At 73.3% G+C, this 55,389-nt stretch carries 53 protein-coding genes, 1 tRNA gene and 1 pseudogene (2 of these 55 running past the window's edge); 25 read left to right on the plus strand and 30 right to left on the minus strand.

The window, feature by feature from the left end; all coding sequences use genetic code 11:
- On the minus strand, positions 1-2,323 hold the 5' portion of the coding sequence (locus ACFZB9_RS18840) for a CARDB domain-containing protein (protein WP_391448460.1). 680 nt of this gene lie to the left of the window's left edge; the window shows 2,323 of its 3,003 coding nt (coding positions 1-2,323); it begins with the start codon at positions 2,321-2,323; its stop codon lies beyond the left edge, outside the window.
- A 289-nt stretch (positions 2,324-2,612) separates the two neighbouring features.
- Here ACFZB9_RS18840 and ACFZB9_RS18845 point away from each other — a divergent pair, with 289 nt between their 5' ends.
- Complete coding sequence (locus tag ACFZB9_RS18845) at positions 2,613-3,596, plus strand: hypothetical protein (protein ID WP_391448461.1); 984 nt, start codon at positions 2,613-2,615, stop codon at positions 3,594-3,596.
- A gap of 74 nt (positions 3,597-3,670) precedes the next feature.
- The gene (locus ACFZB9_RS18850) at positions 3,671-5,290 is read left to right on the plus strand and encodes a glycoside hydrolase family 10 protein (protein WP_391448463.1); all 1,620 of its coding nucleotides are present in this window, start codon (positions 3,671-3,673) and stop codon (positions 5,288-5,290) included.
- 22 nt (positions 5,291-5,312) lie between these two features.
- On the opposite strand, the gene ACFZB9_RS18855 is transcribed toward ACFZB9_RS18850, so the two are convergent.
- Complete coding sequence (locus ACFZB9_RS18855) at positions 5,313-6,590, minus strand: ATP-binding protein (RefSeq protein WP_391448465.1); 1,278 nt, start codon at positions 6,588-6,590, stop codon at positions 5,313-5,315.
- Between the two features lie 186 nt (positions 6,591-6,776).
- On the opposite strand from ACFZB9_RS18855, the gene ACFZB9_RS18860 reads away from it, so the two are divergent.
- Entirely contained in the window at positions 6,777-8,111 is a 1,335-nt protein-coding gene (locus ACFZB9_RS18860) for a chloride channel protein (RefSeq protein ID WP_391448467.1), read from the plus strand.
- 41 nt (positions 8,112-8,152) lie between these two features.
- Here the strand turns inward: ACFZB9_RS18860 and ACFZB9_RS18865 are convergent, their stop codons facing one another.
- Entirely contained in the window at positions 8,153-8,506 is a 354-nt protein-coding gene (locus tag ACFZB9_RS18865; protein ID WP_391448468.1) for a hypothetical protein, read from the minus strand.
- A gap of 271 nt (positions 8,507-8,777) precedes the next feature.
- Here ACFZB9_RS18865 and ACFZB9_RS18870 point away from each other — a divergent pair, with 271 nt between their 5' ends.
- A complete protein-coding gene (locus ACFZB9_RS18870; RefSeq protein WP_391448469.1) occupies positions 8,778-9,689 on the plus strand; it encodes a hypothetical protein in 912 nt (303 codons plus the stop codon).
- Positions 9,690-9,752: 63 nt separating this feature from the next.
- Here ACFZB9_RS18870 and ACFZB9_RS18875 read toward each other — a convergent pair whose 3' ends face one another.
- The 7 genes from ACFZB9_RS18875 to ACFZB9_RS18905 all read right to left on the minus strand — a co-directional run bounded on the left by ACFZB9_RS18875 (position 9,753) and on the right by ACFZB9_RS18905 (position 16,253).
- Positions 9,753-10,907 carry an anion permease gene (locus ACFZB9_RS18875; protein ID WP_391448471.1) on the minus strand — a complete coding sequence of 385 codons (1,155 nt, stop codon included), beginning with the start codon at positions 10,905-10,907 and terminating at the stop codon, positions 9,753-9,755.
- A gap of 143 nt (positions 10,908-11,050) precedes the next feature.
- Positions 11,051-11,884 (minus strand): PIG-L family deacetylase, encoded by an 834-nt coding sequence (locus ACFZB9_RS18880; RefSeq protein WP_391448473.1) that lies wholly within the window; start codon positions 11,882-11,884, stop codon positions 11,051-11,053.
- Positions 11,885-12,086: 202 nt separating this feature from the next.
- Entirely contained in the window at positions 12,087-12,638 is a 552-nt protein-coding gene (locus ACFZB9_RS18885) for a hemerythrin domain-containing protein (RefSeq protein WP_391448474.1), read from the minus strand.
- A 190-nt stretch (positions 12,639-12,828) separates the two neighbouring features.
- Complete coding sequence (gene crcB, locus ACFZB9_RS18890) at positions 12,829-13,197, minus strand: fluoride efflux transporter CrcB (protein ID WP_391448476.1); 369 nt, start codon at positions 13,195-13,197, stop codon at positions 12,829-12,831.
- Complete coding sequence (locus tag ACFZB9_RS18895) at positions 13,197-13,601, minus strand: DUF190 domain-containing protein (RefSeq protein ID WP_391448586.1); 405 nt, start codon at positions 13,599-13,601, stop codon at positions 13,197-13,199. Before ACFZB9_RS18895 ends, crcB begins: the two co-directional genes overlap by 1 nt.
- Before the next feature lie 86 nt (positions 13,602-13,687).
- Positions 13,688-14,317, minus strand: a complete 630-nt coding sequence (locus tag ACFZB9_RS18900; RefSeq protein ID WP_391448478.1) for a fluoride efflux transporter FluC — start codon at positions 14,315-14,317, stop codon at positions 13,688-13,690.
- A 319-nt stretch (positions 14,318-14,636) separates the two neighbouring features.
- Positions 14,637-16,253: an ADP-ribosyltransferase domain-containing protein gene (locus tag ACFZB9_RS18905; RefSeq protein WP_391448480.1), complete on the minus strand. Its 1,617-nt coding sequence runs from the start codon at positions 16,251-16,253 to the stop codon at positions 14,637-14,639.
- Positions 16,254-16,455: 202 nt separating this feature from the next.
- Between ACFZB9_RS18905 and ACFZB9_RS18910 the strand changes: the two genes are divergently transcribed.
- Positions 16,456-17,133, plus strand: a complete 678-nt coding sequence (locus ACFZB9_RS18910) for a macro domain-containing protein (RefSeq protein ID WP_391448482.1) — start codon at positions 16,456-16,458, stop codon at positions 17,131-17,133.
- A 67-nt stretch (positions 17,134-17,200) separates the two neighbouring features.
- On the opposite strand, the gene ACFZB9_RS18915 is transcribed toward ACFZB9_RS18910, so the two are convergent.
- On the minus strand, positions 17,201-18,469 hold the full coding sequence (locus tag ACFZB9_RS18915; protein ID WP_391448484.1) for a geranylgeranyl reductase family protein: 1,269 nt from the start codon (positions 18,467-18,469) through the stop codon (positions 17,201-17,203).
- A 99-nt stretch (positions 18,470-18,568) separates the two neighbouring features.
- The gene (locus ACFZB9_RS18920; protein WP_391448486.1) at positions 18,569-18,859 is read right to left on the minus strand and encodes a hypothetical protein; all 291 of its coding nucleotides are present in this window, start codon (positions 18,857-18,859) and stop codon (positions 18,569-18,571) included.
- Between the two features lie 184 nt (positions 18,860-19,043).
- On the opposite strand from ACFZB9_RS18920, the gene ACFZB9_RS18925 reads away from it, so the two are divergent.
- Both ACFZB9_RS18925 and ACFZB9_RS18930 read left to right on the plus strand, forming a co-directional pair.
- Positions 19,044-19,844: an aminoglycoside 3'-phosphotransferase gene (locus tag ACFZB9_RS18925; protein WP_391448487.1), complete on the plus strand. Its 801-nt coding sequence runs from the start codon at positions 19,044-19,046 to the stop codon at positions 19,842-19,844.
- A gap of 114 nt (positions 19,845-19,958) precedes the next feature.
- Positions 19,959-20,552, plus strand: coding sequence for a 2'-5' RNA ligase family protein (locus ACFZB9_RS18930; RefSeq protein ID WP_391448489.1), 594 nt, complete (start codon positions 19,959-19,961; stop codon positions 20,550-20,552).
- An 18-nt stretch (positions 20,553-20,570) separates the two neighbouring features.
- Here ACFZB9_RS18930 and ACFZB9_RS18935 read toward each other — a convergent pair whose 3' ends face one another.
- Positions 20,571-21,830, minus strand: a complete 1,260-nt coding sequence (locus tag ACFZB9_RS18935) for a hypothetical protein (protein WP_391448491.1) — start codon at positions 21,828-21,830, stop codon at positions 20,571-20,573.
- Positions 21,831-22,108: 278 nt separating this feature from the next.
- On the opposite strand from ACFZB9_RS18935, the gene ACFZB9_RS18940 reads away from it, so the two are divergent.
- Genes ACFZB9_RS18940 through ACFZB9_RS18950 form a run of 3 tightly spaced genes read left to right on the plus strand, consistent with a single transcriptional unit; the run spans position 22,109 to position 24,581 of the window.
- Positions 22,109-22,351 (plus strand): acyl carrier protein, encoded by a 243-nt coding sequence (locus ACFZB9_RS18940; RefSeq protein ID WP_391448493.1) that lies wholly within the window; start codon positions 22,109-22,111, stop codon positions 22,349-22,351.
- The gene (locus ACFZB9_RS18945) at positions 22,348-23,583 is read left to right on the plus strand and encodes a beta-ketoacyl-[acyl-carrier-protein] synthase family protein (protein ID WP_391448495.1); all 1,236 of its coding nucleotides are present in this window, start codon (positions 22,348-22,350) and stop codon (positions 23,581-23,583) included. Before ACFZB9_RS18940 ends, ACFZB9_RS18945 begins: the two co-directional genes overlap by 4 nt.
- Positions 23,580-24,581, plus strand: a complete 1,002-nt coding sequence (locus ACFZB9_RS18950; RefSeq protein WP_391448497.1) for an ACP S-malonyltransferase — start codon at positions 23,580-23,582, stop codon at positions 24,579-24,581. Before ACFZB9_RS18945 ends, ACFZB9_RS18950 begins: the two co-directional genes overlap by 4 nt.
- Before the next feature lie 41 nt (positions 24,582-24,622).
- Here ACFZB9_RS18950 and ACFZB9_RS18955 read toward each other — a convergent pair whose 3' ends face one another.
- Genes ACFZB9_RS18955 through ACFZB9_RS18970 form a run of 4 tightly spaced genes read right to left on the minus strand, consistent with a single transcriptional unit; the run spans position 24,623 to position 29,476 of the window.
- Entirely contained in the window at positions 24,623-25,480 is an 858-nt protein-coding gene (locus ACFZB9_RS18955) for an SDR family NAD(P)-dependent oxidoreductase (protein WP_391448499.1), read from the minus strand.
- The gene (locus ACFZB9_RS18960) at positions 25,477-26,592 is read right to left on the minus strand and encodes a beta-ketoacyl-ACP synthase 3 (protein WP_391448501.1); all 1,116 of its coding nucleotides are present in this window, start codon (positions 26,590-26,592) and stop codon (positions 25,477-25,479) included. Before ACFZB9_RS18960 ends, ACFZB9_RS18955 begins: the two co-directional genes overlap by 4 nt.
- Positions 26,589-28,496, minus strand: coding sequence for a hypothetical protein (locus ACFZB9_RS18965; protein ID WP_391448502.1), 1,908 nt, complete (start codon positions 28,494-28,496; stop codon positions 26,589-26,591). Before ACFZB9_RS18965 ends, ACFZB9_RS18960 begins: the two co-directional genes overlap by 4 nt.
- Positions 28,493-29,476 (minus strand): acyltransferase domain-containing protein, encoded by a 984-nt coding sequence (locus ACFZB9_RS18970; protein WP_391448504.1) that lies wholly within the window; start codon positions 29,474-29,476, stop codon positions 28,493-28,495. The genes ACFZB9_RS18965 and ACFZB9_RS18970 overlap by 4 nt, the downstream gene beginning before the upstream one ends.
- 463 nt (positions 29,477-29,939) lie before the next feature.
- On the opposite strand from ACFZB9_RS18970, the gene ACFZB9_RS18975 reads away from it, so the two are divergent.
- The gene (locus tag ACFZB9_RS18975; RefSeq protein WP_391448506.1) at positions 29,940-31,361 is read left to right on the plus strand and encodes a hypothetical protein; all 1,422 of its coding nucleotides are present in this window, start codon (positions 29,940-29,942) and stop codon (positions 31,359-31,361) included.
- A gap of 58 nt (positions 31,362-31,419) precedes the next feature.
- Here ACFZB9_RS18975 and ACFZB9_RS18980 read toward each other — a convergent pair whose 3' ends face one another.
- A complete protein-coding gene (locus ACFZB9_RS18980) occupies positions 31,420-31,893 on the minus strand; it encodes a carboxymuconolactone decarboxylase family protein (protein ID WP_391448508.1) in 474 nt (157 codons plus the stop codon).
- Positions 31,894-32,048: 155 nt separating this feature from the next.
- Here ACFZB9_RS18980 and ACFZB9_RS18985 point away from each other — a divergent pair, with 155 nt between their 5' ends.
- Positions 32,049-32,222, plus strand: coding sequence for a hypothetical protein (locus ACFZB9_RS18985; protein WP_391448509.1), 174 nt, complete (start codon positions 32,049-32,051; stop codon positions 32,220-32,222).
- Positions 32,223-32,243: 21 nt separating this feature from the next.
- Here the strand turns inward: ACFZB9_RS18985 and ACFZB9_RS18990 are convergent, their stop codons facing one another.
- The gene (locus ACFZB9_RS18990) at positions 32,244-32,609 is read right to left on the minus strand and encodes a VOC family protein (RefSeq protein ID WP_391448587.1); all 366 of its coding nucleotides are present in this window, start codon (positions 32,607-32,609) and stop codon (positions 32,244-32,246) included.
- A gap of 141 nt (positions 32,610-32,750) precedes the next feature.
- Entirely contained in the window at positions 32,751-32,912 is a 162-nt protein-coding gene (locus ACFZB9_RS18995; protein WP_391448511.1) for a YqaE/Pmp3 family membrane protein, read from the minus strand.
- 387 nt (positions 32,913-33,299) lie between these two features.
- On the opposite strand from ACFZB9_RS18995, the gene ACFZB9_RS19000 reads away from it, so the two are divergent.
- Both ACFZB9_RS19000 and ACFZB9_RS19005 read left to right on the plus strand, forming a co-directional pair.
- Positions 33,300-34,325, plus strand: a complete 1,026-nt coding sequence (locus ACFZB9_RS19000; protein WP_391448513.1) for an AI-2E family transporter — start codon at positions 33,300-33,302, stop codon at positions 34,323-34,325.
- A gap of 219 nt (positions 34,326-34,544) precedes the next feature.
- Positions 34,545-35,900, plus strand: coding sequence for a S1C family serine protease (locus ACFZB9_RS19005; protein WP_391448515.1), 1,356 nt, complete (start codon positions 34,545-34,547; stop codon positions 35,898-35,900).
- 290 nt (positions 35,901-36,190) lie between these two features.
- Here ACFZB9_RS19005 and ACFZB9_RS19010 read toward each other — a convergent pair.
- Together ACFZB9_RS19010 and ACFZB9_RS19015 are read right to left on the minus strand one after the other, a co-directional pair.
- A tRNA-Gln gene (locus tag ACFZB9_RS19010) sits at positions 36,191-36,263 on the minus strand.
- A 1,019-nt stretch (positions 36,264-37,282) separates the two neighbouring features.
- A complete protein-coding gene (locus tag ACFZB9_RS19015; RefSeq protein WP_391448517.1) occupies positions 37,283-37,885 on the minus strand; it encodes a hypothetical protein in 603 nt (200 codons plus the stop codon).
- A 744-nt stretch (positions 37,886-38,629) separates the two neighbouring features.
- Between ACFZB9_RS19015 and ACFZB9_RS19020 the strand changes: the two genes are divergently transcribed.
- From ACFZB9_RS19020 to ACFZB9_RS19030, 3 genes are all read left to right on the plus strand, one after another.
- Positions 38,630-39,271, plus strand: coding sequence for a class I SAM-dependent DNA methyltransferase (locus ACFZB9_RS19020; RefSeq protein WP_391448519.1), 642 nt, complete (start codon positions 38,630-38,632; stop codon positions 39,269-39,271).
- Between the two features lie 74 nt (positions 39,272-39,345).
- Entirely contained in the window at positions 39,346-39,894 is a 549-nt protein-coding gene (locus ACFZB9_RS19025) for a DinB family protein (protein WP_391448521.1), read from the plus strand.
- Between the two features lie 135 nt (positions 39,895-40,029).
- Positions 40,030-40,596: a hypothetical protein gene (locus tag ACFZB9_RS19030; protein ID WP_391448523.1), complete on the plus strand. Its 567-nt coding sequence runs from the start codon at positions 40,030-40,032 to the stop codon at positions 40,594-40,596.
- A 53-nt stretch (positions 40,597-40,649) separates the two neighbouring features.
- Here the strand turns inward: ACFZB9_RS19030 and ACFZB9_RS19035 are convergent, their stop codons facing one another.
- The gene (locus ACFZB9_RS19035) at positions 40,650-42,131 is read right to left on the minus strand and encodes an MFS transporter (protein ID WP_391448525.1); all 1,482 of its coding nucleotides are present in this window, start codon (positions 42,129-42,131) and stop codon (positions 40,650-40,652) included.
- 130 nt (positions 42,132-42,261) lie between these two features.
- On the opposite strand from ACFZB9_RS19035, the gene ACFZB9_RS19040 reads away from it, so the two are divergent.
- Together ACFZB9_RS19040 and ACFZB9_RS19045 are read left to right on the plus strand one after the other, a co-directional pair.
- Positions 42,262-43,194 carry a LysR family transcriptional regulator gene (locus ACFZB9_RS19040; RefSeq protein WP_391448527.1) on the plus strand — a complete coding sequence of 311 codons (933 nt, stop codon included), beginning with the start codon at positions 42,262-42,264 and terminating at the stop codon, positions 43,192-43,194.
- Between the two features lie 28 nt (positions 43,195-43,222).
- Positions 43,223-43,546, plus strand: a complete 324-nt coding sequence (locus ACFZB9_RS19045; RefSeq protein ID WP_391448528.1) for a putative quinol monooxygenase — start codon at positions 43,223-43,225, stop codon at positions 43,544-43,546.
- Positions 43,547-43,651: 105 nt separating this feature from the next.
- Here the strand turns inward: ACFZB9_RS19045 and ACFZB9_RS19050 are convergent, their stop codons facing one another.
- The 3 genes from ACFZB9_RS19050 to ACFZB9_RS19060 all read right to left on the minus strand — a co-directional run bounded on the left by ACFZB9_RS19050 (position 43,652) and on the right by ACFZB9_RS19060 (position 46,265).
- Complete coding sequence (locus ACFZB9_RS19050; protein WP_391448530.1) at positions 43,652-44,878, minus strand: MFS transporter; 1,227 nt, start codon at positions 44,876-44,878, stop codon at positions 43,652-43,654.
- Positions 44,879-44,999: 121 nt separating this feature from the next.
- Positions 45,000-45,368 carry a hypothetical protein gene (locus tag ACFZB9_RS19055; protein WP_391448532.1) on the minus strand — a complete coding sequence of 123 codons (369 nt, stop codon included), beginning with the start codon at positions 45,366-45,368 and terminating at the stop codon, positions 45,000-45,002.
- Between the two features lie 123 nt (positions 45,369-45,491).
- Entirely contained in the window at positions 45,492-46,265 is a 774-nt protein-coding gene (locus tag ACFZB9_RS19060; protein ID WP_391448588.1) for an ArsR/SmtB family transcription factor, read from the minus strand.
- Between the two features lie 86 nt (positions 46,266-46,351).
- On the opposite strand from ACFZB9_RS19060, the gene ACFZB9_RS19065 reads away from it, so the two are divergent.
- On the plus strand, positions 46,352-48,100 hold the full coding sequence (locus ACFZB9_RS19065; protein WP_391448533.1) for a protein kinase: 1,749 nt from the start codon (positions 46,352-46,354) through the stop codon (positions 48,098-48,100).
- A gap of 62 nt (positions 48,101-48,162) precedes the next feature.
- Here ACFZB9_RS19065 and ACFZB9_RS19070 read toward each other — a convergent pair whose 3' ends face one another.
- Together ACFZB9_RS19070 and ACFZB9_RS19075 are read right to left on the minus strand one after the other, a co-directional pair.
- Complete coding sequence (locus ACFZB9_RS19070; protein ID WP_391448534.1) at positions 48,163-48,324, minus strand: hypothetical protein; 162 nt, start codon at positions 48,322-48,324, stop codon at positions 48,163-48,165.
- A 1-nt stretch (position 48,325) separates the two neighbouring features.
- Complete coding sequence (locus ACFZB9_RS19075; protein WP_391448535.1) at positions 48,326-48,895, minus strand: hypothetical protein; 570 nt, start codon at positions 48,893-48,895, stop codon at positions 48,326-48,328.
- Between the two features lie 81 nt (positions 48,896-48,976).
- Here ACFZB9_RS19075 and ACFZB9_RS19080 point away from each other — a divergent pair.
- Positions 48,977-49,502, plus strand: a pseudogene (locus tag ACFZB9_RS19080) (glyoxalase); the annotation flags it as partial.
- On the opposite strand, the gene ACFZB9_RS19085 reads toward ACFZB9_RS19080, so the two are convergent.
- Positions 49,503-49,892 carry a lytic transglycosylase domain-containing protein gene (locus ACFZB9_RS19085; RefSeq protein WP_391448536.1) on the minus strand — a complete coding sequence of 130 codons (390 nt, stop codon included), beginning with the start codon at positions 49,890-49,892 and terminating at the stop codon, positions 49,503-49,505. It lies immediately after the preceding pseudogene.
- 696 nt (positions 49,893-50,588) lie between these two features.
- Here ACFZB9_RS19085 and ACFZB9_RS19090 point away from each other — a divergent pair.
- Entirely contained in the window at positions 50,589-52,013 is a 1,425-nt protein-coding gene (locus ACFZB9_RS19090) for a ricin-type beta-trefoil lectin domain protein (protein ID WP_391448537.1), read from the plus strand.
- Positions 52,014-52,138: 125 nt separating this feature from the next.
- Here the strand turns inward: ACFZB9_RS19090 and ACFZB9_RS19095 are convergent, their stop codons facing one another.
- Complete coding sequence (locus ACFZB9_RS19095; RefSeq protein ID WP_391448538.1) at positions 52,139-52,987, minus strand: class I SAM-dependent methyltransferase; 849 nt, start codon at positions 52,985-52,987, stop codon at positions 52,139-52,141.
- A 233-nt stretch (positions 52,988-53,220) separates the two neighbouring features.
- Here ACFZB9_RS19095 and ACFZB9_RS19100 point away from each other — a divergent pair, with 233 nt between their 5' ends.
- The 3 genes from ACFZB9_RS19100 to ACFZB9_RS19110 all read left to right on the plus strand — a co-directional run.
- Positions 53,221-54,264 (plus strand): D-alanyl-D-alanine carboxypeptidase family protein, encoded by a 1,044-nt coding sequence (locus ACFZB9_RS19100; protein WP_391448539.1) that lies wholly within the window; start codon positions 53,221-53,223, stop codon positions 54,262-54,264.
- Positions 54,265-54,461: 197 nt separating this feature from the next.
- Entirely contained in the window at positions 54,462-55,217 is a 756-nt protein-coding gene (gene cseB, locus ACFZB9_RS19105) for a two-component system response regulator CseB (RefSeq protein ID WP_391448541.1), read from the plus strand.
- A gap of 4 nt (positions 55,218-55,221) precedes the next feature.
- A protein-coding gene (locus ACFZB9_RS19110) for an ATP-binding protein (protein WP_391448543.1) crosses the window boundary here: on the plus strand, positions 55,222-55,389 show its start. The gene runs 1,098 nt beyond the window's last position; only the first 168 of its 1,266 coding nucleotides appear in the window; its start codon is at positions 55,222-55,224; its stop codon lies off the right edge, out of view.

The raw sequence follows: 55,389 nt of genomic DNA on the forward strand, positions 1-55,389 counted from the left end.
AGTAGGCGGTCTCCTGGACGGCCTTGACGATCTTCAGGCCGGCGTACGGCACCGTCACCGTGTTGCTGGTGGAGGTCAGGTTCTGGCCGTTCGGGGTGGTGCCGGTCACCTGCGCGGTGTCCACCACCTTGCCGGCGGCCACGTCGGCGTCGGTGGTGGTGTAGGTCGCGGTGCAGTCGACCGAGGCGCCGGGGGCGAGCGGACCGGCCGGGCAGCTGACGGTCGGGGTGCCGGGGCCGTTGTCCACCACGGTGATGCCGGTCAGCGGCTGGGCGCCGTTGTTGGTCACCGTGTAGGTGTAGCTGATGGTCTGTCCGGCGGCGGTGAACTGGTCCTGGGCGGCCTTCTTGGTCACCGCGATGGCCACCAGGGGCGTGACGACCTTGTTGCTGGTGGTCGTGACCGTCTGGCCGCCGGTGTCGGTACCGGTGGCCTGGCCCTGGTCGGGGATGCTCTTGGCCGTGACGTCGGCCGCGGTGGTGGTGTAGGTGGCCTGGCAGGTGGTGGACTGGCCGGGCGCGAGCTGGTTGGTGCCGCAGCCCGAGACGGTGACGCCGGGCGTCAGGTCGGTCACCGTGACGTTGGTCAGCGGGATCTGGCCGGTGTTGGTGACCGTGTACGTGTAGTTGATCGTCTCGCCCGGGGCCTGGAAGTTCGGCTGGACGGCCGACTTGGTGATGGTCAGGGCGCGCAGCGGGACGGTGACCTGGTTGCTGGTGGCGGTCACGCTCTGGCCCGCGATGGTGCCGGTGAGGTTCGCGGTGTCGACGATCTTCCCGGCCGTGGCGTCGGCGGCGGTCGCGGTGTAGGTGGCGGCGCAGTCCTCGGAGGCGCCGGGCGCGAGGGTGGCCTCCGGGCAGGTGACGGCCGGCGTGCCGGGGCCGGTGTCGGTGACCGCGACGTTCGTCAGCGGCACCGGGGCGTTGTTCGTCACGGTGTAGGTGTAGTGGATCGTCTGGCCCGCGACGAACGAGGCTTCGGCGGCCTTCTTGGTGATCGCGGGGGCGGGGGCGGTGACCAGCACGGTGGTGGTGCAGCCAGTGGTGGTCGCGCAGGTGCCGCCGGCGATGGTGGGAGCGACGTCGTTGGTCAGCGTGAAGTTGCCGGTGTCGGGGTTGTTGACCCGCACCTGGTAGGTCACCGTCACGGTGGACCCGGCGGCGGGCGGTGCGGTGAGCGTGCCCGACCAGGTCAGGGTGTTCCCACTCACGCCGGCGGTTCCGGAGCTGGCGGTGACGGAGCCGGGCACGATCGTGCCGTCGGTCAACACGGCCGACAGGTCGTCACTGAAGCCCGCGGCGGTGGCGGGGTTGGTGCCGGTGTTGGTGACGGTCTCGGTGTAGGTGAGGACCGCCCCCTGGTTCACCGGGCCGGTCGGGGAGACCGACTTCGCCACGGTGTAGGAGGTGCCGGCCGGCAGGTTGCAGTTCCCGCTGTCCTGCGTGGCGGAGGCGCCGTAGAAGGAGTTCCCCGTGTTGGCGACGACGGTGGTGGGGATTGTCGCGGTCGAGGAGGCGGTCGGGATCGAGTTCAACGTCTCGATGGTGCCGTTCGCGCGGAAGACGTAGACGTTGCCGCCCGACTGGGCCAGACCGTACGTGGAGCCCGGCACGCTGCCGATCTCGGTGATCGTGTTGTCCGGGTGGATGCGGAAGTAGGAGGTCGGGTTCTGGAAGAACGAGTCGAACGCGGCCCCGAGGATGTCGCCGTCGGGCAGGGTGACGAAGTCGCCCGAGGAGACGAGTGTGGCGGGGTAGGAGGCACCGAACAGCGTGCTCACCCCGGTGGTCGGGTTGACCGTCCAGATCTCGTTCGAGAGGAACGACCCGATCAGCAGGCTGCCGTCAGGCCGGGCGCTCAGCGCGTTGAAGGCGGATCCGACGGCTGCGGCCGGACCGGTGATCACCACCGAGGCCGTCTCCGCGCCGGTGGTCGGGTTGATCGTGTACAGCACCGGCGGGCTGGCCTGCCAGGTCACCCCGTACAGCGTGGTGCCGTCGGCACTCCAGGCGATGTCCCCGTAGTCGCGCGCCAACGGCACGCTGGCCAGCTGCGTACCGGTCGGGCTGTACTCGAAGAGGTGGTCGTTGCCACCGCCGCTGTTGGCCCAGAGCGGCACCGGCTGGCAGGTCAGGGCCCGGGTCCCGGACTTCGTCTGCGCACCGTCCGCGGACAGGGCCACGGCGGTCCTGGCAGCGACCGCACCCCGCGCGGGGAGGGCCAGTGCCGCACCTCCTCCCCAGCCCGCCGTCATGCCGATGAGCGCCAGCCCGATCACCGCGGCGAAGCCGCCGCGGGACCGGTGGCGTCTGCGCTGTGCCATGCCGTCTCCGTTTCAGTCGAGCGACACGGCCGCGGCCGCACGCCAGAGCACCGCTCACGAATTGTGACTTTATGAGCACCATACGTAGTCGCCTGGGGGTCGGCCCGCCCGGTGGTCCAAGCGGTCCCACCCCGTCGGAACCGCGGATGGGCCACCCGGCTGCATGGCGGACCCCTTCGCGTGGCGCCCCCAACTCCGCGTCCCCCAGCCTGGTATCGCTAGGCGGGCGGCACACCTACCGGCCGGCCCGGCCGCGCAGCCCCCACACCTCTCCCCCGCAAGGACACCCATGAGCACGCTCACCCCGTACGAGACACTTGAGCCGAACGAGGACCAACTCGTGGCCGAGATGATCGAGGCCATGCACCACCAGCAGGAGCACGACTTCCCGCCGGGTGCCACGGGTCGCGCCGCCCACGCCAAGCACACCGGACTGGTGAAGATCACCTTCGCCGTCGAACCCGACCTGCCGCCCGCGCTCGCCATCGGCGTCTTCGCCCAGCCGCGCAGCTACGAGGGCTGGCTGCGCTTCTCCAGTGGCAACGGCAAGCCGCAGTCCGACGGCGTGAAGGACCTGCGCGGGGCGGCCATCAAGCTGCACGACGTGCCCGGCGAGCGCATCCCCGAGAGCGACGAGCCCACCACCCAGGACTTCATCCTGCTCAACACCCCGGCCATCCCCCTCGGCACGGTCAAGCTGTTCCACGGCGTCATCACCCTCGGCCAGGCCAAGTTCGCCGCCAAGATGCTCCCCACCCACCCACACGTCGTCGCGGGCCTGGCCAAGGCGGTCATCACCCCCACCTCCCCCGCCGACATCCCCTACTGGAGCAACACCGCCTCCCTGCTGGGCCCCGACCAGGTCGTCAAGTACGTCCTCCTGCCCACCTCGACCTACACCAGTCCCAAGCGCGAGAAGCACGACGACTACTACCTCAGCGACCACCTCCAGGAGCACCTCTCCCAGACCGAGGCCACCTTCGACTTCATGGTCCAGGTCCGCACCGACCCCGACACCATGCCCGTCGAGGACATCGCTGTCCGATGGAGCGAGGAGAAGGCACCGCTCGTGAAGGTCGCCACCGTCACGATCTCCCAGCAGGAGTTCCGGACCGCCGAGCGCAACCAGCTCGCCGAGGAACTCACCTTCAGCATCGCCCACGCCCTCCAGGTCCACCGCCCGATCGGCGCGGTGGCCCGCGCCCGGATGCGCATCTACGGCGGCATGGCCGCCTGGCGCCAGCAGCGCGACCAGCGCACCAAGACCACCTGATCGGGGACCACCTGATCAGGGCACCCACGCGGGTGCTCCTCACCCTCCCGTCCCCTCCAGTGAGGAGCACCCGCGTGGACCTGCCGCACCGTCGCCCCACCGGTCGCCCCACCGCTCGCCGGGCCGTGCTGGCCGGGCTGGGAGCAGCGCTCACCACGGCCGTCACCACCGCCGTCACCACGCGCCCCGCTGCCGCGGCGATCCGCCTCGCCGGAGCCCTCGGGCAGCAGCCCGACGCCGGCGGCGCCGTGAAGCGCCAGCTGCGGGGGCTGTGGATCTCCTCCCTGGACAACATCGACTGGCCACGGCATCGCGGGCTGAGCGCGGAGCAGCTCCGGGCCGACTACCTCGCCCTGCTCGACGAGGCCCGCGCGATCGGGTTCAACGCGGTGTTCGTGCAGGTCCGTCCGACCGCGGACGCGCTGTGGCCCTCACCGTTCGAGCCGTGGTCGCAGTGGCTGACGGGCACTCAGGGCCAGGACCCGGGCTGGGATCCACTGGGTTTCATGGTCCGGGCCACCCATGAGCGCGGGCTCCTGTTCCACGCGTGGTTCAACCCGTTCCGGGTCGCGATCCAACCGGACCGGGCCGAGCTGGTCCCCGGCCACCCAGCCCGCCGCAACCCCGACTGGGCGGTCGTCTACAACGGCGAGATCTACTACAACCCCGGCATCCCCGCCGTCCGTGAGTTCGTCCAGCGGGCGATCATGGACGCCGTGGTCCGCTACGACATCGACGGCGTCCACTTCGACGACTACTTCTACCCGTATCCCGGCCGGCACGACTTCCCCGACGCCGCGGCGTTCGCCGCCCACGGAAAGGGCTTCACCCGGCGGGCCACCTGGCGCCGCAACAACATCGACCTGATGGTCCAGCAGACCCGCGACCTGGTGCGGGCCGCCCGCCCCGAGGTGATCTACGGCATCAGCCCCTTCGGCGTCTGGCGCAACAAGACGTCCGACCCGCGCGGCTCCGCCACCGCCGCCCTGCAGAGCTACGACCAGCAGTACTGCGACACCCGCGGCTGGGTGCGCAAGGGCTGGGTCGACTACATCGCGCCCCAGCTCTACTGGTACCTCGGTTACGCCCTCGCCGACTACGCGGCTCTCGCACCCTGGTGGGCCGCGCAGACCGCCGGCACCGACACGCAGCTGTGGATCGGCCAGTCCGCCTCCCGCCCCGGCGCGCCCGAACGTCCCGCCGCCTGGCAGGACCCCGCCGAGCTCTCCCGGCACCTCGCCCTCAACGCCACCCTGCCCGCCATCGGCGGCGACATCTTCTTCAGCGCCCGCAGCGTCCAGATCGACCGGATCGGCGCGATCAGGAGGCTGGCCGCCGACCACTGGGCACGCCCGGCCCTCAACCCGCTGCTCCCCCGCCTCGCGCACGCCACCCCGCCCGGGCCGCCCCTGCTGTGGCCCACCGCCGGCCTGCACGGGCTGCGGATCGCACCGTGCCCCGGGACCGGGCGCACCCCCCAGCCGTTCCAGTACGCCCTCTACCGCTACGACAGCGACCCCGGAGCCACCCCGCCCGCCGACCCCGCCCGCCTGACGGCCCTGCTGCCGGCCCTCACCACCGACCGCCACCGGCCACCGCCCGGAACCCCGGGCGCCTGGTACGCGGCCACCGCCGTCGACCGCGCCGGACGCGAAAGCCCGACCAGCGCACCCCTGTGGCTGCCCGCCGGCTGAGTCGGCGCCGTCGACCGCGTGCTCAGGTGCGGACGTGCTGCTCGATGTCCTCGCGGAAGCGGGCGAGGGCCTGCTCGGTCAGGGTGGGGCGGGTGTCCGCGATCGCGCTCAGGTAGTCCTCGGTGCCGGCCAGGACGCCCGTGCGCTGGGTGACCTCGCGCTCGAACGCGCGTTGGGCGCCCTTACGGGCGGCCGACTCGATGTCGGCCGGGGTGAACATCTCGCTCGCCGGGACCAGTTGGTCGAGGTCGACCCGCTCGGCGGCCGGCCCCAGGTAGCGGCGCCAGATCTCGGCGCGCGCCTCGGCGTCAGGAGGGCCGACGGGCAGGATGTAGTCGAACCGCCCGGGCCGCAGGAAGGCCGCGTCCAGGGTGCGCAGCGAGTTGGTGGCGCAGACCAGCAGCCGGTTGTCGTCGTCGCGGAAGGTGGGGATGAGCTTGAGCAGTTCGTTGGTGACGCCGTGGCCGGGGTCGACCGCGGTGCCCGAGCGGGCGCCGGCGATCTCCTCGACCTCGTCGATGAACAGCAGCACGCTCTCCAGCTCGGCGAGATCGGCGAAGGCCTCGCGCAGCGAGGCGGCCAGCCCGCCCGGCCCGGCGGCCATCCGCGAGGGGAACAGCTCGACGAAGGGCCAGCGCAGGCGCGAGGCGACCGCCTTCGCGAAACTCGTCTTCCCCGTGCCCGGCGGTCCGAAGAGGATCACGGCCTTCGGCAGCGTCACCCCGTAGCGCTCGGCGACCTCGGGCTCGGCCAGCGGCAGCACGATGCGTTTCTCGATGGCCTCCTTGGCCTCCCGCATCCCGGCGAGCTGATCCCACATGCCGCCGGGCATGACCCGTCCGCCGAGTTCGGCCAGCAGGCCGGCGTCCCCGGGCCCCAGGTGTTCCAGCTTCTCGTAGTAGACCAGCCCGTCCACCCGGCGGTAGCCGGAGTGCTCCAGCGCGGTCGTCCCGGTTGACCCCGGCTCCAGCACAGCACCGATGCGACGCACGCCCGAGCCGCGCAGCCGTCGCTCGATCTCCGCGATCAGCGCACTGCCCAGGCCCCGGTGGCGCCAGGATCCGTGCAGCGCGATCAGCAGGATCCAGCCCCGTTCGGCCTCGACCCGGGCCACGGCCATGCCCACCAGTTCCCCGCCGACCAGGGCGACCACGGCCGGGTGGCCGCCGCGGGCCGACACCATGACCTCGGAGACCGGGAACACCGGGGTGGACAGGTCACTGTGCCGGCCCTGGTCCCACAGCTGGATCGCCTGGTCGAGGTCGTCGTCGTGGAAGTCCCGCAACCGCCACACGGACATCGCCCACTCCTCTCAGCGCTCCGCCCCGGTGGCCGCACCGACGCCGCAGGACTCCAGGTTCCGCCGCGCGACCGCGAGCGGCGAACGGTGCGCCGACCGCTCACCCGTCCGGCGGCCGCAGACGGCCGGGTGGGCGGGGCGGCGCCCAGACTGGCAGGCACAGGCGGCTGCGGAGGAGGGTCCACGATGGCGCAGGGCCGACCCGCCGCGGAGACGGCACAGCTGCAGGCGCTGCTGCGCGGGCGGGACTTCCGGCGGCTGCTGCTCCTCTCCGCGGTGGTGGGCGTGCCCGTGTCGCTGATCGCCTTCGGGTTCGTCAGCCTGGAGCACGCGCTGCAGCACGGGGTGTGGGAGTGGCTTCCGCACCGGCTGGGCTGGTCCGGTCCGCCCTGGTGGTGGCCGCTGCCCGCGCTGCTGCTGGGCGGGGTCCTGGTGGCGCTCGTCGTCAGCCGCCTGCCCGGGCGCGGCGGCCATACCCCGGCCCATGGCCTGGGCATGGCGGCGACCGAGCCCGTGGCGCTGCCCGGGATCTTCCTGGCCGCGCTGGCGAGCCTGCCGCTCGGCGCGGTCCTCGGCCCGGAGGCACCGCTGATGGCGCTCGGCAGCGGGCTGGCCCTGCTGGGCGTCGACCGGGTGCGCCCGGGTCTGCCCGCGCGGGCGCGCAACGTGCTCGGGGCCTCCGGTGCCGCGGCGGCGATCTCCGTCATCTTCGGCAATCCGCTGGTCGCGGGGGTGCTGCTGATCGAGGCGGCGGGCGTCGGCGGCCCGCAGCTGTCCATGCTGCTGCTGCCCTGCCTGCTGGCCAGCGGCGTCGGCGCGCTGGTCTTCACCGGCTTCGACCGGTGGTCCGGCTTCGGGATCGGGGCGCTGAACCTGCCGACCGTGCCGGCGGATCACCCGCCCGCCGTGGGCGACTTCCTGTGGGGCATCCCGCTCGCCGTCCTGATCGCCTGCTGCGTCGTGCCCTTGATGCGGCTGAGCGGGCGGCTGGCCGAGCTGGTGGAGCGGCGTACCGTCCCGCTGACCATCGCCTGCGCGACGGCGGTCGGCGGCTGCGCGGCCGTGTACGCGCTGGCCACCGGCCGGTCCTCGGAGGAGGCCGTGCTGTCCGGTCAGGCCACCCTCGCCCAGCTGGCCGCGACGCCGCACGCGTGGTCGGTCGCCGCGCTGCTGGCGCTGGTGATCCTCAAGGGGGTGGGGTGGTTCCTGTCCATGGGCAGTCTGCGGGGCGGCCCGATCTTTCCCGCGCTCTTCCTCGGTTCGGCGCTGGCCACCGTGCTGGTGGGGGTGCCCGGCTTCGGGCCCGCCCCGGCGCTGGCGGCGGGTCTGGCGGCCGGGGGCGCGGCCGTGCTGCGGCTGCCGCTCTCCGCGATCGTCCTGGCCACCCTGCTGCTCGGCAAGGACGCCGCGGACCAGCTGCCGCTGGTGATCGTCTGTGCCGTGACCGCCTTCGTCGTCGGCGAACTGCTGCGCGCGCCCTCGGCCGGCGCGCCCGAGGCCGCCCACTCCACGCCCCGGTAGGCCCGGCAGGCGCGGCAGGCCCGGCAGGCCCGGCAGGCGGCTCAGCGCCGCCAGCGCCGCTGCTCCGCCATGCGGCGCCGGATCACGAACAGGTCGACCACCGCGATGAGGGTGAACACGGCGCACAGCACGGACAGCCCGGTGTAGAACGCACGATCGGCGCTCGGCGCGGGGAGCACGTTCGCCGCGAGCAGCGCGAAGACGACGGTGCCGAGCAGGAAGAGCGGAGCGAAGATCCGGTTCAGCACGAGCCGGGCCGTAAGATCGCTGCTCGCCCAGCGCGGCTCGGTACCGGTATGCCGCCACCGTCGCGCGGCGGCCCGGGCCCGGCGGTCGGCCGCCACGGCCCGCCAGTAGTCGCCGAGGTGCTTGTGCCCATGCTGTGGCTGCGACACCTTTTCCTTCGTCCCTTGTGCGACGCCCGTGCGCGTCGATGCGGTTCCGTGCGACGGGGGCGTCACGCGTCCCCTACCCCGTTGCCGGCGGACCACGCGATCACCTGGGGATTCGGGGCCAGGGGCACCGGGCGGCCGATGCGCGTCGAGCACCGGTGCACCGACGGCACCGCGCTAGGCTCACTCGGATCATGCGGGGCTCGGATCACGGGGGGCTCGGGAAGGCCCGGAGGACCAGACGGCACGTTTCGAGCGCGAACGCCTCATCAGGGTGCTGACCTTCTGGCTGCGCCCGGCCTTCGCCCTGCGCGTCGCGAACCGGTTCCAGAAGATGGTGGGATTCGACCGCTCGATGGCGCTGGCCTCCAGCGGGCTCACCGCCCTGGTCCCGCTGGCGGTCCTGCTCGCCTCGGTCCTGGACCGGATCGGGCACGGCAGCGTGGCGGACCGGACCGTCAAGCGCTACGGGCTCACCGGCGGCGGCGCGGAGGCGGTCAGGTATCTCTTCTCCTTCCCGGTCAGTGCCGAGCCGGGCACCAGCGTGCTCGGTGTCCTGTTCCTCCTGATCTCCGCGCTGAGCTTCGCCCGGGCGGCTCAGCGGCTCTTCGAGACGGCCTGGGACCTCGCCCCGCTGAGCGTGCGCAACACCAAGAACGGGCTGCTGTGGACCCTATCCCTGGCGTTCTACCTGGTTGTCCTCGGCGGGCTGCACGCCTCGCTCGGCCGTGGTCGCCTGGAGCTGGTGGCAGCGGTGTGCCAGCTCCCGGTGACGGCGCTCTTCCTGCTGTGGAGCGGGCGACTGCTGTCCGCCAAGCGCATCGGCCGCCGCGACCTGACACCGTTCACCGTCATCGCGGCGGGCGCGACGTCGGCCTACTCCGTCGCCACCACGGTCTACCTGCCGCGCCTGTTCAGCTCCTACGCGACCCGGTACGGCCCCATCGGGGTGGTCTTCGCCATGCTCACGGAGCTGTTCGGCGTGATGTTCGTCCTCGCGGGTTCCTGCGCCACCGGCCGTGAGGTGCGCGACGAACTCGACCGGATCCACCGTGGCCTGCGCCCTGCGGACGACGAGGTCCGCCGTCAGTGGGCCGAGCTTCTCCACCGGATGCGAGAGGGCTGGCAGACGGCGCGAGCGGACCGTTTCCGCCGCCCCGACCCCGGTGACGGGCGGCGGTCCTGAAACACGGCCCGACGCCGGCGGCCGTCCCGGATCCCGCCGTGGGCTGCCCGGCCGCGCCCCGGTTCACGAGGCCACCTCGTCCGTGGCGGGCGCCGGGGTGACCGTGCCGGTCCACGCGGCGTTGACGTTGGCCGACGTGACGGCGGCGTGGCGGGATACGGCGTAGAACGCGGCCGAGGCCAGCAGCAGCACCATGAAGATCACCACCACTCCGGTGGTCCCGCCGATCCCGTGCGCGGCCCAGTAGGCCACCGCGCCGACCAGCGCCGCGGCCGGCAGGGTGAGCAGCCAGGCCACCACCATCCGGCGGGCGACGTACCAGCGGACCAGGCCGTCCTTCTTGGCCACGCCCGCGCCCAGGATCGAGCCGGTCGCCACGTGGGTGGTGGAGAGCGAGTAGCCGAAGTCGGTGGAGGAGAGGATCACGGCTGCGGAGGCCGACTCGCTGGCCATGCCCTGCTGCGGCTCGATCTCGACCAGCCCCTTGCCCAGCGTCCGGATGACCCGCCAGCCGCCGATGTAGGTGCCGAGCGCGATCGCCGCCGCGCAGGAGGCGATCACCCAGTCCGGTGCCTTCGCGCCGCTGTGCAGGGTCCCGTTGGCGATCAGCGCCAGGGTGATGACACCCATGGTCTTCTGCGCGTCGTTGGTGCCGTGGGCGAGCGAGACCATCGAGGCCGAGCCGACCTGACCGATCCGGAAACCGTGCCCGCGTCGGCGCTCGGGCACCTCACGGGTCAGCCGGTAGACCAGCCAGGTGCCGAGCGCGGCGACCGCGCCCGCGATGAAGGGCGACAGCGCGGCGGGCACGATCACCTTGGAGACCAGGCCCTGCCACTTGACGGCCGAGGTGCCGGCCGCCGCCATCGTGGCCCCGACGACGCCGCCGATCAGCGCGTGCGAGGAGCTGGAGGGGATCCCCAGGTACCAGGTGGCCAGGTTCCACAGGATGCTGCCGGTCAGGCCGGCGAAGACGACGGTCAGGGTCACGTCGTGACTGTCGACCAGACCGCTGGCGATGGTCGCCGCCACGGCGGTGGACAGGAACGCGCCGACCAGGTTCAGCACCGCCGAGATGGCGACCGCGATGCGCGGGGGGAGGGCTCCGGTGACGATCGAGGTCGCCATGGCGTTGCCGGTGTCGTGGAATCCGTTGGTGAAGTCGAAGCCCAGCGCGGTGACGACCACCAACGCCAGGACCGCGTCGTTGCCGGTCACGGAGACGAACCTAGCCTGTCGGCCGGGCGGCCCGGGTCCGCGACACCCGCTCTCCGGTGCCCTGCCGGGCCACCACGGCGATCATCCCGCCCGGCCCCGCGACCGTCACACCTGACGGCTGCGGGGGCGGGCAGGAGCGGGGCTCAGCGCAGTCCGGCGAAGAGGTCGTTCTCGGGCACGGCCGCGCCGGTGGTGTCGTGGACCCGGACGAAGGTCTCCACCCCCATCAGCTCGGTGAACCTCTCCTTGCCCATCCGCAGGAAGAAGATGTTCTCGCCCTGGCTGGCGTGGGCGAGCAGCGCGTCGAACTTCTGACCGCCGAACGCGGTGGTGTCCACCCAGGTGGTGATCTCCTCGTCCGGCAGCCCGATCTCGGGCATCGCGGCGGCCTCCGCCGGGTCCGGCTCCTCCCAGTCGGCGCCGAACTCGCGCATGATCTCCCCGAAGCGCGCCATCATCGAGCGCGGCGCCGTCGTCCAGTACACCTTGGGCGCCATCTCGGTCCGCGACAGCGCCGCCATCGTGATCCGGTTCGCCTGGATGTGGTCAGGGTGTCCGTAGAACCCGTTCTCGTCATAGGTGACCACCACATCGGGCTGGTAGCGCAGCATCAACTCGCCCAGGCGGGCGGCGGCCTCGTCCACCGGCGTGCTCCAGAACGATCCGGGCGCGTCATTGGCCGGCCAGCCCATCATCCCGGAGTCGGCATAGCCGAGCATCTCCAGGTGACTGACCTTCAGGACCTCGCAGCTCGCTTCGAGTTCCGTACGACGCGCCGCGGCGACGGCCGCCGGGTCATGCCCGGGGTCGCCCGGCTTGGCACCTCCCGGACCGTCACCGCAACCGCCGTCGGTACAGGTGACGAGGACCGTGCGAAAGCCCTCCGCCGCATAGCGCGCGAGGACACCCCCCGTTCCGGTGGCCTCGTCGTCCGGGTGGGCGTGCACTGCCATCAGCGTCAAGGGCCGGTCGGTCATGAAAACCATCCTTCAGTAGGTCGGGTACCCGGCCCCAGTCTGCGGCACCGCGGCAGCCGACCGCCCACGAATATCGGGTACCGGGGGGCGCGGGGCCCCACCGCGGGCATCATCGGCTGCTGCTCCGGCACCGGCACCCGCCGGGGGCTCTTGGGAGGAGCCCGGCGGGCGCACCCGTGCCCCGCGTCGAGGCCGAGCCGGTTCAGGACGGCCGGCCGCGGCCGGTGAGGAGGTCCCGTGCGCGGTCGACCAGGCAGGTACCCGCGGCCAGGAGCTTCCAGTCGGGAGCGCCGGGGTGCGGGCGGGTGGGCGCGAGTGCCTTCGCCGTACGGACCAAGTCGCCCAGCTCGTCCAGACGTTCGGCCGAGCAGGCCTGGGCCAGGGCGGGCAGGAGGTTCCGCTCCGTGTCCTCGATGTGGGCCGTGAGCTCGGCGGCGATCACGCCGACCAGGTCGTCGAACCCGGTATCGGCCGGATCGGCGTCCTCCAGCTCCTTGAGCAGCCGCTCGATCCGCTCGTGGTCGGCGACTCCCCGGTCAGCGAGCGTGTCTCCCCCCGCCACGTCCTCGCGCAGCGCCGGGTAGAGGAACTGTTCCTCGGCCACCGAGTGGCGGACCAGCTCGATGGTGAACTCGTCCGCCGCCTCGCGCCGTCGCCCGTCGCCGGGGGCGAGGGCCCGCAGCGCCTCGAAGAGCCGCACCGCCGTCCGGTGATCCTCCGTCAGCTCCTCGACCACATCGGCCGTGTACTCCATGTCGGCTCCTGTTCCTCGGTTGGCCGGGTCAGTCTCCCAGCGGTGTGTTCGCCGGGTCGGGCGGCTCACCGGTGGGCGACCGGGACGCCGTGTCGTCTCCCCGCTCCCGGCCCGTCCATGCCACGCCCGCCCACCGGGACTCACACCGGCGGCCTCACCGGCAGTAGGGCACTCGAACTGTCGGCCCTGGTCACAGCCAGGTCAGCAGCGCGTAGCCGGCGGCTGCGGCGGACAGGCCGACCGCCAGGCTGCCCACGGCGTTGAGGCCGGCCTCGGCGAGGGAGCCGTCCTCCAGCAGCCGGACGGTCTCGAAGGTGAAGGTGCTGAACGTGGTGAGCGCCCCGCAGATGCCGGTGCCCAGGAGCAGCATGGCGTCGCTGGGCAGGCCGTGGGCGTGGGTGGCGCCGGTGAGGGCTCCGAGCACGAAGGCGCCGGAGACGTTGATGAGGAAGGTCCCCCAGGGGAAGACACTGTCGTGGCGGGACTGGACGGTCTTGTCGATGAGGTAGCGCAGGGGTGCGCCGAGGACGCCGCCGAGGAACACCATCAGCACGGCCATCAGTTCTTGCCTTCCTGGTCGGCTGCGTCGGTGTCGGCCCGGTTGACGTCGGTCCGGTCGGCGTCGGTCCGGTCGGCGTCGGTCCGGTCGATGTCGAGCGGGCCGACACGGTGGGTGACGACCTCGACAGGGTCGAGGGTGATGAGGCCCTGGGTGAGGATCTCCTCGGCCTGCGGCAGGAAGGCGCGGATCCGCACTTCCTCGTCGATGATCACGACGGCGACCGGCAGGTCCTCGGCGAGGTCGAGCAGGCGGGTGGTGTGGATCAGGGAGGTGCCGCCGAAGCCCTCGATGCCCCGGAAGACGCTCGCGCCGGCCAGCCCGGCGCGGTGCGCCCGGTGGACGATCTCGGTGTAGACGGGGTGGTGCCGGTACTGGTCGCTCTCGCCCAGGTAGACGGTCATGCGCAGCACCGGCCCGCTCAGCGGCGGGCGTGCCCGGTGGGCCGGGGCGGGCTCCTGCGGCGCGTGGTGGCGGTGGATCAGCGGGCTCATCGCGGGCCTCCCTCGCTGGTGCCGGCCATCTCGCTCCCGCCGGCCGGACCGGTCCGGCCGGCGCGGCGGGCAGTGGCGGTGGCGGTGTGACCGGCCTGGGAGCGGCGGCGCGGACCGCGCCGCACCGGCAGGCGCCCGAGGCGGCGGGCGGCGGCGATGCCCGTCCACACCGCGGCCAGTCCGGCGACCAGGCTGGTGAGTGCGTAGGCGTCGGCGACGGAGAAGTGGCCGGTGGCGAGCAGGCCGCGCAGCTCGACGGTGTAAGTGGAGAAGGTGGTGTACCCGCCGAGGATGCCGACGCCCAGGAACGGGCGGGCGAACCGGTTGGGCGGCCAGATCTCCAGGACGAAGACCATGAGGACGCCGAGCAGCAGGCTGCCGGAGACGTTGATGGTGAACGTGGCCCAGGGGAAGGTGCCCGCCGCGGTGGGCCAGGCCTGGGCGAGCTCGTAGCGGGCCACGCTGCCGAGCCCGCCGCCCAGCGCGATCACCGCGAGCACGTCCCACTGGCGGGGCCGCGGTGCGCGCTCCGGCTCGGCGGACGGGGGCGTCGCGGTGTCGGGGTCGACGGGCAGGCCGTCGGCGGGCCGGGACCCGCTCGTGGTGGGCGGGCGCTCGCCGCGCATGCCAACTCCTCGGAGTGTGTCGGGAAGGTGCCGGCCCGCACCGCCGCGCGCCCGGGCGGCGCCGCCGGCCGGTGGACGGCCGGGGGTACCGGGCGGGGTGGTGGCGTATCGGGGCATGGCTCTCCTACCTGGGATGCGCCCGCGCGTGTCGCGGACATCAGGTAGGGACCGTTGGCGACCGGTCCCGGCCGCGGTTACGGCGAGCCCCTCCGCCGTCGTTCCGCTCCAGGATATCCCGTGTCCGGCGAGCCGCCGCCACGGGGCCCGCCGGACATGGGGCCCGCCGGACACGGGATCGTCAGCCCGTCAGGGCCCGCGGTCAGGAGACGAGCGTCTGCTCGGGCAGTTCGGTCAGCGTCACGGTGCACAGACCGCCGCGTTCGCTGCGCACGTTCGTCACTTCGAGCTGCGTGCCCGGCAGGAGGATGAACTCCTCCTCGCCGGTGAACGCGGAGAAGTTCTGGATGCCCGTTGCCCGCAGCGGATGCACCTCGAAGAGCGTGCGCTTGCCGCGGCTGCCGAGGAAGGACCGGGCCACGGCAGGCTTGGACGTGCACGAGGAGACGCCCCACCAGGTCACCGTGCGTCCCAGTGGGTACTGCGCCCGCAGGTCCAGCGGCACCCCGCGCCACAACGGCTCCGTGCGGGCGGGCAGTTGCGAGACGGCCGCGAACAGCAGCCGCAGGTACGGGAGGTACGGGACGAGCCTGGTGCGGTCCGGGGAGCGCAGGATCGCGTTGATCTCCCGGTAGAACGCGGACTCGCAGGTGTAGAGGTAGAGGGCGGCGATCGCGTCGGCGGACAGGCCGCCGGCCACCTCGTCCGTCCGCCGCTTGCCGAACTCGTGCGACAGCTCGACGTACCGGTCCAAGCCGGACAGCAGCCCGGCGACCGGGGTCACGGCGTCGCGGAAGTCCATCAGCGGGGTGTCGAACACGCCGGTGACGGCGGGCAGGACGAGGCCCTCGTCCTTCACCCCGGCGAGCCGGTCGAGGTAGAGCTGGTGCAGCTCCATGGTGGAGGCGATGAACGCGCCCATGCGCTGCGCGGTGTCGCCGTCGGTGCCGCCCGGGCCCGCCACGGCGGTGTTCCAGCCGCTGCTGGGCAGCCAGTCGATCCCGTCGACGCCCAGCGAGGCGAGGGCGGCGTTCACCGTGGCGAAGTGGTCACCGTCGCAGAAGATGTCGCCCTGCGCGGCGGGGTTGGGGTGGTCGATGTGCCGGACGTCGACGTCGGGGTACTTCTTCTGGAGCCGCAGCACGACCTGCTTGAGGCTGCGGGCATGAGCCCCCCACCAGGCGAAGACCACGCCGCGGTCCTCCTCGGCGGCGTGCTGCTTGGACTTGAGGATCTCCTCGACGATCCGCTCGGCGACCGGCCGCCAGAACGCGGTGTGCCGCTCCGGTCCCATCGCCCCGTCGCCGCTGGCGGTGAGCGCCGCGTTCAGCAGCAGCACGCCCTGGGTCAGCATCGCCTGGAACCACTCCGGCGGCTGGACGGTGTCCTGCTTCTTCAACAGCGCGCGTATGTCGGCGATCGGGGTCTTCTTCGGGATGCCGTACTTCCACATCGCCGCCGCCTTGATGATGCAGCGGATGCTGACGACCCTGCCGAACTGGCTGTCCTTCCAGTCGTGGAAGGTGTTGTCGAACATGGCGATGCCCGTGGCGCTCTCCGGCCGCGGGTACGGGTTCTGCCCGAAGACGACGACCCGCCACTTGTGCGGCGCGTGGGGCTTGAGCGCCTGGAAGGTCAGTTCGCGCACCGGCACGACCTCCGGGCCGCGTCCCGGACCGATGAACGCGGCGGCGTCGGGCTGCGCCTCGATGACCGGCTTCAGCAGCGCAAGCCACGGCTCACCGCCGCCCTGGAAGAGGTCCGCGAGCGCCAGCGGGTCGTTCTGGTCGGGCTGGGCGGGGGTGCCGGCATCGCTCATGGTGGCGGGACTCCGAATCATCGCATCGTGCTGACGGCTGGCTGATCGGCGTAGCGGTCGCCGCTGTGGGACGGGCGACTGACGATCGATCACAGTGGTACCAACCGGCTGTGACAGTGCGGCGGCGGGTCAGGACCGGTGTCAGTGGGGCGCCGTAGCGTCGTGGGCGGTAGAGGGAGCGTCCTTCGATGGGAGCAGAACAGTGACCGTGAACCGCGTGCCGTCGCCGCTCAGGGTGGTCCTGACCGACATCAACACCCCGGTGGTGGAGGCCTGGCGGGCGGCGTTCGCCGACACCCCGGGGGTCGAGATCCGCCGGGGCTCGATCCTCGACGAGCAGGTCGACGCCTGGGTCAGCCCCACCAACTCCCGCGGCCGGATGGACGGTGGGGTCGACGCGGTGATCAAGCGGCACCTCGGAGCGGGCATCCAGCTGCGCGTGCAGCGCGCGATCCGCGACCGGTTCGCGGGCCGGCTCCCGGTGGGCAGCGCGGTCTGCGTTCCGTCCGGCGCCGACAACCCGAAGTTCCTGATCTCGGCCCCGACCATGGCGCAGTCCGCGCAGAACGTGAGCGAGACCCTGAACGTCGCGCTGGCCTGCGCCGCCGCGTTCCAGGCGATCCACCTGCGCAACAAGGAGGCGCCGGGCAGCATCGGGTCGGTGGCGCTGGTCGGCATGGGCGCCCGCACCGGCGGCGTACCGGCGCGGGTGTGCGCCAATCTGATGTGGACGGGCCACACGCTGTTCAACGACTACTGCTTCGAGGACTACGACGAGCTGCGCGGCACGATCACCGCACAGCTCGACGACATCGAGAAGGCCCCGGTCACGCAGCGGGTACGCATCGCGCCGCCCACCGGGCGCGCCGCGCGCCGCTGAGCACGCCGGCCCCTCGGGCCTGCCCGGCCTACCCGGCCTGTCCTGCCGGTCCTGCCGGGCGGCGCGCTCAGCGGTGCAGTCGCGGGACCAGGCGCAGGACGGTGTTGAGCACCGAGTCGACGCCGTCCTGCGCCGGGGCCGTGGTGGCCTGGCTGAAGAGGCGGGTGAGCAGATCGACGGTGGTGGGGCTGGTCATGATGCGGCGGCTGAGCAACGGGCGGTAGCCGACACGGCTGAACACCTGGGCGGCGACGGCGTTGCCGAGCCGGTAGTAGCGGCCCCAGCGGTGATCGAGCTCGGCCGGGTAGTGCCGCAGCGCCTGTTCGCGGCGCGGGCCCGGCGGCCGGGTCAGGGCGAGGGCGACCGTCTCGGCCGCCACCTCGGCGGCCTCCATGGCCTGGGCGATGCCCTCGCCGTTCCAGGGGCTGATCATGCCCGCGCTGTCGCCGAGCACCAGCAGGCCCTGCCGGTACTGGGGGCGTCGGTTCAGGCCCATCGGCAGGGCGGCGCTGCGCGGCGGGTCCTCCGCGTGCCGCTCGTCGAGCTCCCAGTGGGCGGGCAGCTGGTCGACCCACTCGCGCAGGGTGGCCCGCAGGTCGGTGGCGCCGTGGCGGCGGTGGGGCACGCCGCCGAGACCGACGTTCACCCGGCCGTCGGCCAGCGGGAAGACCCAGCCGTAGCCGGGCAGGTCGTGTCCGGTGCCGGCGCACCGCACATCGGCCCAGAGCTGCAGGTACTCGTCGTCCGCGAGGGCCTGGTTGCGGTAGTAGCGGCGCACGGCGGTCGCCATGGGGCTGCGCGGGTCGCGCTGCCAGCCCAGGGCGAGGGCGGTGCGGGCGGAGGCACCGTCGGCGGCGATGACCAGCGGCGCGCGGAAGTCGGCGGTGCCACCGTCGGCGGTCACGGCGGTGACTCCGGTGATCCGGCCGGTGGCGTCGGTGAGCGGGGTGGTGACCTTGGTCCCGGTGTGCAGCCGGGCGCCGGCGGCCTGGGCGTGCCCGGCGAGCAGATGGTCGAAGTCGTGGCGGGTGCGGGTGAGGCCGAAGTCGGGGTACCCGCCGAGCGCGGGCCAGTCGACGTCGAGCTGCCGGCCCGAGCAGTGCAGGCGCATGCCGCGTGAGCGACGCCAGCCCGGGGCGGTCACGTCGATCCCCAGGCGCAGGAGCTGCTGAACGCCGCGCGGGGTCAGGCCGTCGCCACAGACCTTGTCCCGGGGGAAGACGTCCTTCTCCAGCAGCAGGACGTCGACCCCCGCCCGGGCCAGGTGTGCCGCCGCGGCGGAGCCGGCGGGGCCGGCTCCGATCACGACGACCTGCGCGTCCTGTCGGTCGGCCATCGCCACTCCTCCCGGGGTTCTCCAGACGTCTTCCCTACCGACTACCCCCGTACAGGGCGGACGACTCACGCGGCACCGGTTGTCGACCGGCCTTCCGGTTCAGGGCTCCAGTCGTAGCCGCAGGTCGTCGAGGTAACCGTCGTAGGCGGCGGCGACGTCCGCCAGATCGATCATCGGTGGGAGGTCGATGAGGGGCTGGTGGTCGAGCAGGAACGCAGCGCTCTCACGCACCACGCGCGGCTCGGCGTCGTCACCGGCACCCAGCTCCGTCATGACGTCGGAGGTGGCCCGGAACCGGGACTCGGCCGTCTGCCCGCCGCTGACGACAGCGACGAGGTACTCGTGGTCACCCAGCGACTCGACCCGCAACTCCACGGGGAAATCAGGCATACCGGCACTGTACGCGGCAGGCGGCAGGCCACGGCTGCGGCCACGCCGCCGACCGCACACGCGTCACGCGACCGGACGGCGGCGAGATCGGCGGCATACCTGTGACTTGATCATGCGGATAGCGTCGAGCTCGCCGGGGAAAATTCGGTAGTCCTGGGCCCACTGGTCCGGCGAGAATGATCCGATGATCGCTATGGCGCCCCAGGGGCCGGTCGAGGTTCCACGGATCGTCACCGCGTTCGCGGCGGGGCGGCCGGTGCAGGTCGTGTGGGAGAACGAACTTGGCGGACTGACCTTTCAGGTCGGCCTGGAGCCACGGCAGTTCGTGAAGTGGACGCCGTCCGCCAGCGGTATCGATCTCTCGGCCGAGGTGGTACGCCTGCGCTGGGCCGCGAGGTTCACCGTCGTCCCGCGGGTGCTCGACGAGGGCGCGGACGAGACGGGGTCCTGGATCGTCACGGACGGCGTGCCCGGACGCATGGCGGTGGACGACCGCTGGAAGCGCGATCCCGGCACCGCGGTGCGCGCGATCGGCGCCGGGCTGCGTGCCCTGCACACCGCGCTGCCCGTCACGCAGTGCCCGTTCGACTGGTCGGCCGAACAGCGGCTGGCGGCGGCGCGGTCACGGGCGGCGGCAGGCCGGACCGACCCGGCGCACTGGCATCAGGAGTTCCAGCGCATCGGTACCGTCGCGCACGCGCTCGACGTGCTCGCCGACATCCCGCCGGTCGACGAGTTGGTCGTCTGCCATGGCGACGCCTGTGCTCCCAACACCCTGGTCGGCGACGACGGCACGTGCACCGGGCACGTCGACCTCGGCGCGCTCGGGGTCGCCGACCGGTGGGCCGACCTCGCCATCGCCACCTGGAGCACCCAGTGGAACTACGGTCCGGGCTGGGAGGAACCACTGCTGGAGGCCTACGGGGTCGATCCGGACCCGGAGCGGATCAGGTACTACCGGCTGCTGTGGGACCTGTCGGACTGAGGCCGAGGACTGGGGGCTGGGGACTGGGGGCTGGGGACTGGGGGCTGGGGGCTGGCGGCTCCCCACGAGAGTCGAGGCACGAGCGAGCAGCCGGGCACGAGCAAGGAGCAGGGGATGACCGAGGGTCAGGGGACGGCCGAGGAGCAGGGGACGGCCGAGGAGCAGGGGACGGCCGCCGACGGCACGAGCAGGTTCCGGGCGGGCCGGACGGGGCTCATCGTCAGGATCCCGGAGGCCGAGCCGGTCGTCCGCAACTGGCGCGAGCGGTTCGATCCGTCGGCCCGGGCAGGGGTTCCGGCCCACGTCACGGTGCTCTTCCCGTTTCTCGACGAGAGCCGCATCGACGCGCGGGTCAGTTCGGCTCTCGCCGACCTGCTCGGCCGGCATCACGCCTTCGATCTGCGCTTCGAGGGCTGCGACCGGTTTCCGGGGGTGCTGTATCTCGTTCCCGGACCGGACCGGCAGCTGCGGCAACTCACCGAGGCGATCGCCGACCGGTGGCCCGAAGCCCCTCCCTACGAGGGCCAGTTCACCGAGGTGGTGCCCCATCTGACCATCGCCGACGGCCAGGCCGAGGCCGTCCTGGACGGGATCGAGGCCGACGTTCGCGGCAGGCTCCCCGTCACGTCCCGGGTGGCCTCGGTCGATCTCTTGGTGCACGACGGCGCGAGGTGGCAGCAGCGGGCGTCGTTCGCACTGCGCGGGTGAAGATGTCGGAAACCCCGCCTACCGGGGCACGGTGGCTCCGGTCTCGGCTGCCGTGGACGAGGTGCTGCGGGTGGTCTCGCTGACCATCCCTCGCCGCACCACGCTGAGCGGACCGAGCCCGGAGAGCGCCTCGATCACCTCCTCCGGCCCCGGGGACCGCACCGCGTGCCCGGACGGCGGGAGCAAGGTCAAGGTCGCGGCCGGGGCCAGGACTTCGGGTACCAGGTCACCGAGCTCGCCCAGGTGCAGCCGCCGGCCGGGTGGGTACCAGGCGGACCCGCCGGCGGCGCCGTGCGGGAGCACCAGCGTCAGATCGCTCTCGGCCATGGCCGCGCGCACGGCGGCGCGGGTGTCGCTGGCCGCGTAGCACCACTGGTCGGGGTGCTGGCCCCGCAGCCGCGGGAACCGCGCACGCAGGACGGCCAGGATGGCAGCGATCTCCTCGGTGGCCGAGCAGGGCAGCTGGGCGAAGGAGAGCCGGTCCGGGTCGGGCACCGTGATGTGGTGGGCCGCCGCCACGGTGCGGACGGCCAGCACGAGTCCGGCCGCGCCGACGGGTGACAGCGGGCCGGTGGCCGTCCCACCGGCGCCGGTCCCGAGCAGCAGCACGGTGTCGCCCCGGGCGAGGAACCCGTGCACCGTCCGCCAGGTCGCGGTGGCGTGCGGGCAGGGAGCGGCGGGTTCGGCGGCGCTCGGCCGCGCGGCCGCGGACTGCGTGGGCCAGGCGGGGCCAGGGCCGGCCGCCCAGGGGCCGCCGGCACCGGGATCGCCGACACCGGGCTCGCGGGCACCGGGCTCGCCCCCGCAGGGGCCGCTCGTGCACGGGCCGCTCGTGCACGGGCCGCTCGTGCACGGGCCGCTCGTGCGGGCGCCGCCGGATACCGGCAGGAACAGGCGCCGGGTGCGCAGTGCGGCGGACCAGGCGCGCACGGCCGACGCCCCGATCTCCAGCAGCCCGGGCGCGGCGTGCACGGCGATGCCCACGGCCCGCCCGGCGTGATCGGCGTGCCCGGCGTGATCGCTCTCGTCGAGGTAGCTGATGGTGAACACCCGGCCACAGCCGACCGGTTGGTCCACGGCACCGGCGCCGCCAAGGTCCGGGGCGTACCCGGTGAGCCGCACGCCCGATGAGCGGCGGCGCAGCCACGCGGCCACCAACGGTGCCGCCGGGCAGCTCACCCGCCCACGCCGAGGGTGTCGGAAGGCGGTGAGCACCGCGAGGCCGCCCGCGAGGGGTGGCCGCACCGCGAACTCCTCCGTCAGCCGGGTCTTGTTCATGGCGGCCAACCTAGGAGGCGGCCCCGCCCGCCGGTGGTCGACGCGCGGTTGGGAACGATCATGATCAGCCGCCCGGCCGGTCCGACGGGCAACGCCCCGGTGCCGACAGGCAACGTCCTGGTGCTGCCGGGCAACGTCCTGGTGCTGCCGGGCAACGTCTTTGACGGTTCAACAGGTTCGGATCCGGAAGATGTTCCACCGGTGGCTCCCGGTGCGGCGCAATGGAGCCGGGCCCGGCCGCGTCGGCGGCCCGGGATACGACTCCCCCGGAGAGCGCCATGAGCAGCCACGTCCATCCCGACCTCGCCGAGATCCTGGTGACCGCCTTCCAGGTCCCCACCGAGGAAATACGACCCACGGCCACCCTGGAGGAGCTGGGGCTGGACTCCCTGGCCGTCATCGAGCTGGCCGACATCCTGGCCGAGCGGCTCGCCGTCCAGGTCGCCGAGGGCGAGCTGGCGGCGGGCAGCTCACTGGCCGCGGTGTCCGAGCTCCTGGGCGACCGGACCGGTGCCCGGTGAGCTCCGGCAGCGGACGGGCGGCGGCGGCCGTCGCGGTCACCGGAGTGGGCGCGGTCAGCGCGGCCGGCCTGGGCGCGGAGACCTGCTGGGCCCGGGTCTGCGCGGCGCTCCCGACCGCCCGGGCGGACCCGCTCCTGGCGGGCTCGGGTGCCCGGGTCTCCTGCCGGGTGCCCGCGTTCGACGCCACCGCCCTGCTCGGCGCGAGTGTGGCGCGGCGCACCGGCCCGTTCATCCAGTACGCGCTGGTGGCGGCGGGCGAGGCGCTCCGCCAGGCCGGGCTGGACCCGGTCGACTGGGACGGCGCGCGGGTCGCCGTGGTCACCGGCTCGGCCTTCGGCGGCGCCCCCTCCTGGGCCGAGCAGGCGCGGCGGCTGGCGGCCGGCGGCCGGGTCGCCCCGCTGGCCGTGCCGATGTTCATGACCAACATGGCCGCCGGCTACCTCTCGCTGGCGCTGAACGCGCGCGGCCCCAGCCTCGCGGTCGGCACCGCCTGTGCCTCCGGCGCCAGCGCCATCGGGCTGGCCGCCGGCCTGCTGCGCGACGGCAGCTGCGACCTGGCGCTGGCCGGCGGCAGCGAGGCCGCCGTCGACCGCCTCACCGCGGCCGCGTTCGCCCGGATCGACGCGCTCGCCACCCGGGCCACCGACCCGGCCACCACGTGCCGCCCCTTCGACCGGGCGCGGGACGGCTTCGTGCTCGCCGAGGGCGCGGCGATGCTGGTGCTGGAGCGGGCCACCGACGCCCGGGCCCGCGGCGCCCGGGTGCTGGCCGAACTCGCGGGCTATGCCGCCTCGGCGGACGCCCACCACCCCACCAGCCCCGACCCCGCGGGCCGGGGCCTGGAGGCGGCGCTGCGCGGGGCGCTGGCCGCCGCCGGTGCCGGCCCCGGGGAGGTGGACCACGTCAACGCGCACGCGACCGGGACACCGCTCGGTGATCTGGCCGAGGCCCGGACGCTGCACCGGCTCTTCGGTCCGGATCTTCCGGTCACCGCCGCCAAGGGCGCACTCGGGCACACCCTCGGTGCGGCGGGCGCGCTGGAGGCCGTGCTGACCGTGCTGTCGATCGATCGCGGGCTCGTGCCGCCCACCGCCAACCTGACCGACCCGGACCCCGCCGTCGAACTCCAGGTGGTGCGCGGCGTACCGCTGCGGCGCCGGAGCGGCCTGGCGCTGTCCACGTCGGCGGGCTTCGGCGGGCAGAACGCGGTGCTCGCCTTCGCCGCGCCATGACCGGCGGCGAGCGCCGCACGGTGCTGCTCTTCCCCGGGATCGGCTCGGTCGTCCCGGGGAGCCTGGGCGACTGCGCCGACCCGCGGGCGGCCCGCGCCCTGCTGGAGCGGGCCGCCGCGCCGCTGCCGGCCGCTGCCGCGGACGCCTTGGCGGAGCTGCTGCTGGCGGGTCGGGCGCCACGGGACGGCCGGGCCTCACGGGACGGTCGCACGGCGCCGGAGGATCGGATGCCACGGGACGGTCGGGCCTCACCAGGTGATCGAACGCCGCCGGCCGAGAGCGAGCTGATCGACCAACTCGCCTGCTACGTCCAGGCACTGGCCTGGTACCGGCTCACCCCGTGGCCGCCCGGCACGCTGCTGCTGGGCCACAGTCTGGGCGAGCTGGCCGCCTTCGCCGCGGCCGGGGTGTTCGAGCCCGCCGACGGCGTGCGGCTGCTCCTCGCCTGCGACCGGGCCCGGCGGGAGACCGGTGCGGGGCCGGGCCGGCTGCTGGTGCTGCGGCTGCCCGCCGATCGGGCCGCCGCGCTGCTGGCCGACAGCCGCTTGCCGGGGCTGGCCGTGGCCTGCGACAACGGCCCTGAGCAGACCGTGGTCAGCGGGCCGCCGGAGAGCATCGAGGCGCTGGGCGCACGCGCCGCCGCAGCCGGTGTGCGCGCGACCCGGCTGGCCACCCGCACACTGTTCCACAACCCCGCACTGCGTCCGGCCGCGCGCCGGGTCCGGGAGCTGACCGCGCACCTGGTCCACCGTCCCGCCGAGCGGCCGGTGCTGTGCATGCTGACGGGTCGTCGGTACCGTTCAGCCGCCGACTTCCGGGCCGGGGCGACCCACCACCTGAGCGAGCCGGTGCCGTTCCGGCGCAGGATCGAGCAGCTGCGGGCCGTGGGCGCGGTGGAGCTGACAGAGCTGGGCCCACGGCAGCTGCTGAGCCGGCTGGCCCGGCAGGACCAGGGCTCGCGGGCGGGGGCGAACCCTGGTGCGGCGAAACTCGGTTGACGGCGAGCGGATGCCCGGGCGTGAGCCGTTCGGGCGGCTCCTCAGCCCTCCCGCTCCGGTACCGCGCCGAACGGCGGGGCCGGCTTGGGGATCCCGGCCAGGCCGCCGTCGGGGACGGACAGGCCGCCGTCCAGCAGCAGGGCGTGGCCGGTGAGGTAGCCGGCGGCGGGTGAGAGCAGGAAGAGCGCCGCGGCGGCGACCTCGGCGGGCTCGGCCCAGCGGCCGAGCGGCACATGGGCGAGCAGCCAGTCGTTGAGCGGGCCCTCGGCGTGCGCGAAGGAGGTCAGGTCGGTACGGGTCCAGCCCGGGCAGAGCGCGTTCACCCGGATGCCCTGCCGGGCCCAGCCGGCGGCCAGGCTGCGGGCGAGCGAGATCTGCGCCGCCTTGGTCGCGGCGTAGGCCTCCAGCAGTGGCGCACCGATCACCCCCGCGACCGAGGACATCAGCAGCAGGCTGCCGCCGCCGGCCGCCGCCAGGTGGCGGTGCGCCTGTCGGCACACCGCGGCCGTGGCGTTCAGGTTGACCGCGACCACCTCCTGCCAGGCCGCTTCGGGCAGCAGCTGCAGTGGGAGCAGCAAGGGGGACCCGTCGGCCGCGGTCGGCAGGATGCCCGCGTTGTGCACCACGCCGTCCAGGCCGCCGAGCAGCGCCGCGGCCGTGTCGACCACCTCGGCGGCGCGGCTGGGTTCGGCCAGGTCGCCGGGGGCGAGCACGGGCGCCGGCCCGAGCGCGCCGATCCGGTCGGCGCTCTCCTTGAGGGCCTCGGCGGTGCGCGCGCTCAGCGCGAGGTGGGCGCCGGCCTCGGCCAGCGCGAACGCGACCGCGCGGCCGATGCCCCGGGAGGCGCCGGTCACCAGGATCCGGGCGCCGTCGAGGCGGAAGCTGTCGAGAGTCGTCATGGGGCGCTCCTCGGGTTGGGGTCGGGCTGGGGCGTACGGTCAGGGCCGGGCGCAAGGTCGGGGGCGGGGGTGAGGGTGAGGGGATCGGGCCGGTCGGCGTGGGACGGGGCGCCGGTCCAGGTCAGCAGCGAGCTGCCCCAGGTCAGGCCGGCGCCGAAGACGCAGAGCAGGATCAGCGAGCCGGTCCGCAGCCGCCCCTCGGCGGCCGCCGTGGCCAGGGCGAACGGCGCGCTGGCGGCACCGATGTTGCCGGTGCGGTCACCGGTGACGACCAGCCGGTCGGGCGGGATGCCGATCTTCTCCCCCAGCCGCCGCAGCAGGACCGGGTTGGGCTGGTGGGCCACCACCGCGTCGATCTGATCGAGCATCAGATGATGGCGGGTCAGCTCGTCCTCGACCAGCGCCGGGAAGACCTCGGTGATGAAGTCGCGCACCGCCCGGCCGTCCATGTGGATCCGATGGCCGCCGTCGGCCAGGCTCGTGGCGTCGGCCGGGCGTCGGCTGCCGCCCGCCGGGATCAGCACATGGTGCGCGCCCGTGCCGTCCGATCCCAGCCGGAAGCCGTGGAAGCCGCCGCCCGGCGGCACCGGGCCGAGGATCGCCGCGGCGGCGCCGTCGGCGAACAGGACGGCGGTGCCGCGGTCGGCCGGATCGACGAACTTCGAGTACGCCTCCACCCCCACCACGGCCGCGTACCCGCTGCCGGGGTCGCCGCGCAGCCAGTCGTGGGCCACTCTGGCGGCGAACAGCCAGCCCGAGCAGGCCGCGCCGACATCCAGCGCGCAGGCTCGGGTGGCGCCGGTCCTGGCCTGCACCCGGCAGGCGGTGGCCGGGCCGAGCTCGTCGGGGGTGGAGCCGGCGCAGACCAGCAGGTCCAGCTCGGCCGGGGCGATCCCGGCGGCGTCACAGGCGGCGCGCACCGCCTCGGCGGCCAGGTCGGAGGCCGCCTGGCCGGGCGGCGCCGTGTGGCGCCGCAGCACTCCGGTGCGTTCCCGGATCCAGTCCGCGGTGACCCCGGCGGCCCGGGCCACCTGCTCGTTGGTGCGCACCAGCGGTGGCAGGTGGGTGCCCATGCCGAGGATCCCGATGGACCGGTCGCCTCCCGCGCTCATCGCTCCTCCCCGATCACGGGCCAGGACAGTGCCGCGGCGAGGCCGGCGGCGTAGTCGGGGTCGGCCAGCGGGCTGGCGGAGTTCGCGAGGTCGGGGTCCAGGTACTCGACCAGGAAGGGTAGTTGGGGCGCGAGCTCCTCGACGAGGCCGTCCTCGGCCTCGGCCAGGGCGCGGGCTCGCGCCGCGTCCAGCAGTCCGACGGACAGCAGGGCCTCGGTGGACCGGCGGGCCTGCCGCACGCCGTACAGGGCGGCCACCGTGGCATGCAGGGTCGGGTCGAGGACGGGCGCGGACGTCGGTGCGGCACCCGGTCCTTCGGTCGGCCCTGATGATCCCACCGATCCCACTGGTCCCGCCGGTCCTGCGGAGTCCTCGACGGCTCGGGCGGCCAGGTGCAGGGCGGCGGCCCAGCCCAGGGCCTGGGCCCGGTCCAGCAGCGGGTTCCACAGTGCGAGGTCGCGGCGGCCTGCCTCCCGGGCAGCCGCCAGGTCGCGGCGCAGCCGCTCGGTCAGGCGATACCGCAGGGCGGCGGCGGTGCCGGGCCACCAGGCGGGATCGAGCGGATCGGCCGCCGGGGCGGGCGGAGGCGTCTCCGGTGGGCTCTCGGCCAGCGCCCGGCCGGTGTCCAGCAGAATCAACGTGTTGTCGCCGCCGGCGTGTTCGAAGGCGCGGGCCAGACCAAGGTAGCCGGCCAGCAGGTTGCGATCCATGAATCCGGCGAGACCGCAACGATGTTGACAGTCCGTCACAATGCTTGCCGCACCCCGGGTCGCGAACACCTTGTGCAGGGCCAGGGTCTGGTCGACGGCCGCCCAGGGGGCGAAGGCCGGGTCGCCCTCGCCACTGGCGTCGGTGGCAGCGGCGGTGGCGTGGCCGAGCGCCGGCGCGACCCCGCAGCGCAGCGCGAAGGCCTCGGCAAGGGCACCGGTCACCGCACGCAGCTGGGGCCGGTGCCCGAGCACCGGCCGCCCGGCGGCGAAGGCGCCGTGCGAGCGGCGATGGGCGCTGAACTGCCAGGTGAGGGCGGCCGATCGGGCGGCGACGGCGGCCATCGCGGAGGGCAGGGTGGCCCACAGCAGCCGGCCCACGTCGAGCGTGCGGCGCAGCCGGGCGCCCGGGGAGCCGAGCGGGTCGTGCAGCACACCGTCCGGGCCGATGACGGCGCCGTCGGCCAGCCAGCGCGCCATGTCCAGCCGCAGGCCGGTGAACCGCACCGCGGCGTACGGCAGCGGCAACGCGCCGACGGAGAGCGGGCTGGAGATCAGGACCCCGGGGACCGGGCGGCCGTGCGGGTCGGTGATGTCGACCAGGAAGGAGAAGACGCCGCAGTCCCGGCCGCCGGCCACCAGCCGGGCGCAGACGACCGCCTTCTGCGGCAGCCCACCGGCGGCCACACTGGAGAACTTGGCCGCTCGCTCGTCCGGGGTGTCCAGCCGGAAGGTGCCGCTCGCCGGGTCGTGGTCGGCCGTGGTGCGGATATTCAAGTGGCTCCCGGCATCGCCGAGTTCGGTGACCATGAAGGAGCCTTTCGCCCAGGCCCGGGCCAGCTCCCCGGCGGGATCGGCGGCGGGCGTACCCAGCCGGGCCACCGATCCCGCGCACAGGATGTAGTGCGAGAGGAAGGTCTGGTAGAGCGATGGGTCGGCCAGTGCGGTCAACGCACTGACACTGGCGAGCAGTTCGGGATTGCCCGCGACCTCCGGGGCCGGCGGGAGCACCGCGGCCAGCCGGCGCAGCCCCAGGTGGGCGGAGGTGTCGAGGGCCAGCGGGTCCGTGCCGGTCACGGCGCCCGGCCCGGCGGGGCGGACGGCCTCGGTCAGCAGGCGGTCCCATCGGTCGGTGGCGGGACGGGCGGGTGCGACGGGACGGCGGCGGCGCGGCACCGGCCCTGGCGGCTGGATCATCCGTGCTCCTCATGGGGTCGGCCCGCGGGCACGGGCGGGTCGGGTCGGCGGGCGGCGTCACCGACCGGGGTCAGGGCACGGGCCGCGGGTTCGATGTGCAGTACGGCCCGCGCCAGCGCCTGCCCGGTGCCCATCTCCACCACCAGGTCGCCCGGCCGGACGGCGGCACGCACCAGGGGCGGCAGGAGGGCGGGTCGCACCAGGCAGTCGGCCAGTCCGCGCGGGAGTTCGGCCGCGGCGTGGTAGGCCCGCCCGGCGACCGCCGAGTGGACCGGGAGCGCCGGCGGCCGGTGCGGCAGGCCGGCGGCGAACCGCTCGAAGGCGTCGGCCTGGCGCCATAGCGCGGGGTGGTGGGCGATGAACGGCAGTTGGAGCCGGGTGGCCGACAGACCGGCGGACCGGGCCGCGGCCTCGAAGGCGGCGAGCGGCCCGGGCGGCGCGGAAACCACCGTCTCCTCAGGATGGTTGACGCATGCGACCACGATCTCCGGTGCGTGGTCCAGCAGTTCGGCCAGCTTGTCGGGCGCCGCCGCCAGCATCGTCAGCCCGCCGGGCGCGGTGTGCAGCAGCACCCCGAGCCGGGCCGCCAGCCGGGCGCCGTCGGGCACCGAGAAGCTGCCCGCGGCGGTCAGCGCGGGAATCTCGCCGAAGCTGACGGCGAGCAGCAGCGAGGGCACCGCGCCCTCGGCCAGCCGGGCCCGGTGAACGGCGAGGCTGATCCCGAAGAGGGCCAACTGGGCAGCTCCGGGGGCCTGTTCGGCGAGCCAGCGAGCGGGCGGCGGTTCCGCGCCGAGCAGCCTGGTGCGCAGCGGGGGCAGCTCCAGCTCCCGCGCCACCGGATCGATGCGGGTGAACACCTCCGCCAAGGAATCGCGCAGCCCGGGCAGCCGGTCGGCCGCCCGCCACGCCGCGGACAGCGACAAGTCGCCCTGTCCGCCGAAGGCATGCACGATCCGTGGGGGTGCGAGTGACTGGTTCACCGTGGGTGCCCTTTCCGTGCCGCGTGCTGCGTGCCGGGTACTGCGGGCCGCGTGCCGCGTGCTGCGGGCCGCGTGCCGGCGACCGACCGGCGCCTTCCATGGAACGCGGTCCGGCCGTCCGGTGGCAGCCGCCGGGGCGCCGACTGTGTTGAGCGCCGCGCGGCGTTGCACGGCCCGGCCGCGCACCGGACGGCGTGTCCGCTGTGACGCCGGATCACCTGGCGGACCGGTGTGGCGGCCACCGCGGCGCGTGCGGTGATCGGCGCCGGGATCCGCGCTCCGGCGCGCCCCCGGACCACGCGGCTGAGCCGGGAGTTCACGGGCCTGCGGGCCGTACGGGCACCGCTACGATGCGCTCGCCGGGCTCAGCCGCTCGGACCCACTCCCTGGCCACCGGGGCCGCCCTGCCGCCGGGCCGCCGCTTGCCGCTCGCCGCTCGCCCGCCGCCGCGAGGAGGAACGCCATGACCGCCACCGCACGCACACCCAACCCGCATCTGCGGGCCCTGCTCCAGGAGGTCGGCTGGAGCGGGGAGCGCCTGGCCCGGGCGGTCAACCGGGCCGGTCTGGTCGACGGCCACCGGTACACCTACGACCGCACGGCCGTGGCCCACTGGCTCCAGGGATCACGCCCGGCGCCGCCCGTCCCCCAGCTCGTCGCCGAGGTGCTCTCCCGGGCCCTCGGGCGCCCGGTGCCCGTCGAGCAGACCGGGCTCGGACGGGACGGCGCACCGCCCGCGCCGGCCGCGCCCGACGGCCCGGGGGCGGCGGCCCTCGTCACGCTGGCCCGCTGCGAGGCCGACCCCGGCGCCCTGGTCTACACCCTGACGCACCATCAGCCTCCGGATCCCGGGGAGACCGGGGAGAGCGGAGAGACCGGGGAGAGCGGGGAGAGCGGGGAGCCGGCGGTCGACGCGCCGGGCAGGAGCGCCGAACCGCCGCCCCGGATCGGCACCGCCCACCTGCGTGCGGCCCAGGACCTGCTGCGTTCGGCGCTGGCCGGTGAGCAGTTGGCCGGCGCGGCGTTCTACCGCCGCACCGTGGCCGGCTTCCTGGCCACCGCGATGGCCGACTGGCTGCGGGCCGCCGCGCCGCCCGGGGTGCGCCACGAACTGCTCTGCTGCGCCTCGGAGTTGTCCTACCTCACCGGCTTCGCCTACTTCGACGCCCAACGCCAGGGCGCCGCCCAGGGCTACTACCGGGCAGCCGCCTCGCTCGCGGCGCAGGCCGCCGACCCGCGCCGGCACAGCCTGGCGCTGCGGGCCCTGAGCGTGCAGGCGCACTATCTGGGCCACCCGCGCCACGCCCGCGACCTGGCCGAGGCCGCGGCCGCGCAGCTGGACCGGCTGCCCGCCCGGCAGGCCGCCTTCGTCCTCGGGCAGCAGGCCCTCGGTGCCGCCGGCTGCCGGGACCGGACCGCGGCCTTCGCCCTGCTGACCCGGGCACACCGCCTGCTGGACCGCGCCGGCGAGCCGGAGCCGGGGATCGGCGGCTACCACTGGGCGTCCTACGCGCACCAGGAGGCGGAGGTGCTCGCCGCGCTGGGCGACGACGAGGGAGCGCTGCGCGCGCTCGCGCTGTCGGCGCGTGAGCGCCCCGCCGGGGAGCACCTGGCCAGGGCGGTCACCACGGTGCGGGCAGCCCGGCTCCATCTCTCCCACGGCCACCTGGACCGGGCCTGCGCCGTGTTGTCCCGGCTGCTGGACGAGCAGCCGCTGGTGGCCTCGGAGCGGCTGAGCACCGCCCTGGCCGCCGTGTGCACGGCGCTGCGCCGTCACACGGGCAGCGCCGGGGTGCGGGCCCTGCTGGCCCGGCTCGACCCTCCGCCCCCGGCCGACCCCGCCCACCCCGGGCGCACCGCCGTGCCGGCGCCGGCCTGGCGCTGAGCCCGTGCGGTGCGGCGGGGCGCGGTTCCGGCGACCGGCCCCGGGTGTGTCGGCCCGGTCAGCCGAACTGGCCGGGCTGGTAGTCGCCGGCGGGCTGCTGGATCATGACGTTCCCCCGGTTGAAGGCGTTGATCAGGGCGATCGTGCACACCAGGGCCGCGAGCTGGTCCTCGTCGAAGTACTTGGCGGCGTTCGCCCAGGCCTCGTCCGTGACCCCACCTGCCGCGTCGGCGATGCGGGTGCCCTGCTCCGCCAACTCCAGGGCAGCGCGCTCGGCGTCGGTGAACACCGTCGCCTCCCGCCAGGCCGCGACCATGCTCAGCCGCGTCCAGGTCTCCCCCGCGTGCGCGGCGTCCTTGGTGTGCATGTCGACGCAGAAGCCGCAGCCGTTGATCTGGCTGGCACGCAGCTTCACCAGCTCCTGCGTCGCGGCCGGCAGCGTCGAGTCGGCGAGCACCCTGCTCGCCGCCACGAGGTGCCTCCCGAACTTGGCCGTGACCTGGTTCTCGAAGACGTTCAAGCGGGCATTCATCGTGCGCTCCCGTGTCGTTGCCGTTTGCTTGTGCCCCTTGGACAGACCAGCTCGGCCGACTGTGACACGCCCGAGTGTGACGCCGGTCTCACCAGCCGGCCGTCCCCCTGTCGGTCCTCGGGTCCTGGGGTGCCTTCGCCGATCCGGCCACCCTGGTGGCTGCGGCCGGCGCGAACAGCGTCGACGCCGGCCGGCGGATGAGCTGGGCCCAGCCGTTCACGAACGAGGACGCGAAGGACCCCCACGACGCCGAAGGCAGACTCGGCTGCGGGGTGGCCGACGCCCAGGAGACCCGTACCACCCGCGACGCCATGACGGTGACGCGATGACGGTCACCGGAGCCGCCGCGGTCACCGCTCCGGGGCGATCACCAGGCAGAACGGGTGCCCTGCCGGGTCGGTGAGGACCCGCCACCGCTCCCCGCCCGGCTGGTGATCGGGCTTGCCCGCGCCCAGCTCCAGCAGCCGTGCCTCGGCCCCGTCCAGGTCCGCGACCGCGAAGTCGAGGTGGAACTGCTGGGGAACGGTCTGGTCGGGCCAGCGCGGAGCCCGGTAGTCCTCGACCCGTTGGAAGCCGATGAAGAGGCCGTCCCCGCGGGTGAGACCGGCGAAGTCGGCGTCCGACTTCGGGTGGGGTTCGAGGCCGGTGGCTTGCTGGTAGAACGCCACCAGCGCCAGCGGATCGGCGCAGTCGAGTGTTATCGCGGTCAACGTCATCGTCGGGGTCACGGCGTCTCCGGTGTCACGGCGTCTGCGGGGTCACGACGTCCGCGGGGTCACGGCGTCTGCGGGCAGGTGTTGATCATCCGATCATGCTGCCCGGGTCAGAGCCGTGTGTTCAACCCCGCCGTCTCGCCCTCAGTCCTTCAGGACCTGGTAGATGCCGTAGACGACTCCCGGGATGTGGCCCAGCAGCTGGAGCAGGAAGGCCCAGAGCACCTTCAGGCTCGGGCCGTCCTTGATGAGCACCGCGAGCCACGGCAGGACCAGGCAGAGCAGCACGAGAAGGACTTTGATCATGATCGTCCTCGATTCGAGGCGTTCCGGTCGTGACACCGCAGGACTTTCTTCATCGTCCCACCGCGGGCCGCCCGGTTCATCCCCCATCTGGCGTACGGTCCCGCGCATCCCGGCTGATCGGTTCTAATCTGCGATTGACCGGGAACCCGCACGGACCGCCGCGGTCGGCACGGTGAGAGGAGTGTCGGCGTGGACAGGGACGCGGACGGTCGGCAGCACCGCGAGGGATCTCACCGTCGCTCCGGGGAGCAGGGACCGCAGCGCCCGGCAGCGCGCCCGCAGGGGCGACCGCAGGGGCGACCGACCTCCCGCCCGCCACGCCCGTCCCCCGGCTCACGGTCGCAACCGCGGTCGCGGTCGGGAGCCACCGTCCCGCGTGGCCTGGCCGTGGCGGCCGGCTACGCGTGGCGGGTACTGCTGCTGGGCGTGCTCGGCTATGCCGTCTTCGTCGTCCTGGAGCGGGTCGAGTTCGTGGCAGCGGCGATCTTCGTCGCGCTGGTCCTCACCGCGGTGCTGCGCCCCCTGACGAACCTGCTGGCGCGCGGACTGCCGCGGGTGCTGGCGGTGCTGCTGACAGTGGTGACCGCTGCGGTCGTGCTGGGCGGTCTGCTGGCGCTGGCGGTCGCGCTCGAAACGAGCCACTCGGCGGAACTCGGCACCGAGTTCCACGGCGGCCTGAACCGTATCGAACGCTGGGCGCAGGGTCCGCCCCTGCACCTGTCCCAGCACACGGTCTCCGATCTGCCGAGCAAGCTCGGCAAGTTTCTCTCGGCCCACCGTTCCGCCCTGGTCAGCACCGCGGTGAGCAACGCGGGCCGGATCTTCGAGGTGGTCACCGGCGCCGCCCTGGCACTGTTCTGCGCGATCTTCTTCATCTACTCCGGCGACCGGATGTGGGCCTGGTTCGTGGCGCAGCTGCCCGCTCGGCGGCGGCCGCGGTGCGACCAGGTGGGCCGGGTCGCCTGGCGGACCTTCGCCGGTTACACCCGGGGCATCATGATCGTGTCCGCCAGTAACGCCGCGCTGGTGGCCGTCGCGCTGCTCGTCCTTCAGGTGCCGCTGGTGCTGCCGCTGACGATGCTGGAGTTCCTCGCCAGTTTCATCCCGCTGGTCGGCTCGCCGGTCGCCCTCGCGGTCGCCTCCACGGTCGCGCTGGCCACCCGGGGGCCGTGGACCGCGCTGCTGGTGCTGGCCCTGATCGTGGTGATCGGCCAGATCGAGGGGCATGTGCTGCAGCCGCTGGTGATGAGCTGGGCGGCGCGGATCCACCCCGTCGCCGTCGCCCTCTCGGTCGCCGCGGGTGGACTGGTCGTGGGCGTCGTGGGGGCGGTGGTGGCGGTGCCGGTGGTGTCGGTGGCCTGGGCGGTGTACGGCGAGCTGCGCAGGGGGTCACCCGGCAGGCCCGAGCTGTGAGGGTCGGTGAGCAGGGACGGGCCGAAGAGGGCGGGCGGCGCGGGACCGGCCCGCGGAGCGTCCCGTTTGAAGACGCAGCTCATGAACCGTTTACGCAGTTCGTACCGGTCGCCTCGCATCATGGAGGAGAGGCAGGCCCCCGCTCGGCATCCGGCAGACGGGCCGTCCAGAGGCCGCCGCCAGGATGTCATCGGCACGGATGTCACAGGTGGGGCTGTCATGAACGAACAGCAGCAAGCAGGGGCACCTGACGGACACGGCAACGCGCGGGCAGAGGGCCACACCGGCACCCCGCCCGGCGGCTGGGGCCCGCCGCCACGACCCGACACCGCGGTCCCGGGACCGCCGCCGCAGCACGCCGCACCGCCGCCACCACCACCGAACTACCCGCCGGGTGCGGTGCCGGGCTGGGGCTACTACCCGCCGCGCCGGCGGCGCCCGGGCCGGACCGCCATCGCCCTGGCGGCCGCGCTGGTCCTCGCGGTGGGCGCCGGGATCGGTATCGACCAGGCGGTCATGCGCTCCGGGACCACCGCCACCGGCACGCCGTCCTCGGCCTCGCGGGTGGAGCCGACCTCGCTCACCCCGGCCGACGCGGTCGGCAAGGCCGAGGCCGGTCTGGTGATCATCAACACCACCGTCGGCTACCAGAACGCCAGGGCCGCCGGTACCGGCATCGTGCTCAGCGCGAACGGCGAGATCCTCACCAACAACCACGTGATCGACGGCGCCACCGCGATCCAGGCGACCGACGTCGGCAACGGCCGCACCTACACCGCCACCGTGACCGGCTACGAGCGCAACGGCGACCTCGCCGTCCTGCAGCTCAAGAGCGCCTCCGGCCTGACCACCGCCAAGCTGGGCGACTCCGCCAAGGTGTCGGTGGGCGACGCGGTGACCGCGATCGGCAACGCCGGGGGCACCGGCACCCCCTCCGCCGCCGTCGGCAACGTGACCGCGCTGGACCAGTCGCTCACCGCGAGCGACGAGGCGACCGGCTCGAACGAGCAGCTCGACGGCATGATCCAGGTCAACGCGGATGTCGAGCCCGGCGACTCCGGCGGCGCGCTGGTCGACTCCACCGGCGCGGTGATCGGCATCGACACGGCCGGCTCCCAGTCGCAGAACGGCGGGCAGCAGGGCCCGCAGCAGGGCTTCGCGATCCCGATCAACACCGCGCTCCCGATCGCGCACCAGATCACGGCGGGCAAGTCGAGCACCGAGGTGCACATCGGCCCGACCGCCTTCCTCGGCCTGGAGGTCGCCACCACCGGCTCCGGCCAGTCGAACGGCCGCGGCGGCGGGAACGGCAACGCGAACGGCAACGGGAACAGCGGCGGGAACGGCGCCGTGCTGGTCGCCGGGGTGATCGACGGCTCGCCCGCGGCGCAGGCCGGCATCGTCCAGGGTGACGAGGTCACCTCCGTCGACAGCCACACGCTGACCGGCCCGGACTCGCTGACCGACCTGATGCTCGGCCAGACCCCCGGCAAGCAGGTGAGCGTCCAGTGGGTCGACGCCGGCGGCACCCAGCACAGCAGCACGCTCACCCTCGCCACCGGACCGGCCGACTGACAGACCCGGACACCGGAACCGGGCTGGCGGACACCCGGACGTCCTACGACACCGTCGCCGCCGAACACCCTGCCGGGGGCGGCCCCTCCCGGTCGCCCCCGGCAGCACTCGACGTTGCCGACCAGGCGCTCCACGCGACCGCGCTGCTCGGCTCGGCGCTCCTGTTCACCCGGTACTAACCACGCCCACCGCACCCAAGGGGGGGCGAGGACGGATTCGAACCGTCACAGCAGAGAATACGGCTTAGCAAGCCGCTGCCTTACCACTCGGCCAACTCTCCTGGTGCTGCGCTGCCGGACGAGGATTCGAACCCCGAACCTCCTGAACCAGAGTCAGGCGTGCTGCCAGTTGCACCATCCGGCACTGCGGGGCGGCATGAAAAAGGCCGCCCGGACGGGGAAGTCCTCCGTGGGCGGCCCGGCGCTTCAGCCGTTCTACCGTCCGGTGGGATATCCCTGGCTCTGCTGGGAGCTTGAGGAACGCTGATAGGACCGGCTGCTGCTCACGGTGCGTTCCTCTCTGCGGTGGTGCGGGCTGATGTGGCAACTCTGCGGCATGGTGGCCCGCTGGACAACCGAATATCTGACAGGACTTCCGAGGGAGGTGGGTCACGAGCGAACCTCCTGCGGCGGGGGAACCCCACTTCGCGTTCGATCCTGTCGCGTCTGCCGCAGACTGGTCCACGCTACGGCTCGGGCGGCGTCCGGCTTCGCGCGGGGCGCGAGGTCTGGTCCACGGTGGTTCGGGTGCCTGCTGTCTTCTGCGTCCATGAAGATCATCGCTCTCGGACGGGCCGAAGCCGCCGGCCGGGCCCATCGAGGGCAGCCCGGAGTGGTCGCAGGCGTTCGACGCGAAGACCAAGCGGTCGGCTGACCTGGGCAGGGTGCGCCGTGACCTCATCAAGGGGCGCGGCCAGGGATGGCCACCTGACAGGGAATCAACTGGCCGCGGTGAATCACTACCGTCAGTGTTGGCCGATGGTCGCCCTCTTGGCACCCCTGGCTGGGGTGGCGGGACTTCGATGCTCGACCGATCTATGCGAGATCGGCCCACTCGTTCGAGTGTTGAGGGTGGTTTGGCGTGGTTCCGTGACCACACGACCTACCAGGATTGGCGCGACAGGCCGTTGGGCTGGTCTCCCATGCGCGGACCGCTCGCGGCCACGAGCGTCACGATCAGCCAGCCCAGCGGGAGCCGAACTGGCCACCAGTGGGGACCGCCAGCGGGGAGTTGCCGGCCATCCTTGGGGAGATGAACCTGGCCGCTGACACGCTGGTCCGCAGCGCGCTCCCTGAGATCCGACGGAAAGGCAGGGCGATCGAGGGCATTCCGAGGGCCCTCTCGTCCGGCTCGAACGGGCCGGTCGGACAACTTCTATGGCGTCAGCTCTCCGCCCAGTACAGGGTGGGGACGAGCGTCGAGTTGCTCTGGTAAAGCAGCTCCATCACCGGGTCGTAGTTAAACTCGCCCCGCTTGAAGTTGTTGATGACGCTCTGGGCGTCTGTGCAGAACTTTGCGTCCCTTGCATTGAACTTGGTGAGCCACCAGTTCTCGTCCAGGATGAGAGGGAGATAGTTCTCCTTGCTGACCGGGTCGGTGATCGCTTCGATGAACTTCGAGACGTTGCCGTAGCTCTTGTCGGGTAGCAGCCAGAAGACCAGACTCTGCTTTTCCTTGTTCAGGATGAGGGACTTGAAGTTCTCGTCGAATTCGAGGTACTTGGTCGGCTGCGACCGCGCTTCGAGCATCTCCTCCCTGTTTGCCGGGAACAGCCAGCTCCTCTTCGCGCCGAAGAAGAAGATCGCGTTGTCGAGTGCGTTGTCGGGAATGGACTTGTACTGCCTCGAGAGGAATGATGCACTAAGAAAGACGTAGCGCCGGCTATCTTGGTCGACCATTTCCGGTCCCCCTCTTGTCTCGATGAACTGCCATCGCCCAGTACTCCCCAGGGCGGCAGCAAGAAAACATCCAGGCTCCGGCATCACCTGAACGAGTGAATCCGGTGTCCGGCAGGGCTGATGGGCGGCGCGGGGGCCCGGTTGCCTGGGAGGGCAGCACCTGTGGGGCTTCGCGAGCCCAGCAGAACGTCGTGCCCGGCGCCGAGCACGACCAGGACACGGCCGGGGACCAGGCGGCGCTCGCCGCCGATGGGCAGGAGCGGCTGCGGGCGTGGGCGCGCCGGGAGTTGCTGCCGTTGCGGATGCTCGCCTCGGTCGGGTACCCGATCGACGACGCCGCCGAGGAGGTGCGCCGGATCAGGGCGAGCGCCTTCGAGGCGGCGGCCCGGCTCGCGGACGCGACGGGGACAACAAGGCGGTGCGCAAGTTCCTGGGACTCGACCCGGCCGGGCCGCAGCTGCCGAAGGTGCCGTTGCCCGCCGGCCGCCAGGATCCGCAGGAGCAGCCGTGGCTGACCAGCTGACGCCGGTCCGGCCGGGCCGGGGTTCGGGACGCGCTGGCCAACCTGACGTCAGGCCCCTCACGCGCTCCGGATAGCTGTGACGGGCCCGCCGGGATACCGACGAGCCGTCACGAACTCCAAGATTAGCTACACGATCCGTTCGTGCTGGTGGACTTCCAGATGGGGTTCCCTCCCTCTGAGCTGTACCACTCGAACGTGAAGCTTGGCGTGCAGCTTTGGGCGGCCATGTAGCCGGTGATGTCGTCGGCCACAATCAGCCGGTCGTTGTTAGCGATTGAGCCTCGGTGCTTGGACTACGGTGTCCGGCCATGAACTCCGAACACTGGCTGGTGGACACCCGGACGTCCTACGACACCGTCGCCGCCGACTACGCGGACCAGGTGCGCGACCTGCTCGACCGAACGCCGTACGAACGCGCGGTCCTGACGCTCTTCGCCGAGCTGGTGCGAACCGCCGGCGGGGGGCCGGTCGCCGACCTGGGTTGCGGGTCGGGCAGGATCACGGCCCATCTGCGCGACCTGGGCGTGGACGCCTTCGGGATCGACCTGTCGCCCGCCATGATCGAGGTGGCCCGACGCGATCACCCCGGCCTGCGGTTCGAGGTCGGTTCCATGACGGACCTCGACCTGGCCGAGGCTTCGATCGCCGGCCTGGTCGCCTGGTACTCGCTGATCCACCTCCCCGACGAGGAGATCGGCTCGGTCTTCCGGCAGTTCCGGCGGGTGCTGCGCCCCGGCGGTCCCCTGCTGCTCGCCTTTCACGTCGGTGACGGGTCACGGCTGAAGACACGGGGCTACGGCGGCCACCCGATGAAGGTCCACGTCCATCTGCGCCGGCCCGACCGGTTGGCTGCCTGGCTGGAGAACGCCGGCTTCACGGTCGAGGCACGACTGACTCTCAGCTCGGCCGAGAGTGCGCTCGGCGGAATCCTCGTTGCGCGTCGCCATTAGGACAGGATCTGACCTCAATGGCCTCTAGCGTGGTTGTCGGCAGCAGGACACGAGAACGACGGAAGGTTGCGATCATGACCAACGACGCGTTGACGACCAGTGGCGAGCAGGCCGGTGCCGGCGAGCGGGCGGACCTGCTGGCGACGCTGGCCAAGCACCGGCAGTTCCTGCGCCGCACCACCCGCGATCTGACCGACGAGCAGGTGGGCCTGCGGACCACCGCCAGCGAGCTGTGTCTGGGTGGCCTGATCAAGCATGTCACCTCGGGCGAGCGGAACTGGGCGGAGTTCATCGTGACGGGCCCCTCGGCGATGCAGGACTTCAGCGCCATGACCGAGGCCGACTTCGCGAGCTGGGCGGACGACTTCCGGATGCTGCCGGGTGAGACGCTGGCCGGGGTGCTGGCCGCCTACGCCGAGGTGGCCCGCCGGACCGACGAGTTGGTCGCCTCGTTGCCCGACCTCGATGCCACGCAGCCGCTGCCGAAGGCTCCGTGGTTCGAGCCCGGCGCGCAGTGGTCGGCACGGCGGGTGCTGCTGCACATCATCGCCGAGACCGCGCAGCACGCCGGTCACGCGGACATCATCCGGGAGTCCCTGGACGGGGCCAAGAGCATGGGCTGACCGGTGCACCCGGTGGCTCGGAGCGGGGGCGGCTCACCGTCCCCGCTCCGTGCAACCGGGTGGAGCCGTACCCTCGTCTGACGGACTGTCACGGACTGTCGTGGTCCGTCGGACGAGCAGCATGGGAGGCTGGCGATGTCCACGGAGGACACCGGGCGGACGGGGGTCGGGACCGGCGTGCTGATCCTGGCCGCGCTGGGGACGCTGATCGGGCTGCTCTTCCTCGCCAACAGCCGCACCGACGAACCGGGCACCGGGCACGACCCGGTGACGATCAACCTGCCGAAGACCGTCGAGCACAAGCACCGGTTGGGCTCGTCCGTCTACGCGCTGGGCGAGCCGGACGACATGGTGACCCAGCTCTCCGCCGGCGGCCTCACCTCCTCCGGTCCGACCGACCTGCGCCAGGACGTCTACGGCGACCCCTCCAGCAGCGCCGGTGTCTGGGTGGTGGCAGCCTCCCGCAACTACAGTGGTCGGGTGGGTAGTTGGCTCGCCGACAACGCCCCCTCCGGCCAAGGCATCACGGTCACCCACCCGCGGCTGCCGATCGCCGGCAACACCGCGTGCTACCGGCAGCAGGACGGCCGGAGCATGTGCACCTGGTACGACGAGAACTACTTCCTGCTGGTCACCGGCCTCACCGACCCGGACAGCGTCCAGCAGGTCCTGCTGCGGGTCTACGCCGGCGCCGAGGCCTGAGCGGCCGTTGCCCGAGCGGCCGTCGAAGGCCCGGTCGTCGAGGGCACGGCCGTCTACGGCGTGCCAGGGGCCTGCGGCCGGGGCCGCGTCCGCGCGCGGTAGCCGGTGGCGACGACGAGGCTGCCGGCCAGGACGGTCAGCGCGACCACCCGCAGGCCCAGGTCCATACCGGCGGTGAAGCGGGCCACCTCCTGCGCCGTGCCGGGGACCCCGGTGGAGCGGGAGGCGAGCAGCGAGCCGACCACCGCGACGCCGAGCGCCGCGCCGACCTCGCGCGCGGCGGTGTTCAGCCCCGCACCCAGGCCCGCCTGGGCGGGCGGGAGTTCACCGACGACGGTGGCGGTGAGGGTGGGCGCGCACAGGCCCATGCCGATCGACAGCAGGAGCAGCCAGCCGGCGTAGAGCGGGTAGGCGGTGTGCGCGTCGCAGGTGGAGACCAGCAGCAGCCCGGCGCCGATGAGGGCCAGCCCGCCCGCCGCCAGCGGCCGCGGGCCACAGGTCGGGGCGAAGCGGGCGACGAGCCTGGGGACGAGGATCATGCCCAGCGTGACGGGGGCCACGGCCACGCCGGTCAGCGCGGGCGAGAAGCCCTTGGCGTACTGCAGGAACTGGGCATTGACGTAGAAGAGCGCGAACAGGCCGAAGAAGCTCAGCCCGGTGCCCAGCACCGCCGCGCGCAGCCGGACGGAACGGAACACCCGCGGGTCGACCAGCGGCCGCGCCGCCCGCCAGGCATGGACCGTGAAACCGGCCGCCAGCAGGGCCGCGGCCGCGAAGGCGCCGAGCACCCGCGGGGAGGTCCAGCCGCGGTGCGGCCCCTCCACGATCGCGTCGACCAGGACGAGCACCGCGGCGGTGAGCAGGACCGAGCCGACCGGGTCCACCACGGCCTTCGGATTGCGGGCCGTGTGCGGCACCCGGACCGCGGCGAGGCGGGCCAGGACGGCGGCCAGCACCGGCATGACCGCGAACAGCACCCGCCAGCCGAGGAACTGGCCGGCCAGACCGCCCGCCAGGTTCCCCGCAAGACCACCGAGCCCGATCGACAGCGTCCAGGCGGCCAGCGCGCGACCGCGCTCGGCCGGGGCGGTCAGCTGCACGACCAGCGAGAGGGTGGCGGGCATCAGCAGGGCCGCGCCGGCCCCGCAGAGCGCCCGGCCCGCGATCAGCCAGTCCATGCCGGGCGCGGCCGCACTCACCCCCGCACCGAGGGCGAACACCGCGAGCCCCGCCAGCAGTGCGTGTTTGCGGCCGTAGCGGTCCCCGAGGGCACCGGCCGGGATCAGCAGACCCGCGAAGACGACCACGTACGCGTCGACCGCCCACAGGAGCTGATCCGGCGTCGGGTGCAGGGCGCCGGCGGCGAGCCGGGGAATCAGGAGGTTCACCGCCGCGACCATGCTCTGCGCCAGCGCCACGCAGGCGCAGAGCACCACGAGCAGGGAGCGGGGCAGGGCCTGGGCGGCCTCCGGGTTCGGCGGAGTCGGACGAAGCGGGGCAGAACAGGCGGGTCGGGGCAGGGCAGAGCGAGGCACGGCTCTCCTTGGAGCGAGTGATCCGGCTTGAGTGATCCGGCGTGAGTGATCCGGCGTGAGCGATCTGGGGTCGAGAGCACCGTAGAGTCGTCCGGGACCTGCCGACCAGTGCAACTTTTGCAAGGAGATATTGCGTGTGACGCAATCCAGCCTGGACCTCAATCTGCTGCTCGCGCTGGACGTCCTGATCGAGGAGTCCAGCGTGCGTGGCGCCGCCGCCCGGCTGCACCTGTCCGAACCGGCGATGAGCCGCACGCTGGGCCGGATCCGCACCGCGCTCGGCGACCCGATCCTGGTGCGCGCCGGGCGCGGGATGGTCCCGACCCCGGGCGCCCTGGCCATCCACGCCGACGTGCGCGAACTGGTCGAACGCGCCCGCGCGCTGTTCCTGTCCACCGGGCACACCGATGTGCGCACCGCCCTGCGGACCTTCACCGCCATCGCCTACGACGGGCTGCCCGCGATGCTGGTCCCCGCGCTGCTCGCCCGGGTCCGCGCCGAGGCGCCGGGCGTGCGGCTGCGGTTCCTGACCGAGGGCCACCAGGACGAACCCGTGCTGCGCGAGGGGGTGGCGGACCTCGAAATCGGTGTCATCGACAACCAGTTGCCCGAGGTGCGGGTCGAACACCTCTACGAGGAGCGGATGGTCGGCGTCGTCCGGTCGGGACACCCGCTGCTGGCCGCGGCCGTGACGCCCGAGCGGTTCGCCGCCGCCGAGCACCTGATCGTCTCCCGCCGCGCCCGGATGCAGGGGCCCGTCGACCAGGCCCTGCGCGAACTCGGCCTCACCCGCACCGTGTGCGCGACGGTCGGGTCCCTCAGCTCCTCGCTGTTCATCCTGCGCGAGACCGATCTGGTGGGCCTGATCCCACGTCAGAACCTGGCGCTGGCCGAGGCGCTGGACCTGACCACCTTCCCGGTTCCGCTGCCGCTGCCGACGCTGCCCTTCGGCATGGCCTGGCACCCGCGCCACGACGCCGACACCACCCACCGCTGGCTGCGCACCGCCATCAGGGAGCTGCTCCTGGACCGCTTCGAGTCCCCGACTCCCCCTCCGACGTGAATCGACGCCGAGGCCCTAGACTCGACTGATGATCTTCATCGTCGTGAAATTCCCGGTCAAGCCGGAGTACACCGACTCCTGGCTCTCCCATGTCGAGGCCTTCACCCGGGCGACCCGCGCCGAGCCCGGGAACCTGTGGTTCGAGTGGTCGCGCAGCGCGGAGGAGCCCGACACCTACGTGCTGGTCGAGGCGTTCCAGGACGGCGCGGGCGAGGCCCACGTGAACTCGGACCACTTCCGCGCCGCGCTGGAGACCATGCGTCCGCTGGTCCAGCGGGCGCCGCAGATCGTCAGCACTGTGATCGAGGGCGCCACCGGCTGGAGCAAGATGGGCGAGCTCGGCATCGACTGAGGCGCCGCCCGCAGCGCCTGCTGGGACACCACCTACAGCCCCACGGCGACCCTGTGAGCCGGTGTCCCGGTGTCCCGGGCGCCTCGCCTCGGCCGGCGGGGCGCCTCACCCCACGAGCCCGTCCCGCCCGTCCCGCGGCAGGCTCGCGAGGACGCCGAGGACCAGCACCGCCACCGCGCCGGCGAAGACCGCCCCCGCCGTGCGCAGCCCGGTGGCCGTGATCAGCACGCCCACGCCGATCGCGGGCAGCGCCAGCATCGCGTAGAGCACGGCGAAGAGCGCCGAGAACGCCTGACCGCGGACCCGGGCGGCGACCTGCCCGGTGATCAGCGCGATGCCGTCGCCGAGCGCCAGGCCGGTGGCCAGGCCCACGGTCACCGCGGCCGCGATCAGCGGGGCGAGGGCGGCGGTGAGCATCGCGAGGGCGATCAGCGCGGCGGCGGCCAGCAGGCCGAAACAGGCGGCGGGCAGCACCGGCCGGGGTGCCAGCACACGCGTCAGCAGCTGACCGGTGCCGGTGCAGACGAAGGCGATCGAGACGGTGGCGCCCGACAGCACCGGGGTGCTCAGCTTCAGCACTTCGCCGAAGAAGAGACCGGTGGTCGCGGTGAGCACGCCCAGGACCGCGAACCCCGCCCCCGCGGCCAGCGCGCAGCGCAGAAAGGGACCGCGGACCGCGGCGGGAACCCGGGGCAGCGAGAGGGACAGCAGGCGGCCGTCCGCGCGCCTGGGCACGGTCTCCGGCACAGCCGTCAGCAGCACCAAGGACACCAGGACGAGCACGGCGTCGACGATCCAGACCAGCCGCAGCGGATCGGCCGCCCACTCGGCCAGCGCCCCGGCGAGCAGCGGGCCGCCGGCCAGGCCGCCCATGTTCGCGGCCAGGGCGATCCGACCGGCCCGCACCTGCCGGTCGGCGGGCGCGAGTTCGGTCAGGTGGGCGGTCGCCGCCCCGGTGACCAGCGCGGCGGCCAGGCCCGAGAGCACCCGTCCGAACAGGAGCAGCCCCAGGCCGTCGGCGGCCAGGAAGACGCCCGCGGCGGCCCCGGAGAGCAGCAGCGCGGTAGCGGTCACCGGGCGGCGGCCGAGCCGGTCGGAGAGGGAGCCGAAGCAGAGCAGCCCGGCCACCACGCCCAGCGCGTAGACCGCGAAGGCGACCGTGACCATCAGCGAGGAGAAGTGGAAGGCCGCCTCGTAACGCGGGTACAGCGGGGTGGGGATGGTGGTGCCCATCATGGTGACCCAGAAGGCGGCGGCGACGATCGCGGTCGCCGGGCCAGGGCGGGCGTGGACCCGGCGGGTTCGGGAGGCGCTGGAGTCGGTCGTGGTCATCGGTTCTCCGGCGGAGGGTGCCGAGCGGGGGCGTCCGTGGGCGGTCCGGCCTTCGCGGTGTCCGAGCAAGCCGACGGCGTGCTCCCGTCGAGCCTAGGCCGTCCGGACGATTCGCGTCGGTTCAGCCCTGGGGCGGGCTGTCCCAGGAGTAGGAGTCGGGCCGGTTGTGGGTCCCGCCGGAGTTCTGGTTACGGATGGTGGCGTTGGCGGTGTAGGACGTCCTGTTGTCGAAGACGACCAGGCAGCGCAGGTGCGCCGTCTCCTCGCGAGCGGTGTCGTGGACGTGGGGGGTGCACGACACCGAGGCGACCGGCCGGTGGTCCTGTGTGGTGAGGTGCGACTTCATCGCGTTCTGCAGGGCCACATAGGCGTCGGTGTTCGGCCCGCAGCCGGCCGCCGCAGCCGCGAGGGCCGCTGTCAGCACCAGGGCCCGCGATCCCCGCAGCCACGGCCGGGCCCGGAATCGCCCACGCAAGGGATCTACTGGCACCGGCGGACTCCTGATCGTTGGTCGAAAGGCCCCGATGCTAGCCGAAACGGGTGAACCCGCCGGGCAGTGCCGCGTCAGGCAGCTTTTGCGACGGGCGAAGGTTGCCTGACGCGGCACTGAACGTCAGCTCTCGTTCCCGGCGGACCACAGGGAGGCGGGCAGCGGCCTGCCGGTCTCGGCGTAGGTCTTGAGGTTCGACAGGACCATCGGCCAGCCGCCGGCCACCTGGCGGTGCGCCACCTCGTCGCGCAGGTTCACGTGGGTGACGGTCAGTCGCACGGTGTCGCCGTACGGCTTGAGGTCGAAGGTGACCTGCGAGGTCCCGTCGGCGGACCGGTCATCGGGCGAGGCCCAGGTGACCACCAGGCGCCGGGGCGGGTTCGACTCCACGACGGTGCCCACGACGTCGGCGATGCCGGAGCCGTCCAGGCGCTGGTGCTCCCAGAGGGAGCCGGGCTGCCAGTCGGAGACGTTGCGGTGGCCCCAGTAGGCGGCCGTCGCCTCCTGGTCGGTCAGGCACTCCCACACCTTCTCGGGGGTGGCCTCGATGTAGGTGGTGTAGACGAACTCGGGCTTGGTGGTGGTGCTCATGGCTGTTTCCGCTCTCTGTTTCAGTGCGCTCAGCCCGCGCAGGCGGGGCCGCTCGAACTTGTCGATCCACCGCTCCTGGATCTCGTGGAGCGGTACGGGGTTGAGGTAGTGCAGCTTCTCCCGGCCGCGCCGAACCGTGCTGATGAGGTTGGCGGCCTCCAGCAGACCCAGGTGCTGGGTCGCTGCCTGCCGGGACATCCGCACGTTCTCGCACAGCTCGCCCAGGCTCTGGCCGTTGTTCTCGTACAGCCGGTCGAGCAGGAGCCGGCGGGTCGGATCGGCCAGGGCCTTGAAGACCCTGTCCATGTCGTTGCTCACCCTTCCATCATGCAAGCAAATGCCTGCATGTCAAACGTGGCTATCATGACGGCCGGGCGAGGAGGGGGATCACGGTGACTTCCGTGCAGGGCGACGCGGCCGGGGCCGAGGCACACGAGGGGCTGGTCGTCGGCGGCCGGTACCGGTTGGTACGGCGGCTGGGAGCGGGCGGCTTCGGCCGGGTGTGGCAGGCCGCCGACGAGGCGCTCGGCGTCGACGTCGCGGTCAAGGAGGTCTGGCTCGCACCGGCGATGAGCCCGGCCGAGCGCGGCGAACGCCTGCTGCGGGCGCAGCGCGAGGCCCGTAGCGCCGCCCGGCTGCGCGATCACCCGAACGTCGTCGCGGTCCACGACGTCCTGGTCGAGAACGGCGCGCCATGGATCGTGATGCAGCTGGTCCAGGGCCGGTCGCTGGCCGACCTGCTCCGGGAGGGCGAATCGCTGCCACCCGAGCAGGTCACCCGGATCGCCCGGGCCATGCTCGCGGCACTGGGCGCCGCCCACGCGGCGGGCGTGGTGCACCGGGACGTGAAGCCGGCCAACATCATGCTGACCGACGACGGGCGGGTGCTGCTCACCGACTTCGGCATCGCCGTGCAGGCCGAGGACACCGCGCTCACCGCGACCGGCGCCCTCATCGGCTCGGTGGAGTACATGGCGCCCGAGCGGATCCAGGGTCAGGACAACGGTGCTGCCGGTGACCTGTTCTCCCTCGGCGTCGCGCTCTACCACGCGGTCGAGGGACTGTCGCCGTTCCGCCGGGCGACGCCGACCGCCGCGCTGCTCGCGGTGATCTGCGACCCTGCCCCGCCGCTGCGCCACGCCGCGGAACTCGCGCCGCTGATCGAGGGCCTGGTGGTCAAGGACCCGGCCCAGCGGCTCACCGTCGCCGGTGCCACCGCGCTGCTCGACTCGGCGGAGCAGGGCGCGGCCCCGGTCACACCGGCGGCGCCAACTCCCGTGCCGGCGATGCCCCTGGCGCCGCCGGCCGTTCGGGCCGTCGCGCCGTCCGTGGCGCCGCCGGCCGCATCGCCCGTGGCATCGCCCGTCGCGCCGTTCGTCGCGGAGCCCACCTCGCCGATCAAGCGCCGCACCTCGCGCGGGGCGATCGCGGCGGTGGCCGGCGCGGGCGTGCTGGTGTGCGGGGTGGTCACGGTCCTGGTCGTCTGGGGCCTCACGGGCAGCGTGCCCGGTGGCTCGGCCCTCGGTCTGGGCGGTTCGTCACTGAAGTCGAAGCTGCTCCAGGCCGGTGACATGCCGGCCGGCTTCCAGAGCGACTGGGGTGCGGGTGACATGGGCTATCTGCGCCCGGCCGACGGCAGCTGGCCCGCGACCTGCGCCGCCAGGAACCAGGAGCCCGTGTGGCACCGCACGCCCGACAACACCGTCGAGTACACCGCCGTGGCCGGCGACGCGTCCCCGTCGGCCGCCGCCGGCGGATCCTACGGCGAGTCGGTGCAACAGGTCTCCGCCGACCAGGCCGACGCGTACCTGCAAGCCGCCAAGGAGGTGGCCGCCTGCCCCTCCTACACCGTCGACCTGGTGGACTCCGGCGGCTCGAAGCAGCGGTGCACCGTGACCACGACGACGCTCCCGGCCCCCACGGTCGCCGGGGCCACCGGGGACGTGGTCGCCCGCCGCGAGACCTACAGCTGCGCGGACGTCGCCGATGCCACTCCGTACGCACCGGTCGTCATCGAGAAGCTGACCACCAGTCGGGGCGGATACCTGGTCGAGTTCTTCGTGCAGCCCGGCGAGAACGGTTCGGACAACACCCTGGACCCGCAGCCGTTGCTGGACAAGGCCCTGGCCAAGCTGTCCTGAGGCTCCGTGCCGTTCTGACGCCTCGTGCTGTTCTGACGCCTCGCGGCCCTTCTGACGCTCCGTCAGCCGATCACGGCGATCCCGACGAGCGCGAGGGCGAACGAGACCACGCAGAGGGCGCGTTGCTGCCGATCCCAACGCGCCCACCCGCCAAGGCCCTTGCTCGCAGCGGCGACCCCGACCAGGCCGGCGGTGAAGATCGAGAAACCCACCACGAAGCGCATGTCATGGCTTCCAGATGGTGGGTGGGGTCCCCCACTGGACCTTGGTCGGCGCGCCGACGCCCCCGTCGGCGAGGTAGATCACGCAGCCGTCCAGGCTCTGGCCGGCCGCCGCGTTCTTGAGCTTCGCGGTATCGGCCGGCTCGCACTTCGAAAAGCCGTGGGAGGTCAGCGGGTTGTTCGGATCCCCGGTGACGTCCAGGCTGGGCATCACGTCCAGCTGGGTGAGTTGCTCGGCCCCTGCGTAGGCCACGAAGTCCTCGAGGACGTCGCTGTCACCGCTCTGGGTCGCGGCGATCCGGTAGCGCAGGTAGTACGGGGTCTTCCCGCTGTACTGCGAGGAGTTCTCCAGTTCGCGCAGGTCCGCACTGGTGCCGGCCTCGATGCCCGTGACGGTGACGCTCACCGCGACCTGCTGCTTGTTGTCCGCGTTGGCCTTGACGGTGGCCGTGCCACCGATGGCGAGCGTCCTGGCCGAGTCGCCCGCGCCGCTCTTCGAGCAGCCGGTCAGCAGGACGAGGGCGGTGCCGAGCGTGGCCACCAGGGCGGTGGTGGCGATCTGACGGTGTTTCACTGTGCTCCCCCGAGCAGCCGAGCGCTCCCCCTGAGCGCCGATGCCCGCATCGTACCGGTGGCGGTACGCGAGCAGTGGGTCACGGGGGCGCGACGGTTCACGCTCTCGCTCACGGTGTCCCGGCCGGCCGACGTCAACGCCTTCGTCGACGCCGCCCTCGACGCCGCCCTCGAAGCCGGCGCCACACCGCTCAAGCCCGTCACCAAGTCGCTCTGGGGCCACGGCGGCGTCGTCCGGGCTCCGGACGGGGCGATCTGGAAGGTCGCGACCTCGGCGAAGAAGGACACCGGCCCGGCCACCCGGCGGTTCGACCAGCTGGTGCTGCTGCTCGGGGTCGCGGACGTGGCCGCGAGCAAGCGGTTCTACACGGAGCGTGGCCTGACCGTGGCGAAGAGCTTCGGCCGGATGTACGTGGAGTTCGCCGGCGGGTCGAGCCCCGTCACTGGGGCTCTACCGGCACCGCGCGCCGGCCGAGGACGCCGGCGTCTCCCCCGAGGGCACCGGATCGCACCGGCTCACGATCGGCGGCACGCCAGGGCCCTGCACCGACCCGGACGGCTTCGCCTGGGAGACGGCCGCCTCCGTGAGCGGGGCGCTGATCGGGTGATCAGTAGTTGTGGTGGATCTGCCAGTAGGCCCAGGCCTGGTTCGGGCTGCCGTAGCGGCTGTTCATGTAGTCGTACGTCCACTTGATCTGGGTGGACGCGTTGGTCTGCCAGTCGGCGCCGGCGGAGGCCATCTTGTTGCCGGGCAGGGCCTGGCCCAGGCCGTAGGCGCCGGAGGAGGGGTTGGTCGCGGTGACGTTCCAGCCGCTCTCGTGGGAGACGATCTGGTCGAAGGAGGCCAGCTGGTCGGCGGGCACGATGGCGGCGGCGATGGACTGCGGGGTCTCGGCCGAGGCGACGGTGGGGGCCACCGCCGCGCCGATGGCGACGATGCCGGCGGCGGAGGCGAGAAGGGCGGCGGACTTGCGCATGCGGGTGGAGATCACGGGCATGTGGAGTTCGACCTCAATCAGTTGGGTGCCTGGCCTCCGGAGGGTCCGCAGGCTCGACGACGCGGCCTCGCGGTCAGGGGTTGGGCACCGGGGCAGTCTCACGGTGAGCGACTGCCGGACGGGAGTCACGACGGGGGACGGGCCTCCGCCGCATCTGACGACTTCGCCATTGTTAGCGGGGTCGGGGGCCCGCTCCAAGGGGTGCCGATACGACGTTGCGTCGTAGCCCGGTACAGTCCCGACAGCCGTTCGGGCGGGTCGGCTACCCGTGCTCCGGGGGCTCAAACCTCGCCTTCGGCCGCGTGATGACCGCCCGCACCACCGCGCTGACCTGCGCGGACGCCGACCGGCTGGTCGGCGCCGGAAATCCGCGGCACCGCCGGCCGGCGCAGCGGTGACCGCCCCGCCCCGGAGCCGCGAACCCGCTACTAGCAAGGGCCGTAGACAGCGGGGGCGCGTGAGGACCGTCACGGGACGGCACGCTCAGCGGGCGCATTTCGTCACCGTCCGTGCTCGGGCGCGTTCAGGATCTGATGCCAGGGATTGCTTGTCCGGTGCCTTGACGCGTTGACAGGTACAGGAGTTGAATACGGCGCAGTTCAGTCCGTGTTGGGATGATTCCACCGCTCCGCATGCGCGGGACCAGGCCCCCACCTGGCCTGTTGCTCCCGCGCTCCTCCTGTCTGGGAGTCGCAGATGAGCCACGAACTGCCGCGTCGGCACGCCCTCCGGCGCGTTCGCTTCTTCACCCGATCCCGAAGCCACCACCCGGACCACGCCCCGGGCCACACCCCCGACCGCCCCGTCCCCGGCCGCCCCGCCCCCGGCCGCACCCCGGCCCGCGCGGGTCGCCGGATCGCGGTGCTCGGCGCCCTGAGCCTGCTCCTCGCGTTCACCGCCCGGGCGCCCGAGGCCGGCGCGGTGCCCGTGCCCGGCCCGCCGGCGGGGTGGACGACCGTGTTCAGCGACGACTTCTCGGGCGCGGCCGGCGCGCCACCGTCCGGGGCGAACTGGACCTACGACACCGGCCCCGGCTCGAACTTCGGCACCGGTGAGATCGAGACCATGACCAACTCGACCGCCAACGTCCACCTCGACGGCAGCGGCCACCTGGACATCACCGCCCTGAACAACGGCGGCAACTGGACCTCGGGCCGGATCCACACGCCGAGCGCCGTCGTCGGCGCACCGGCGGGCGGCAAGCTGGAGGTCACGGCGTCGATCATGCAGCCGAACCCCGGCAGCGGGCTCGGCTACTGGCCCGCGTTCTGGATGCTGGGCCCCGGGCAGTGGCCCGAGAACGGCGAGATCGACATCATGGAGGACGTCAACGCCCTCTCGCAGGTCGCCGGCACCATCCACTGCGGCACCGCCCCCGGCGGGGTCTGCAACGAGAACAACGGCATCGGCAGCGGCCTGCGCGCCTGCTCGGGCTGCCTCAGCGGCTACCACACCTACGCGATGATCCTGGACCGCACCAACACGGCCGCGGAGTCGATCACCTGGTACCTCGACGGCGCCGCCTACTTCAGCGTGGCCGAGAGCCAGGTCGGCGCCGCCACCTGGCAGCAGGCCTTCGACCACAACCTGTCCATCATCTTCGACCTGGCCATCGGGGGCGGTTTCCCCAACGGCGTCTGCGGATGCACCACGCCGACGGCCGCCACCAGCTCGGGGGCGACGATGAGTGTCGCCTCCGTCGCGGCCTACACCACCACCGGCGGGGGTGGGGGTGGCGGTTCGGCGATCACCGGCTACGGCGGCCTCTGCCTGGACGACCGCTCGGCGTCGACCGCGAACTACAACCCCGTGCAGGTCTACACCTGCAACGGGACCCCCGCCCAGCAGTGGACGGTCGTCCAGGCCGGCAGCACCCTGCACGTCCTGGGCAAGTGCCTGGACGTGGACGCGGCCGGGACCACGAACGGCACCCTGGTCGACCTCTACGACTGCAACAACACCGGCTCACAGGTCTGGATACCGCAGTCGAACGGCTCGCTGTACAACCCACAGTCCGGCAAATGCCTGGACGACACCGGCTGGTCCACCACGCCGGGCACCCAGACGGAGATCTGGGACTGCACCGGCGGTGCCAACCAGACGTGGAACCTGCCGAGCTGAGCGGGCTCCGCACGGGGCAGGCTCCGCACGGGGCAGGCTCCGCACGGGGCAGGCTCCGCACGGGGCAGGCCGGTCGCTGACGCCGACCCGGCCTGCCCCTGCGGCATCAGGCGGCCGGTCAGGGCTCAGGGACCGGCCGGGTCCCGCCACCAGAGGTGCACCTCGGTGCCCGGCCGGCGCTCGGAGAAGCGGCCCGAGGCGGAGGCCTGCCGCAGCAGTGCGCGCAGCTCCGCCTCGAAGCCGTCGCGCTCCGTGCCGAACAGGTGCGGAGCCGAGAACGACATCGAGAACACCCCCGCGACCACGTCGTCACCGTCACGTTCCAGCGGCTGCCCACCGGGGACGACCAGGCGCCGCGGGCCGGCGAACCCCGCCCGGGCGAACACCGCCGCCTCGCCCCCGGGCGTCCCGTGCGGCAGCACCCCTTGGCCCGCCCGCCGCACCGGGCCCAGGTAGCGCCGGACCAGCTCGTCGATCGCCGCGTACGGCACCGCCGGGTGCGGCAGTCCTTCGACGCCGCGGACCTCTCCCTTGAGGTCCGAGACGTGCACCACTGCCCCGCCCGGGCGGAGCATAGCCCGCACCGCCGTCGCCACCCGGTCGCGGTCCATCCAGTGGAAGGACTGGCCGAAGGCCGCGACGGTGAAGGTGCCGAGGCCTGCGGGCAGCTCCTCGGCCCGGGCCCGGACCCAGCGCGCCTTCCCCGCCGGTGCCTCCTCGGCGGCCGCCCGCCCGGCCTCGGCGATCATCCCGTCGTCCGGGTCCACCCCGACGACCTCGCCGAACAACCGCGCGAGCTCCAGGGCGAGGGTGCCGGGCCCGCATCCCACGTCGAGCAGGCGCCCGCGCCCGTCCAGCCGCAGCGCATCGGCGAGCGCGTCCGCCAGCCCGGGGGCGTAGGGCAGCCTCCCCCGCCGGTAATAAGCGGCCGAACCCGCGAACAGCGTGTCGTCCCATTCCCAGCCGTCGACCACGCCCCGACCCCTCTCCTCCGTACCAGCGGTTTCCCGGCCGGTTTCCCGGCCGGTTTCCCGGCCGGGAAACCGGCCGGGAAACCGAGCGCCAAGGCTACGCGGGTGGGCTGATGCCCAACCGATACAGGGCCAAGCGGCAGCGGATACACGGCCACCGCGGAGCCGACACCTCGTGAAGCCACCGTGGTGGCGACGCGCACGCCGGCGTGTCCAGCCCCCGGAGGTGGCCTTCGATGACCGAGACGCGTACCCGACGAGGACGTCTGCGCGCACGCTTCACCGCGCGCCCGGTAGCGGCCACGGCCCACCCGCGCAGGACCCGCGCGCTGCTGTGGCCCACCTGCGGGGTCGCCCTCGCCGCCCTCGCCTTCACCCTCGCCCCCGGTGCCGGGCACCGGGCCCCCGCCCCGATCCTGGCCCTGCCCGCCTGGACCGACCTGCCCTGGCCGGTCCAGGGCCAGACGAGCATGACGGTGGAAGGGCTGGGCCGGATCGGCTCGCGCGGGGAGCAGCGCCCGGTGCCGATCGCCAGCGTCACCAAGGTGATGACCGCCTACGTCGTCCTCCAGGACCACCCGCTGGACGGCCCGGCCACCGAGGGCCCCACCATCACCGTCGACCAGCAGGCCGCCGACGAGTCCTTCTCCAAGGACGAGTCCACCGCCCCGGTGCGCGCCGGCCAGCAGCTGACCGAGCGGCAGCTGCTGCAGCTGATGATGCTCCCCTCGGGCAACAACATCGCCCGGCTGCTGGCCCGTTGGGACGCGGGCAGCGAGGAGGCCTTCGTGACGAGGATGAACGGCCGGGCCGGCGCGCTGGGTATGACGAACACCACCTACACCGGTGCCAGCGGCATCCAGGACAGCACCGTCAGCACCTCCGACGACCAACTCCTGCTCGCCCGGCAGGCGATGGCCCTGCCGGCGCTGGCCGCGATCGCCGCCACCGAGTCCGCCACCGTTCCCGGGGTGCCCGGCACGGTGCGCAACACCAACACCCTGGTCGGCCACGACGGCGTCGTCGGGCTGAAGACCGGCTCCAGCACGGCCGCCGGGGGCAACCTGGTCTGGGCCGCCCGGGTGGCCGGCCCCGCCGGGACGCGGCTGGCCATCGGCGTCGTCCTGGGCCAGGACGCCGGCAAGCCGCCGGCCCAGGGGCTGCGCACCGTACTGGCCGTCAGCCACACCCTGATCAGCGCCGTCCAGAGCACCCTGGCCGGGCCGTCACCCACGCGGTCGCCGACGCCCGCGGGAACGCCGTCAGCGGCAGGACAGTAGCCGTGCGCCGGGCCGTGGCCGTGCGCCGGACAGCCGCCCGCCTGGGCCCGGCGGCGCGGAGCAGGTCCAGTACGGTTGAGCGCACGTGCCGGCCAGGGGCCCCGCTCAGGACGGACCCGGCGCTCCCCCGGCCATCGGCACTCCCCCAGCCATCGGCACTCCCCCGGCGATCCGCCGAGACCCGCAGGAAGGACACCTTGACCCGCACCGCCACCACCCCGGGCCTGCCGCCGCAGAGCGTGCGCGTGCTGCTGGTCGAGGACGACGAGGTGATCCGCCGTTCCGTCACCCTCGCCCTGCAGCGCTACGACTACCAGGTCACCACCGCCGCGGACGGCGCCACCGGGCTGCGGCTGGCCCGTGAGGGCGGCCACGACGTGCTGCTGCTCGACGTGATGCTGCCCGAGCTGGACGGCGTCAGCCTGTGCCGTCTGGTCCGCGAGAACAGCCTGACGCCGGTGCTGATGATGTCCGCGCGCGGTGACGCGCTGGACGTGGTGGCCGGTCTCGAAGCCGGCGCGGACGACTACGTCGTCAAGCCGGTCGACACCGCGGTCCTGGTCGCCCGGATCCGCTCCCTGCTGCGCCGCGCCACCTACCCGACGCCCGGCGGCGCGGACGCGGCACCGGACGCCCCGCCCGCGCAGGCGCCGGCGGCGCGGGCGGACGGCCTGCTGGCCTTCGGCGACCTGACCATCGACACGCTCGGGATGGAGGTCCGGCTGGCCGGGGCTCCCGTCCTCCTGACGCCCACCGAACTGCGCCTGCTGCTGGAGTTCGCCGCCAACCCGGGCATCGTGCTGGACCGCCACACCCTGCTGCGCACCGTGTGGGACTACGGCTGGAACGGCGACAGCCGGGTCGTCGACCTGGCCGTGCAGCGCCTGCGCAAGAAGGTGGGCGCCGACCGGATCGAGACCGTGCGTGGCTTCGGCTACAAGCTCAGGCGCTGACCACGTGCAGCTGAGAAGTCTTCGCCCCAACCCGCACTCGCTGCGCTGGAAGATCGCCGCGCTGGCCGCCACCGCCTCCGCCGCGCTCGCGCTCGGCGTCGGCGTGCTCGTCCACAACTCCACCTGGGACCGCGCCAAAGCCATCGCCCGGGGCCAGGCGGTCGACGAACTC

The sequence above is a fragment of the Kitasatospora sp. NPDC008050 genome, from assembly GCF_042957465.1.
Classification (GTDB): domain Bacteria; phylum Actinomycetota; class Actinomycetes; order Streptomycetales; family Streptomycetaceae; genus Kitasatospora.

Bases quoted from the DNA above. Each gene is read 5' to 3' on its own strand.
- ACFZB9_RS18845 (WP_391448461.1), top strand. From the start codon at position 2,613: ATGAGCACGCTCACCCCGTACGAGACACTTGAGCCGAACGAGGACCAA.
- ACFZB9_RS18855 (WP_391448465.1), bottom strand. From the start codon at position 6,590: ATGTCCGTGTGGCGGTTGCGGGACTTCCACGACGACGACCTCGACCAG.
- ACFZB9_RS18860 (WP_391448467.1), top strand. From the start codon at position 6,777: ATGGCGCAGGGCCGACCCGCCGCGGAGACGGCACAGCTGCAGGCGCTG.
- ACFZB9_RS18880 (WP_391448473.1), bottom strand. From the start codon at position 11,884: ATGACCGACCGGCCCTTGACGCTGATGGCAGTGCACGCCCACCCGGAC.
- ACFZB9_RS18885 (WP_391448474.1), bottom strand. From the start codon at position 12,638: ATGGAGTACACGGCCGATGTGGTCGAGGAGCTGACGGAGGATCACCGG.
- crcB (WP_391448476.1), bottom strand. From the start codon at position 13,197: ATGGCCGTGCTGATGGTGTTCCTCGGCGGCGTCCTCGGCGCACCCCTG.
- ACFZB9_RS18895 (WP_391448586.1), bottom strand. From the start codon at position 13,601: ATGACCGTCTACCTGGGCGAGAGCGACCAGTACCGGCACCACCCCGTC.
- ACFZB9_RS18900 (WP_391448478.1), bottom strand. From the start codon at position 14,317: ATGCGCGGCGAGCGCCCGCCCACCACGAGCGGGTCCCGGCCCGCCGAC.
- ACFZB9_RS18905 (WP_391448480.1), bottom strand. From the start codon at position 16,253: ATGAGCGATGCCGGCACCCCCGCCCAGCCCGACCAGAACGACCCGCTG.
- ACFZB9_RS18915 (WP_391448484.1), bottom strand. From the start codon at position 18,469: ATGGCCGACCGACAGGACGCGCAGGTCGTCGTGATCGGAGCCGGCCCC.
- ACFZB9_RS18920 (WP_391448486.1), bottom strand. From the start codon at position 18,859: ATGCCTGATTTCCCCGTGGAGTTGCGGGTCGAGTCGCTGGGTGACCAC.
- ACFZB9_RS18925 (WP_391448487.1), top strand. From the start codon at position 19,044: ATGATCGCTATGGCGCCCCAGGGGCCGGTCGAGGTTCCACGGATCGTC.
- ACFZB9_RS18930 (WP_391448489.1), top strand. From the start codon at position 19,959: ATGACCGAGGGTCAGGGGACGGCCGAGGAGCAGGGGACGGCCGAGGAG.
- ACFZB9_RS18935 (WP_391448491.1), bottom strand. From the start codon at position 21,830: ATGAACAAGACCCGGCTGACGGAGGAGTTCGCGGTGCGGCCACCCCTC.
- ACFZB9_RS18940 (WP_391448493.1), top strand. From the start codon at position 22,109: ATGAGCAGCCACGTCCATCCCGACCTCGCCGAGATCCTGGTGACCGCC.
- ACFZB9_RS18950 (WP_391448497.1), top strand. From the start codon at position 23,580: ATGACCGGCGGCGAGCGCCGCACGGTGCTGCTCTTCCCCGGGATCGGC.
- ACFZB9_RS18955 (WP_391448499.1), bottom strand. From the start codon at position 25,480: ATGACGACTCTCGACAGCTTCCGCCTCGACGGCGCCCGGATCCTGGTG.
- ACFZB9_RS18960 (WP_391448501.1), bottom strand. From the start codon at position 26,592: ATGAGCGCGGGAGGCGACCGGTCCATCGGGATCCTCGGCATGGGCACC.
- ACFZB9_RS18965 (WP_391448502.1), bottom strand. From the start codon at position 28,496: ATGATCCAGCCGCCAGGGCCGGTGCCGCGCCGCCGCCGTCCCGTCGCA.
- ACFZB9_RS18975 (WP_391448506.1), top strand. From the start codon at position 29,940: ATGACCGCCACCGCACGCACACCCAACCCGCATCTGCGGGCCCTGCTC.
- ACFZB9_RS18980 (WP_391448508.1), bottom strand. From the start codon at position 31,893: ATGAATGCCCGCTTGAACGTCTTCGAGAACCAGGTCACGGCCAAGTTC.
- ACFZB9_RS18990 (WP_391448587.1), bottom strand. From the start codon at position 32,609: ATGACGTTGACCGCGATAACACTCGACTGCGCCGATCCGCTGGCGCTG.
- ACFZB9_RS18995 (WP_391448511.1), bottom strand. From the start codon at position 32,912: ATGATCAAAGTCCTTCTCGTGCTGCTCTGCCTGGTCCTGCCGTGGCTC.
- ACFZB9_RS19005 (WP_391448515.1), top strand. From the start codon at position 34,545: ATGAACGAACAGCAGCAAGCAGGGGCACCTGACGGACACGGCAACGCG.
- ACFZB9_RS19020 (WP_391448519.1), top strand. From the start codon at position 38,630: ATGAACTCCGAACACTGGCTGGTGGACACCCGGACGTCCTACGACACC.
- ACFZB9_RS19025 (WP_391448521.1), top strand. From the start codon at position 39,346: ATGACCAACGACGCGTTGACGACCAGTGGCGAGCAGGCCGGTGCCGGC.
- ACFZB9_RS19030 (WP_391448523.1), top strand. From the start codon at position 40,030: ATGTCCACGGAGGACACCGGGCGGACGGGGGTCGGGACCGGCGTGCTG.
- ACFZB9_RS19045 (WP_391448528.1), top strand. From the start codon at position 43,223: ATGATCTTCATCGTCGTGAAATTCCCGGTCAAGCCGGAGTACACCGAC.
- ACFZB9_RS19050 (WP_391448530.1), bottom strand. From the start codon at position 44,878: ATGACCACGACCGACTCCAGCGCCTCCCGAACCCGCCGGGTCCACGCC.
- ACFZB9_RS19060 (WP_391448588.1), bottom strand. From the start codon at position 46,265: ATGGACAGGGTCTTCAAGGCCCTGGCCGATCCGACCCGCCGGCTCCTG.
- ACFZB9_RS19070 (WP_391448534.1), bottom strand. From the start codon at position 48,324: ATGCGCTTCGTGGTGGGTTTCTCGATCTTCACCGCCGGCCTGGTCGGG.
- ACFZB9_RS19085 (WP_391448536.1), bottom strand. From the start codon at position 49,892: ATGCCCGTGATCTCCACCCGCATGCGCAAGTCCGCCGCCCTTCTCGCC.
- ACFZB9_RS19090 (WP_391448537.1), top strand. From the start codon at position 50,589: ATGAGCCACGAACTGCCGCGTCGGCACGCCCTCCGGCGCGTTCGCTTC.
- ACFZB9_RS19100 (WP_391448539.1), top strand. From the start codon at position 53,221: ATGACCGAGACGCGTACCCGACGAGGACGTCTGCGCGCACGCTTCACC.